A 56,621-nucleotide genomic window follows, 5' to 3' on the forward strand; every position below is an offset into this window, starting at 1 on the left:
AGAAAGCGATGAACCTGATCGCACAAATCGAGGCGGAGCAAATCGCCGCCCTCGGGAAAACCATTCCCGATTTCAAAGCAGGCGACACCGTTCGCGTCGGCTATAAAGTGACCGAAGGCACGCGCAGCCGTGTTCAGATGTACGAAGGCGTCTGCATCAGCCGTAAGAACGGCAAAGGCATTGCCGGCTCGTTCACGGTCCGCAAGATTTCGTTTGGTGAAGGTGTGGAACGTGTGTTCCCGCTGTTCTCGACCAACATCGACAGCATCGACGTTGTGCGTCGTGGCCGTGTGCGCCGCGCCAAACTGTACTACCTGCGCGAACGTCGCGGTAAATCCGCCCGTATCGCAGAAGTCAGCAACTACAAGCCCAAAGCGGCTGCAGAAGCGTAAGGACAGGCGAGATGAAAACCGATATCCACCCCGACTACCACTCCATCGACGTCAAAATGACCGATGGCACCATCATCAAGATGCGCTCGACCTGGGGCAAAGAAGGCGACACCCTGTCGCTCGACATCGACCCCTCCGTGCACCCGGCCTGGACCGGCGGCACCTCGCGCCTGATGGATGCCGGCGGCCGTGTGTCGAAGTTCAAGAACAAATACGCAGGTCTGGGCTTCTAAACCCACCCCTGACGGATTTACACGAAACGCCGCCCCTCGGGGCGGCGTTTTTCGTTGCCCACAGGTGTCTCGGCAGGCGTCTCGGCCGCAAGCCGCGCTGCGGCGACGCGGGCAAAGTTGCCCTCGATCCAATTCGCCAGCCCCTCGACCTGCACCGCAATTTCCTGCCCCAGCGGCGTCAGCGAATATTCCACATGTGGCGGCACCACCGGATGCGAGACCCGTTTTACAAACCCGTCCCCCTCCAGCGTTTTCAACGTCTGCGCCAGCATGCGCTCGCTGACGCCACTGATCTTGCGCCGCAGGTCGCTGAACCGATGCGTCCCGGTCTGCAACACGACAAAAACCAGCACGCCCCAGCGGCTGGTCACATGCCGCAGCACGTCGCGCGACGGGCAGTCCTTCGACAGCACCTCGCCCCGGCGCACCGCGTCAGACATCTTCGGCAGATCATTTTCCATCATCAGGGCAGTTTCCCAAAACTAACATTTTTGTACGTACTTACGAAAAGTTTGCTTGATACGATATACGGGGCACACGTCAAAAAACAAGGATGTTTCCAATGATTGCTGTCACCGGCGCCACCGGCCAACTTGGCCACCTGGTCATTCAGGCCCTGCTGAAAACCACTCCCCCCGCGTCCATCATCGCCGCCGTGCGCCGCCCCGAGGCCGCCGCCGATCTGGCCGCCCTTGGCGTTACTGTCCGTCACGCCGACTATTCCAAGCCCGAAACGCTCGACACCGCCTTCGCGGGCGTCGACAAATTGCTGCTGATCTCCTCCAGCGAAATTGGCCAGCGCGTGCCGCAGCATCAGGCCGTCATCGACGCCGCCGCAAAGGCCGGTGTCAAACTGCTGGCCTACACCAGCATCCTGCGCGCCGATAAATCCGAGTTGGGTCTGGGCGCTGAGCACAAGGCCACCGAAGCGGCGCTCAAAGCCTCTGGTCTGAATGTGGTCCTGCTGCGCCACGGTTGGTACAGCGAAAACTATGCGGGCAGCATCCCGATGGCGCTTGAACATGGCGCCCTTATCGGCAGCGCCAAAGAGGGCCGCGTGTCCGCCGCCACCCGCGCCGACTATGCCGAGGCCGCCGCCGCCGTGCTGACCAGTCCCGAAGATCAGGCGGGCAAGGTCTATGAACTGGCCGGCGACACCGGCTTTACCATGTCCGAGCTGGCCGCAGAAGTCGCGCACCAGTCCGGCAAGCCTGTGGTCTATGTCGACATGCCGAAAGCCGACTATGAGCAGGCCCTCATCGGCGCGGGCCTTCCCGCTCCCATCGCCGGAATGCTGGCCGATTCCGATGTCGGCGTGTCCGCCGGGTGGCTCTACGACGACAGCCGCACGCTTTCGTCCCTCATCGGTCGGCCGACGACCCCGATCGCGCAAACCGTCGCCGCGACCCTGTCAAGCTGACCCATGCCGACGCCGCCCCCCCCCCAAGCGGCGGCGTCGGCCCCTGCGATATGCATGCCCTGTGCATGTGTTGTGCATGTCGTCTGTATGGCCGTTTTTGCCTCCGATGCCGCGCGGCGGCATCTCTTTGCACCCAGCCTCTTCCATATTCCTGCAACACCTGCCAATGAATGCCAAACGGAACATAACGAAGCTTTGCAATTCGGGGCGCACACAATATCCTGTGGGTGTTCGAGGGAACAAGGCAATCTATAGCGGGACAGGGTCTGAAAATGGCACATATCATTGTCGTCGGGAACGAAAAGGGCGGAGCGGGGAAATCGACCGTCTCGATGCATGTCGCCACAGCGCTGGCACGGATGGGCCACAGGGTTGGCGTGCTCGACCTTGACCTGCGTCAGAAGACCTTCGCCAGATATGTCGATAACCGTCAGAAATTTCAGGCAAAATCCGAACTCGACCTGCCAAGCCCGACCTATCACGACCTGCCCCAGATCGAACAATCCGAGCTGAAACCGGGCGAAAACATCTATGATCACCGCCTGTCCGCCGCCATCGCCGCGCTGGAGCCCGAGACGGATTTCATCCTGATCGACTGCCCCGGATCGCACACCCGCCTGAGTCAGGTCGCGCATTCGCTGGCCGACACCCTGATCACCCCGCTGAACGACAGCTTTGTCGATTTCGACCTGCTGGCGCATGTGGACAGCGACGGCAAGAAAATCCTCGGGCCGTCGGTCTATTCGGAAATGGTCTGGAACGCGCGGCAACTGCGGGCGCAGGCCGGGCTGAAACCGATCGACTGGATCGTGCTGCGCAACCGTCTGGGCGCGCAAAACATGGTCAACAAAGAGAAAATGGGCAAAGCGCTGGACGGTCTGGCCAAGCGGATTGGCTTCCGCGTGGTCCCCGGCTTCAACGAGCGTGTGATCTTCCGCGAGCTGTTCCCGCGCGGGCTGACGCTGCTGGATCTGAAAGATATCGGCGTCAAGCAGATGAACATCTCGAACGTCGCCGCCCGGCAAGAGCTGCGCGACCTGATCAAGGCACTGAACCTGCCCGGCGTCACCCCGGATTTCTGAGCTGAAACAACAGGTTTTCGCCTTCGGCGAGAGTATTTGGATCAGAAAGAAACCCGCAGGTCAGCCCATGCGGGCAAGTTTTTGCAGCGCTTGCCGCAGAAGGCGGTTTTCGTCGGGGCTGAGGGTTTCGGAAAGCTGCGCGTCATAGCGTTCAGCCACCCCGCGCAGGTCACCATACGCCGCGCGCCCTGATGCCGTCAGTTCCAGATATTCCAAGCGCCGGTCACGATCGTCCTGTTCACGGGTCAGGAACCGGCGATCAGCCAACCGGGCGACCGCGCGACTGATCTTGGTCTTGTGCATCTTTGACCGCTCGCCGATCTCTTTCGCGGTCAGTCGGCCATAGATGCCAAGGTGAAACAGCACCCGCCATTCCGTGCGCAGCATCCCATAGCGATCCTTATAGACCTGCTGAAACGCAAGGCTGCTTTCCTCGGCGGCCTGGTTGAGCAGATAGGGCAGAAAATTCTGCAAATCGAAGGGGGTGTTTTCGGTCATTTCTGCCTCTGCCTCTGTTGTTAGTTACAAAATCAACCATTAACACCGCAAGCACAAGGAGGACTCGCCATGAATAATCAGACACTGCCGCGTGCCTTTGTGCAGGCGCCAAGCACCGGCACCACGCCCGGATATATGCCCGGGTTCGGCAATGACTTCGAAACCGAGGCCCTGCCCGGTGCGCTGCCGCAGGGCATGAACAGCCCGCAGAAGTGCAATTACGGTCTGTATGGCGAGCAGTTGAGTGGCACCGCTTTTACCGCGCCGAGCCATCAGAATGAGCGCACCTGGTGCTATCGTATCCGCCCCTCGGTCAAGCACAGCAACCGCTATGCCAAGATCGACATACCGTTTTGGAAGTCCGCCCCACATGTCGACCCGGATGTGATCAGCCTTGGCCAATACCGCTGGGACCCGGTCCCGCATTCCGATCAGGCGCTGACCTGGGTGACTGGCATGCGCACGATGACCACCGCGGGCGATGTGAATACGCAGGTCGGCATGGCCAGCCACGTCTATCTGGTGACAGAATCGATGGTCGATCAGTATTTCTTCTCTGCCGACAGCGAGCTTTTGATCGTGCCGCAGGAAGGCCGCCTGCGGTTCTGCACCGAGCTTGGGATCATTGATCTGGAGCCGAAGGAAATCGCGATCATCCCGCGTGGCCTGCTGTACCGTGTCGAGGTGCTGGACGGCCCCGCGCGCGGCTTTGTCTGCGAAAACTACGGTCAGAAGTTCGAGCTGCCCGGCCGTGGCCCGATCGGCGCCAACTGCATGGCCAACCGGCGCGATTTCAAATCCCCCGTGGCAGCGTACGAGGACCGCGACGCGCCCTCGACCGTGATCATCAAATGGTGCGGTCAGTTCCACGAGACCACGATCGGCCACAGCCCGCTGGACGTGGTCGCCTGGCACGGCAATTATGCGCCGGTGAAATACGACCTGCGCACCTATTGCCCGGTCGGCGCGGTGCTGTTCGACCACCCCGACCCCTCGATCTTTACCGTGCTGACAGCGCCATCGGGCGTGCCGGGCACCGCCAATATCGACTTTGTGCTGTTCCGCGAGCGTTGGATGGTGGCTGAAAACACCTTCCGCCCGCCGTGGTATCACAAGAACATCATGTCCGAGCTGATGGGCAATATCTATGGTCAGTATGACGCCAAACCGCAGGGCTTCATCCCCGGCGGGCTGAGCTTGCACAACATGATGCTGCCGCATGGGCCGGATAAGAACGCGTTCGAGGGCGCGTCGAACGCCGAGCTGAAAGCCGAAAAGCTGGACAACACCATGTCCTTCATGTTCGAGACCCGCTTTCCGCAGCACCTGACCGGCTTTGCCGCGAACGAGGCCCCCCTGCAGGACGATTACATCGACTGCTGGGACGAGATCGAGAAGAAGTTCGACGGCACGCCGGGGGTCAAATGAACCGTCTCGTTCTTCTGGGCACCAAAGGCGGGCCGGCGATCCGGGCGAAGGGGGCAATGCCCACCTCGACCCTGCTCGAGCTGGACGGTCGACGGGTCGTGGTCGATTGCGGGCTGGGCGTGACCAAAGCTCTGGTCGAGGCGGGGATGGACCTCAAAACCCTCGACCTGATTTTTATCACTCACCTGCACTCTGACCATATCCTCGAACTTGGCCCGCTGATCCACACCGCTTGGACCACCGGGCTGAACACGCCGGTCACCCTCTATGGTCCCGAAGGGATCGAGGCCTATTGGCAGGGCTTTCTGCAATCGCTGGCCTATGACATCGCGATCCGGGTCGAGGACGAGGGCCGCACCCCGCTGACCGAGCTGATCCGCGTGCAGACCTATGCCGAGGGGCCGGTGCTGACCGGCGATCTGGCGGTGTCGGCGCTTTGGGTGCCGCATCCGCCGCTTCAGCATTGCTATGCCCTGCGCTTTGACGGCAGCAAAAGCGTGACCCTGTCGGGCGATACCGCCTATCACCCGCCGCTGGCGGAGTTCGCCAAGGGGGCTGATGTGCTGCTGCACGAAGCGATGCTGCCCGAGGCGGTCGAGCTGATCGTGAAGAAAACCGGGCTGGGCGACAAGCTGCGGGCGCATCTGTTCGCCGCCCATACCAAAGCCGATGATTGCGCCCGCATTGCGCAGGCGGCGGGCGTCGGCCAACTGGTGCTCAATCACCTGATCCCGGCAGATGACCCTCGCTTCACTGCCGAAGACTGGTATCAACGTTGCGCGACGGTCTGGAACGGGCCGGTGACCCTTGGATATGATGGATTGGAACTACTGCTGTGACCGGACTCAAGACAAGCTGGGTGGCTTCGGCCAATACCGCCGACTGCCCCTTCCCGCTGAACAACCTGCCCTATGGCGTATTCTCGACCGACGAGCTGGAGCCGCGCTGCGGCGTGGCCATCGGCGATATGATCCTTGACTGTCAGGCCGCAGAAGAGGCCGGGCTGATCACCCTTGATGAGGCTGCCGTCTTCGACGTGCCATTCTGGAACGACGTGATGGAGATGGGCACCGAAACCTGGGTGGCCCTACGCGCCCGTCTGTTTGAGATCCTGTCCACCGGCAGCGCCGATCAGGTGCAGGCCGAACCGCTTCTGGTGCCGATGGCCGATGGCACCCTGCACCTGCCGTTCCTTGTGTCGGAATACACCGATTTCTATGCCGGTCGTCACCACGCCACCAACGTGGGCACCATGTTCCGCGGCGCCGAAAATGCGCTGCCGCCAAACTGGCTGCATATTCCCATCGGCTATAACGGTCGCGCCTCGTCGGTTGTGGTCTCGGGCACCGATATCCGCCGTCCTTGGGGGCAGCTGAAATCCCCCGATCACGATCTGCCTGCCTTCCTGCCCTGCCGCCGGTTCGACCTTGAACTGGAAATGGGCGCGATTGTCGGCACGCCCTCGGATAGCCCGATCACCGTGGACGAGGCTGACGCGCATATCTTCGGTTATGTCCTGCTGAACGACTGGTCGGCGCGCGACATTCAGGCGTGGGAATACCAACCGCTTGGGCCGTTTCAGGCCAAGGCGACCGCCACCTCGATCAGCCCGTGGATCGTGACCAAAGCCGCGCTGGAGCCGTTCCGCGCCGACGCCCCCGCGCGTGAATTCGAACTGCTGCCGCATCTGCGCGACACCGGCCCGATGCTGTATGACATCGACCTGCGCGTCACCCTTGCCCCCAAAGGCAAGGCCCCGACCGAGATCGCCCATACCAACTACCGCGAAATGTACTATTCCGCCGCGCAGCAACTGGCGCATCACACCAGCAGCGGCTGCCCGATGACACCCGGCGATCTGCTTGGCTCGGGCACGATTTCTGGCGCGGACAAACACGAACGCGGCAGCTTGCTGGAACTCAGCTGGGGCGGCAAAGAGCCCCTGACGCTCGACACCGGCGATACCCGCACTTTCCTCGAGGATGGCGACACGCTGACCCTGCGCGGCGCGGCCCATGGCGATGGCTATACCATCGGTTTTGGTGACTGCTCGGGCACGGTTCTGCCTGCCCTCGACGACCCATATAAACGCTAAAGGAACACCCAAATGGCCAAGGCATTCGCGTCCCAAGGGGACATGACCGAAAAAACCATCTCTTTCACCGAGGTCGGCGAGGGGCTTTATGCCTTCACCGCCGAAGGCGACCCCAACTCGGGTGTCATCATCGGTGACGACAGCGTGATGATCGTCGAAGCACAGGCCACCCCGCGTCTGGCGCAAAAGGTGATCGACTGCGTGCGCACCGTCACCGACAAGCCGATCTCGCATGTGGCGCTGACCCATTATCACGCCGTCCGCGTTCTGGGCGCCAGCGCCTTTGGCGCGCAACAGGTCATCATGGGCGCCGCCGCCCGCGCCATGGTCGTCGAGCGTGGACAGGAAGATTGGGACAGCGAATTCCAACGCTTCCCCCGCCTGTTCGAAGGTCATGAAAGCATCCCCGGCCTGACCTATCCCACCACCACCTTCACCGAGGATATGACCGTCTATCTTGGCAATCGTCAGGTCAACCTGATGCACCTTGGGCGTGCCCATACCGCGGGCGATATCGTCATCCATGTGCCCGACCAGAACGTCATGTTCACCGGCGACATCGTCGAATACCACTCGGCCTGCTATTGTGGTGACGGCCATTTCGCCGACTGGGGCAACACCCTCGACAATATCGCGTCTTTCGACGTTGATGCCATTGCACCGGGCCGGGGCGACGCCCTTGTGGGCAAGGAAATGGTGCACGCTGCCATTGAAAACACCCGCGATTTCGTCGAAAGCACCTATCGCCCTGCCGCCCGCGTCGCCGCCCGCAATGGCACGCTGAAGGAAGCATGGGACGCCGTGCGCGCCGAATGCGACCCGAAGTTTGGCGATTACGCGATCTATGAACACTGCCTGCCCTTCAACGTCGCCCGCGCTTATGACGAAGCGCGCGGCATCGACACCCCGCGCATCTGGACCGCCCAACGCGATCTGGAAATGTGGGACGCATTGCAGGGCTGACACGCTCAAAGCCTGCGCATCACGGCACAGCGGCAGACCACCACCGGGGCCGCCGCCCGCCGTGATGCGGCCCCATGGCGCCGAGGAGACACCATGAAGAAGATCTTCGAAATCCCGCTCTACCCCTATGCCCGCAGCACCGATCAGGACGCGCCCGAGGCCATACGCCACCGTGTGGTGATCGTCGGCGCCGGTCCCATCGGCCTTGCCGCCGCCATCGACCTTGCCCAGCAAGGGATCGAGGCGATCGTGCTTGACGACAACGACAAGGTCTCGTTCGGATCGCGCGCCATCTGCTTTGCCAAACGCACGCTGGAAATCGCCGATCGCCTTGGCTGCGGTCAGCCGATGGTCGACAAGGGCGTGGTCTGGAACCTCGGCAAGGTCTTCTTCGGCGACCGCAAAGTCTATGACTTCAACCTGCTGCCCGAAGACGGCCACAAACGCCCGGCCTTCATCAACCTGCAACAGTATTACTTCGAAGAATACCTGGTGAACCGCGCCCACGCGCTTCAGGCGCAGGGCGCGCCGATCGAAATCCGCGGCCGCAACAAGGTGACGGCCGTCGAACAGCACGACGATCACACCACCCTGCACATCGATACCCCCGACGGCCCCTATCAGATCGAGGCCGACTGGCTGATCGCCTGCGACGGCGCAGGCTCGCCCATCCGCTCGATGCTGGGCCTCGATTTTGTCGGGCGCGTGTTCGAAGATAACTTCCTGATCGCCGATGTGGTGATGGACGCCGATTTCCCGACCGAGCGTTGGTTCTGGTTCGATCCGCCCTTCAACCAAGGCCAATCCGCGCTGCTGCACAAACAGCCCGACGGGGTCTGGCGCATCGACCTGCAACTGGGCTGGGACATCGACAAAGAGCACGAAAAGAAACCCGAAAACGTCATTCCCCGGCTCAAGGCGATGCTGGGCGAGGACGTGAAATTCGATCTCGAATGGGTTTCGATCTATACCTTCCAATGCCGCCGGATGGAGAAATTCCGCCACAACCGCGTGCTTTTCGCGGGCGACAGTGCGCATCAGGTCAGCCCCTTTGGCGCGCGCGGCGCCAACTCCGGCCTTCAGGATACCGACAACCTGATCTGGAAACTCAAACTGGTGATCGACGGTCAAGCCGCCGAAACCCTGCTCGACAGCTATGATACCGAACGCGTGCACGGCGCGCAGGAAAACATCATGAACTCCTCGCGCTCGACCGATTTCATCACGCCGAAATCGGACACCAGTCGGCTGTTCCGTGATGCGGTGCTGGACCTCAGCGAACACCACGCCTTTGCCCGCCCGCTGGTCAATTCCGGGCGGTTGTCACTGCCCTGCACCTATGACGGGTCGCCGCTGAACACCGCCGACGCGCTGGATGGCCCGGCCCGCACCCGGCCCGGATCGGCCTGCCCCGATGTGATGCTGGGCGGTGACAGCCTGCTGTCCGCGCTTGGCAATGGGTTCACGTTGCTGACGCTCAACGCCGATGCCCCCGACACGCTCGACGAAGCCGGGATCACCGTCCCCCGCCTTGCGCTGTCGTCGGATGACGCCGCGCTGCGCGACCGCTACTTGGGCGCGGCAGACAGTGCCGTGTATCTGATCCGCCCGGATCAGCACGTTGCCGCCCGCTGGCCCCGCTTTGACGAGGCCGAAACCCGCGCCGCGATCCGCCGCGCCATTGGCAAGGAGTGATCGTGATGCCCCTGATCCTGACCCCCAACATCGACACGCCCGATGATTTCTATGCCGATCTGCTGGCCACCCACGACGGGCTTAGCAAGGCCGACAGCGACGCGTTGAATGCACGGCTGATCCTGATCCTCGCCAATCACATCGGCGACCGCGACGTACTGCATCAGGCGCTTGTCGCGGCAAAAGGCACCCCCCCGGCGGCCTGATACCGCGCCAAGGCCCGGCGCATCGGCGTATGCATCGGATGTGCATGCTCTGTGCATGTTGTGTGCCGCGCGTTTTTTGCCGTCTTGACCCCCAACTTCTGTGGTGTTGGATTGCGCTTGCCGGGGCGTTTCTCCGCGTATAACTTAACATGTTAACAGCATTGGGAGGGCTGACATGCGCTGGAGCGAATTTCCGAAATGGGGAAAATGGGCCGCCGACTGGGCCGCGCAATATCACGCGGGCCTGCGTGACAAACCCGTGCGCGCGCAGACCAAACCCGGCGAGGTTCTGGCCGCCCTGCCCGCCGCGCCCCCCGATCAGGCGCAGCCGATCAAGGACATCATCGCCGATTTCGAACGCATCGTCGTTCCGGGCATAACCCATTGGCAACACCCACGTTTCTTTGCCTACTTTCCTTCGAATGCCGCGCCCGCCGCCGTGCTGGCTGACAATCTTGTCACCGCCATGGCACCGCAGTGTATGCTGTGGCAGACCTCTCCGGCAGCCACGGAAATGGAAACCCGGATGATGGATTGGCTACGCCAGTCGCTGGGCCTTCCGGCCGAATTTCAGGGCGTCATTCAGGACAGCGCCAGTTCTGCCACCCTCGCCGCCGTGCTGGTGATGCGCGAACGCGCGCTGAACTGGGATGGCAACGCCAACGGCCTGCCCGGCCAGAAAACCCTGCGGATCTACTGCTCGAACGAGGTTCACACATCGGTGGATCGCGCCATCTGGATCGCCGGCATCGGCCAGTCCAATCTCATCCGCATCCCCACCCAAGGCCCTCTGCGCGCGATGGATCCGGCGGCGCTGGAGGCGCAAATTTCTGCTGATATTCAAGAAGGTTACCTGCCGGTCGGCGTCATCGCCTGCACCGGCGGCACTGGCACCGGGGCCTGTGATGACATCGCGGCCACCTGCGCGATTGCGCAGAAATACGGGCTGTATTCCCATGTCGATGCGGCCTGGGCCGGGTCGGCGATGATCTGCCCCGAGTACCGCACCCTTTGGGCCGGGATCGAGGCCGCGGACTCGGTTGTCTTCAACCCGCACAAATGGCTGGGCACCCAGTTTGACCTGTCCGCCCATTTCGTCAAATCCCCCGAGGCCCTGACCCGCACGCTGGCGATTCAGCCCGAATACCTGAAAACCCACGGCGCCGATGGCATCATCAACTATTCCGAATGGTCAGTGCCGCTGGGCCGCCGGTTCCGCGCGCTGAAGCTGTGGTTCCTGATCCGCGCCTACGGGCTGGACGGGCTGCGCCAGATGATCCGAAATCACGTCACCTGGTCGCAGGCGCTGGCCGAAAAACTTCGCCAAACCAAAGACTTCGAGATCGTGACCGAGCCTGTTCTGTCGCTGTTCACCTTCCGCGTCACGCCGCAAGGTGCCGACGCAGACGCGGCCACCCTTGAACTGCTGACCGCGATCAACGACGATGGCCGCATCTATCTGACCCAAACCCGGACCGGCGGCAAGCTGGTGATCCGGTTTCAGGCCGGACAGTTCGATTGCACCGAAGACGACATCACGCTGGCCTATGACGTGATCACTGAAACCGCCAAGACCCTGAAGGACGCCTGACATGCCCGCTCCGATCAACACATTCAAAGCCGCGCTGGCCCAAGGCACGGTGCAATATGGCTGCTGGGCCGGGTTCGCCGACCCCTATGCGACCGAGATCCTGGCGACCGCGGGCTTCGACTGGCTGGTGATCGACGGCGAACACGCGCCCAACGATCTGCGCAGTATCATGCATCAGCTTCAGGTGCTGGAGGGCAAGCATTCCCACCCGGTGGTGCGCCTACCCGTGGGCAATGAATGGCTGATCAAACAGGCGCTGGATGTGGGGGCGCAGACGCTGCTGATCCCGATGGTGGAAAGCGCGGATCAGGCCGCCGATCTGGTGCGCGCCACGCGCTATCCGCCGCATGGCATCCGCGGGTCCGGCGCGGCGCTGGCGCGGGCCTCGCGGTTTTCGGATATTCCCGATTACGTCAAAACCGCGAACGCGCAAATCTGCCTGTTGCCTCAGGTCGAGACCGTCAAGGGGATGGAAGCCCTGGACGATATTCTGGCGATCGAGGGCGTCGATGGCGTTTTTATCGGCCCGTCCGATCTGGCTGCGGATATGGGGTATCTTGGCGACAGCTCGCAACCTGCCGTACAAGAGGCGATCCGCGACGGGCTGACGCGCATTCGTGCGGCGGGCAAGGCTGCGGGCATACTGGCGATTGATGATGACGTGGCGGCGACCTACCGCGACTGGGGCGCGAACTTTCTGGCCGTTGGCATCGATGTGGTGATGCTGGCCAAGGCGGCGCGGGCAAAGCTGGCCCATTGGAAGGGCTGAGGCGACAATGGCCGGACAGACAGAGACGATCATTGCCGCCATTCTGGGCGCGATCGAAGCGGGAAGCCTGTCTCCCGGCGACATGATCGAAGAGCAAAGTCTGATCAACACCCACGGCGTGTCGCGCACCCCGGTGCGCGAGGCCATGATCCAACTGGAAACCGCCGGGTTGGTCCGCCGGTTGCCGCGCAAAGGCGCGGTTGTGTTCAAACCGACCCTGGAAGAGTTTCTGGCAATTCTGGAAGTGCATGCAAAGCTGGAGGGGCAAGCCGCAGGGTTGGCCGCACGGCGTTTGTCACCTGCCCATTCCGCCGCGCTGGAGGCCTCGGTTCTGGCCTGCGAAACCCATGCGCGGACCTATGGCGACGGCGAACCAGACCGGTATTATCAACTGAACATGGATTTCCACCGGGTTGTGGCCGAGGCCGCAGGCAATCCGTTCCTGCTGGATATGATCAAGATGAACGCCCGCAAGCTGATGGCGTATTACCGGGCGCGATATCATTACACCGGTGTCATTACCGCTTCGGCCCGCGATCACCGTGATATTGCGACGCTGATTACGGCCCGCAAGTCACCTGAGGCCGAAGAGGCAATGGCCCGGCATGTGCAATTCGATCAGGTCACTGCGTTGGATTTGCTGGCGGCTCTGGGCTAGTCGCGCGCCACTGCCTGCTCGAAAAAACGCGCGATGCTTTCAGCGAAAGCTACCGTGTCGGCCGGGGCCGTCAAAGAGGCGCGCGCCTGCGTGAGTACGGCAGGAGGCAGTTTGTCAGCAAGCTCGTCAGTCAGGGCCGCGATGAAATCCGGGGTCATTTCAGGATGATATTGGGTTGTGTACACCGCGTGGCCAATTGCGAAGCCACCAACCGGGCATGCCGCGCAGGTCGTCAGGATCCGCGCCCCCTTGGGAAGCTGCGTTACCTGCTCGACATGCGCCGCATATAGCCCAAGCGTGGCGGGTAGCCCCGCCATCCAATCAGCGCGCGCGGCGATCTGGCTTTCTGTCCGGCCAAACACCCAGCCGCCGGGGTTCTGCTCGACCTTGCCACCAAGCGCCAAGGCGATCGCCTGATGCCCGAAACAGGCCCCGAACAGCGGCAGACCGTCGGCGACCATCTGCCGGATCAGATCCATTAGCTGCGCAACCCATGGATCGCTGTCATGAACCGACGCCGGGCTGCCGGTGATAATCGCGCCGTCGAAACCGTTCAGGTCGTCTGGAAAGATACCATCCTTGACCGAAAACACCTGCGTTTTCCAATCGGGACGCGCAAGGTGCAGCAATGCGGTGAATTTCTCGCCATCCTTGGGATGTTGATCGGAAAACGGGCTGTCATCCGTGTTGGTCATCAAAATTGCGATCCGCATCAGGCACCTTTTGAGATTCTTCTTTACATATTTATAGTCACTTTTAATATGCATAACAAGTTAACAACAAGAGGTGCCGAAATGACGGTCTGGACGCCCACGGATGATGGTTTTGCCGATCTGACCAGCCACGACACCTTTGCCGCAGGTGCGCCGCACAACACCTTTGCCCGCCTGCGCCGCGAGGACCCGGTACATTGGACCGAGTGGGACGCAGGCCAAGGGTTCTGGTCGATCACCCGGCATCAGGACATCACCGAGATGAACCGCAACCCGGCGGTGTTTTCCTCGGCTCGTGGCATTCGGATGGAGGATCAGACCTACGAAGAATACCTCGCCCGGCGGACGTTTCAGGAAACCGATCCGCCTGAGCACATGATGACCCGGATCAAGGTGGCCAAGGCGTTTTCCAAACCCGTGGTGGCAGAGTTCGAAAGTGACATTCGCGAGTTGTGCGACGACATTCTTGATCAGGTGTTGGAAACCCGCGAATTTGACGCGACCAAAGCGATTGCGCGGCAATTACCGATGCGGATGCTGGGCCGTATTCTGGGCACCCCCGAAGAAGACCTACCGTGGCTGGTGGAAAAGGGCGATGCGCTGATCGCAAATACCGACCCCGACTTCACCACCCATGTGCTGGACAAAATGACCACGGATGAGTTTCGGATGATGCCCTTCAACTCGCCCGCCGGGGCGGATCTGTATCAATATGCCAAAGAGCTGATGGCAAAGAAGTCTGCGGCAGGTGACACCAACGGCGTGCTGCACCTGATCCTGCAACCGGGCAAGGATGGTAGCGTGATCACCGAAGAAGAGTTTCGCAACTTCTTCTGTCTTCTGGTGGCGGCGGGCAACGACACCACACGATATTCGATCGCGGCGGGTATTCAGGCAATGTGCCATCAGCCCGAATTGCTGCGCCAGATGCAGACCGAGGATATCTGGGAAACCGCGCCGGATGAGATCATTCGCTGGGCCACGCCCGCGCTGTATTTCCGCCGCACCGCCACGCAGGACGTGGAGATGCACGGCAAGACCATCCGCGCCGGTGACAAGGTGCTATACTGGTTCTCGTCCGCCAACCGCGACGAGACCGTGTTTGCCGATCCGTTCCATGTGGACCTGAGCCGCAGTCCGAACAAGCACCTCGCCTTTGGTCAGGGCGGGCCGCATATCTGCCTGGGCATGTGGCTGGCGCGGCTGGAGGTGCGGGTGCTGTTTCAGGAACTGGCGAAACGGATCAAATCAATCGAGGCCACAGGCCCGCATAAATTCCTGCGCTCGAATTTCGTGGGCGGGATCAAGGAGCTGCCCGTGCGGGTGGTCCCCAACTAGGAGCCGACAAGATGAACACCCGCCTGCGCGCGCTTTATTGTGACCACCTGTCGATCCTGCGGGGCAAATACCTGCCGGGGTCGAAGATCGGCGATGGATCGACACGGTTCTGCCGCTCGACCTTTGGGGTGCATTACGACAAGGACCTGCTGGATGCCCCCGGCGCGATGATGATGCAGGGCCTGCCGGATATGGAGCTGCACTGGAAGGGCGACGAGATCCGCGACAGCTGGGACCGGGCCACCAAGATCGTGATCGGCGATCTTTATGACACCGACGGCGTGCCGCTGCCGCTGTGTGGGCGCGGTGCGCTGAAACGCGCGGTGAGTGATTGGAAGGCGCTGGGGCTGACGCCGAAAGTCGGGCTGGAGCTGGAGGCCTATGCGCTGGTCGCGGACGAAAACGGCCGCCTGATGCCCTATGACACGCCCGGCGCGCATGTTTATGGCACGGGGCCGTTCAGCGATCCGCTGCGCTTCAACGATGCGATCTGGGAAAAGGCGGATGAGTTGGGGTTCCGGTTGGATATGATCACCAGCGAGTATGACAGCCCGCAGTTTGAATACACGCTGACCTTCGATGACGCTGTGAAAGCCGTGGATGACATCGTGCTGTTCCGCCTGATGGCACGCGAGATCGCGCTGGAGCACGGTGTGGTGCTGTCCTTCATGCCCAAACCAATTGCCGAGGCTGGTGGGTCGGGCATGCATGTGAATTTCTCGTTCGTGGGCGAGGCTGGTGGCAACGCATTGTCCAGCGGGCCGGTGGGTGGCCCGGATCACATGAACGATCTGGCGCGTGGATGCATCGCCGGATTGCTGCACCATCACAAGGGCTTGGCGGGGCTGATCGCACCCACGGCCAATTCCTATCAGCGGCTGCAACCGGGGTCTTTGTCAGGTTTCCTGTGCAACTGGGGCGGTGATCATCGCAACGTGACGACGCGCATCTCGTCCGAAGGTGGCGCCAAGGCGCGGCTGGAGCATCGGATGGCAGATGCATCATCGAACCCATACACGGCGGTTGCGGCAGTCTTGCAGGCAGCGCGGCTGGGCGTGGCCAACGGATATGACCTGCCTGCGATGGAAACCGGCGACGGGTTTGAGAAATGGGACGCGAAAGAGACCACGGCCACCTCGTTGAAAGGCGCCGTGGCTGATCTGATGGCAGATACGGTTTTGGCCAATGCAGTGGGGGCCGATCTGGTCGCAAACCATGCCTTCATGAAGGCAAAGGAAGTCAAGAAAACCCGCGATCTGGAAGGCGACGCGCTGCGCGACTTCTATGTCTGGTTCGTCTGAGGAGCAGAGCAATGCATGTGACGTGGAAACTTCCCGATGGCAGCGACATCAGCGCTGATGTGGCAGATGGCATCAACATGATGGAGGCCGCCGTGGCCCACAATGTGCCCGGCGTATTGGGCGACTGCGGCGGGAACCTGAGTTGTGCCACCTGCCATGTATATGTGGCCGCTGACTGGGTGGAGAAAACCGGAGATATCGGGGATTTTGAAGAGGCAATGCTGGATGTAACCGAGGCTGAGCGCCGCCGCCCGGCGTCGCGCCTGTCCTGTCAGATCGTGGCGCGGGCGGCGCTGGACGGGTTGGTGCTTGAGGTGCCCAAGCCCTGAGGGGGATCCGCGCGCGCAGCGTTCAGGGGGCTGTCTGCCCCCCACGTTCAAAACCAAAAGGTTTTGAACGCTCCCCCCGAGAGTATTGATATCAGAAAGAAGCGGTTTACCAACGGGTAAGAGCGGCTTCGTCTTCGTCCTTGGACGCGACCCATTCAGCACCGGAACGGGTGTATTCCTTTTTCCAGAATGGCGCGCGAGATTTCAAGTAGTCCATAAGAAAGTCGGCGGCTTCAAACGCATGTGCGCGGTGTTTCGACGCTGTGGCCACCATCATGATCTGGTCCCCCGCGCGCAACGTGCCATAGCGATGGATGATCAACACGCCGCCCAGCGACCAGCGCGTTTGTGCCTGATCGGCGATGGCAGCGAGCGCCTTTTCGGTCATGCCGGGATAGTGTTCGATCTCCATCCGCTCCAGCCCGTCACCGGGCAGGTCGCGAACGACGCCGGTGAAGGTGACAATCGCGCCCATGCCGGTCTGGGCCGCAGCGAAATCACTGGTTTCAGCGCCCACGTCGAAAGGAGATGACTGAACGCGGATTGTCATCTCAGCCCCCGGTCATGGGAGGAAAGAAGGCCACCTCGCGGGCCCCGGCAAGGGGGGCGTCGAAATCGGTTAGTTCCTGATCAACGGCAACACGTAGCGCAGAGAGGTCAGCAAAGGCCGCGGCATAGCGTTCTTCACGTGCGCGCAGTTCTTCAACCAGATCAGCGACGGTTGCCGCCGTCGTTTCAATCCGTTCGCGTGGCAGGCCGACCCGTTCGCGCACCCATGCGAAATAGAGGATATCCATCAGCCGTCATCCTTTAGAAAGGGCATCGCCTTGCGGAAATAATCCCAGCCCGTAATCAACGTCAGGACGGCCGCAATCCAGAGCAAAATCAGCCCGGCATTGCCCGACCAGATCATGCCTTTTAGCTTCCAGTCCAATCCCAAGAGATCCTCTTGCCGCCCTTCCAGAATTTCGCGCACCATGGCACCGTCCATGCCCAGCGTGTTCATTCCGAAGTAATGCTCAAACACGCCCTGCGCGAACAGCGTCGCGATCGCGACCATTTGCAGGGTGGTTTTCCACTTGGCCAATTTCGTGACTTTCAGCGTGCCTGCGGTATCGCCCAGAAACTCGCGAAGGCCGGATACGAACACCTCGCGAAAGAGGATCATGGTGGAGGGCAGAACCAGCCAAGGCGACATCGAGGAATAGCCGACAATCACCATAAGCGCGATCACGACCATCGCCTTGTCCGCGATCGGATCAAGCATCGCACCGAGCTTGCTTTCCTGCCCCCAAAGCCGGGCCAGATAGCCGTCAAACCAATCTGTGGCGGCCGCACCAACAAACAGCAGCAGCGCAAACCAGTCAGCGTAAGGGCGCGTAAAAAAGAGAAACATTACCGCGACGCCGGGGGCCGCGATCAGACGGATCACCGTCAGGATATTTGGGATATTCAATGTCATCGCTCTTTTCTATCCGGTTCCTATGGCACTTGGAAGACACTCTGCCAGACCGACAGTTGTTCCCGGATACTTTTCCCATGGGCGTTCGATTGACAATACAGATTCACAGTCGCCGCATAAAGAACGCATCAGGCGCTGCACACAGTGGGCGCCACGGCGGCCCTCATGCTGAAACCAAAAGATGCAAACCCCCTGAATGCGCACGGAATACACCGTTGCATTGAAGCAACACTACCAAACACGGTTGCATCCTTCTGGTTGTACTGAAACAGTCACACCGCACATCGTTGCTTTGTATTGCCCGTGTCTCCGGGAAAAGCTGGTGTGAGTGATGTATCACCAGTTCCGTGAGCCTGTTCTGCCGCACCCACCCTGTCTAATCCCGAGGAGGGATGTCCTTGAATTGTCTAGCGGCTGGAACACTGGACTTTCCAGTTATTGCCACAATGGTGGTCTGGACCGGATCAGCGTTATTTTCGCTCTGGGTTTGGCAACAACACCAGTTCCCCGGCAAAGCACCTTTCCTGATGGCGCAGATCGCCATGTTGTGGTGGCTTTTCACCGCAGGATTCGAGTTGTCGTCCTCCGGGCTAGACTGCAAGGTCTTCTGGGCTCAGGCGGCTTGGCCGGGAATTGTGCTCTTGCCGTCATCCTGGGCGCTGTTCATGTTTCATTATGCGCTGGGTCAGGAGCGCGGGCGACCCCGGCTGCGCCACCTGATAATGTGGATTGGGCCAACCGTTGTAAGCGTTCAGGCGTTCACCAACGGATACCATCATCTGTTTTACCGGGAAGGCACCCGGCTGATCGAAATCGGCGGACGGATGTCGGTGGAGTACGAGCACGGGCCGCTGTTCTATCTGGCGGCGGCCTATGTCTATCTATTCATGCTGGCCTCTATTGCCATTTGCATTGTGGCTTTACGCCGGAGCGCCCCAAATCTGCGCCCCTTCTTTCTCGTGTTGCTGATCATAACTCTGGCCCCGATTGCCGGAAATCTGGGTTACATCACAATGGATGTGACCATCTTCGGCTTTGATCCGACACCGTTCATGTTCTCTTTCATCATAGGGGCTTTTGGCTGGCTGGTGGTTAACAACCGCATGATGGATATCAGTTCGATTGCACGCGATCTGTTGTTTTACAGCACCAAAAACCCGATCATCATCTTTGACGACTCTGGCGCGCTGTCCGGGTTCAACCCGCAGGTGCCGCAAGTTATCAGCCCGTCTTTTCCAAAGATAGGCGAGTCGCTTTTGAACGAGCCTGAGGTCGGATCGCTCGTGACGGCGGTGATTGAAACTGGCGCGCTCCCGCCGTCGGGGCCGTTGCACTGGAAAGGCCACAGCTATAATCCGGTGCTGTTCCCGATCTCCAGCCCGATCAACCCCGATGGTCCGGTCGTTGGGTGGACGCTGGCTTTTACGGACATCACAGAGCAGCTGAAACACACCAACGAATTGAAATACGCCGCCCGGCAAGCCGAGGCGGCCAATCTGGCGAAAACTGAATTCATCTCGACCGTCAGTCATGAATTGCGCACGCCGTTGACCTCGATCCAGGGGTCGTTGGACATTTTGGCCAGCGGCAAGCTGGGCGATCAGACAGATCCCGCAATGCGTCTGTTGAAGATTGCCAAAACCAACACATACCGGCTGAGACAATTGATTGACGACCTTCTTGATCTGCAACGGATCGAGCAAGGTAAGATGGATATGGTCCTGAGGCCGCTGGATCTCGGGCCGTTGATCAAGGATGCGCTGGACGCGAACGAGGGGTATCTGGCGCGTTTCAGGGTACGCTCGACCCTGACGATGCCCGATGAGCTTTGTCAGATCCGGGGGGACGCCCAGCGGCTGGCGCAGGTTCTGGCGAACCTTCTGTCAAACGCGGCCAAATTCTCGTACGAGGATGACGTGATTTCGGTTTCTGTGACTTCGGACGAGGACCACGTCACCATTGCGGTGCAAGATCACGGCGTCGGCATCCCCAAAGGGGTCGAGGACAAGGTGTTTGGCCGGTTTTCGCAGGTGGACTCGTCACTGACACGCCAACGCGGCGGCTCTGGTCTGGGCATGAATATCACCCAGCTCATCGTCGAGGGTCACGCGGGGACAATCTGGTACGACAGCGCGCCTGGCAAAGGCACGACCTTTTTCGTGCGCCTGCCCTGCCTTTAGGCAACTAGGTGTCGTGAAAGTAGTTGTAGATCGTTTCGGCCAGCGTGTCCGAAACGCCAGCGACTGCTTTGAGGTCAGCAAGATTGGCGCGACTGACGGCCTTGGCGCTGCCGAAGTGTGCCAGAAGGGCGCGTTTTCGGGTGGCACCGACGCCGGGCACGTCATCAAGCGGCGTGGCGCTGACGGCCTTGGCGCGTTTGGCGCGGTGAGTGCCGATGGCAAAGCGGTGCGCCTCGTCGCGCAGGCGTTGGATGAAATATAGCACCGGGTCATTCATCCGCAGGGCGAAGGGGCGGCTGCCGGGGCGGTGGAATTCCTCTTTGCCGTGATCGCGGTCCACGCCCTTGGCCACACCGACCATCGGAATATCCTCGACGCCGTATTCCTCCATGATCTGACGCACAGCCGACACCTGACCAGCGCCGCCGTCGATCAGTAGCAGGTCGGGCCAGAGGCCCTTGTCGCGGTCGGGGTCTTCCTTGAGCAGGCGGGTGAAGCGGCGGGTCAGGACCTCTTTCATCATACCGAAATCATCGCCGGGGGTCAGGTCATCGCCACGGATGTTGAACTTGCGATACTGCGATTTCAAAAACCCGTCCTGCCCGGCGACGATCATCGCGCCGACAGCGTTGGTGCCTTGAATATGCGAGTTGTCGTAAACCTCGATCCGAGTCGGAGGGGCATCCAGCCCGAACGCCTCGGCCACACCACGCAGAAGTTTGGCCTGAGTGGCACTTTCGGACATTTTTCGAGCCAGGCTTTCGCGGGCGTTGCGGGCAGCACCGGCGACCAGCTCGGCCTTTTCGCCGCGCTGAGGCACAAGGATTTCCACCTTGCGGCCAAGCTTCTGTGACAGAGCCTGTTCCATCAGATCCGGGCTTTCGATCGGGTGCGACAAGATCAGTTGCCGGGGCGGCTCCTTGGTATCGTAGAATTGCCCGAGGAAGGCCTCGAGCACCTCGGGGGCGTCAATGTCGGCGCCGACGCGGGGATAGAAATCGCGGTTGCCCCAGTTCTGATTGCCGCGGATGAAAAACACCTGCACGCAGGCCTGACCGTTTTCCAGATGCAGCGCGATGATATCCGCCTCGGACACGCCACGCGGGTTGATCCCCTGCGCTGTCTGCACCTGCGTCAGCGCGCGGATCCGGTCGCGCAGGGCGGCGGCGGTTTCAAACTCCATCGCATCCGAAGCAGCGGCCATCTGCGTGGCCAGCTTTCCCTGAATGGCAGTGGACTTGCCCGACAGGAAGCGTTCGGCATCCTGCACCGATGTGGCATAATCCTCAGCAGAGATCCGCCCGACGCAGGGGGCGGAACAGCGCTTGATTTGATAAAGCAGGCAAGGCCGGGTGCGGCTTTCGAACATCGCATCGGTGCAGTTGCGCAGCTGAAACACGCGCTGAAGCTGATTGAGCGTGCGGTTGACTGCGCTGGCGCTGGCGAAGGGGCCATAGTAGCTGCCCTTTTCCTTTTTCGCGCCGCGGTGTTTCTTGATCTGGGGAAACGCGTGGGTTTTGGAGACGAGAATATTGGGAAAGCTTTTGTCGTCGCGCAGCAGCACATTGTAGCGCGGCTTCAGCTGCTTGATCAGGTTCTGCTCAAGCAGCAGGGCCTCGGTCTCGGTCTTGGTGGTTAGGAACATCATCGACGCGGTTTCGGAAATCATTCGGGCGATCCGCCCCGAGTGCCCTGTCATCCGCGCATAGTTCGACACCCGCGCACGCAGGTTGCGCGCCTTGCCGACGTACAACACGCGCGCCTGCGCATCCAGCATCCGGTACACTCCCGGGGATCCGTCGAGCGTCTTGAGATAGTCTTGTATCAGGGTGTGCCCGGTCAGTTGGGCGGGTGCAGCATCTGTCATGTCAGGACAGATATGATTCTAGGGGTGCGCCTGCAATCTTTGACTGCCCGGAGCAAGCACGAACCTGCCCACGGTTTCTGTGGATAAGTCTGGAGATATCTTCTGGGCATCGTGAAATTTCCCTTGTTTTCGGCCCATTTCCCAGCGCTGCCTGTTTTTTGGGCGCAAATGTAAGGCGTTGATACGAATGATTTTTATTTTTACCATCAGGCAAAACATTGAAAACATTAGAGTTTTTGTAACGCTTTCGTAACGCCAATGTGACCAGTGCACAACTTACGCTGGGGAAGTTTCGAAATCACTCTACACCCAGCACATCGGGGGTCTTCCAACCCAGATGCTGACCACCGTCCACGCAAATCAATTGCCCCGTCACAGAAGGCGAATCGAGGAAGAACCCAAGCGCCGCAGTCACATCAGCGGGATTGGCCCCACGGCCAAGAATGGTGGCTGCGCGCTGTTGCTGAAAGTAGTCTTTCGTCTGTCGTTCGCCCTGCAACGTCGGCCCCGGCCCGATGGCATTGACCCGCACGCGCGGGGCCAGCCCCTGTGCGGCGGTCTGTGTCAGCGCCCACAGCCCCATCTTGGCCAAGGTGTAGGTGCTGAAGTCCGGTGTCAGTTTGCGCACGCGCTGATCGACCATATTGATGATCAGCCCCTGCGCCAAAGGCTCGCCTGCGTCATCGCTGAGCGGGTCGGGGATTTGCGCGGCCAGCGCCTGTGCCAGCACATAGGGCGCGCGTAGATTGGATTCGAAATGCCGGTCCCAGCTGTCGCGGGTGGCGGTTTCGATCCGGTCGTGTTCGAAGATCGAGGCGTTGTTGATCAGGCAGGTCACGGGCGCACCAAAAGCGGCCGCCACGCGGGGCATCAAAGTTTGCGTCTGATCCTCGGACAGCAGATCGGCGGGTACGGCATGGGCCTGACGACCAAGGGCACGAATTTGATCAGCAACCGTCTGTGCCGCGTCTTTCGAGCTGTCATAGTGGACCGCCACATCAAACCCGCGTCCGGCCAGATACAGCGCCATCGCGCGCCCCAGCCGCTTTGCGGCCCCGGTTACCAATGCGACGGCCATGCGCGGCTCCTTTTCGGGCAGGCTCAGCTTAATACGGACATCACATAGGACACATACAGCAGGGTCAAGACCACGCCCCATATCCGGGTGATGTCACGTTTGAGAAACACGAAGGGGAACAACAACGCCGAAGCGCCCAGCATGACCCACAGGTCAAAGTGCAGGAATTCCGGGTCGACCGGGATCGGGCTGACCATCGAGGCGATGCCGATGATGGCCAGAAGGTTGAACATGTTCGACCCGATCACATTGCCCAACGCCACATCGGCCTGACGCCGCAACGCGGCCATCACGGTCGTGGCCAATTCTGGCACCGAGGTGCCGATGGCGACCATGGTCAGGCCGATCACCGACTCCGACAGGCCAAACGTGCGTGCGATGGTTACCGCGCTGTCCAGCAGCAGGTTGGCCCCCAGCGGCAGGCCAACAAGACCGAGCGCCAGAAACATGCAAATCTTCCACCACGGCATGTCGGGGTCAGCGCCTTCGGGTTCGTCGGCCTCGACCAATTGCCCCGCCGCACGGTGGGCACGAGCGTCGCGCACCGCATCGCCCAGCACCAGCGCCAGCGCCAGCAGCAAAACCACGCCGCTGACCCAGGTGAATTGCCCAAAGAAGGCCAGCGCGACAAACAGGACCGACCCCGCCATCATCAGCACATAGCTTTTGCGGGTGTTGCATTCGCTGGTATGCATCGTGGCCAGCAGCGCGGGCACCCCCAGCACCAGCAAAACATTGGCCGTATTGGACCCGACAACATTGCCGACAGCAATTCCGGGCACGCCTTCGAGCGCGGCCGTGATCGAGATCAGCAGTTCGGGTGCCGAGGTACCGAAAGCCACAATGGTCAGACTGACGATCAGCGCCGGGATACCAACACGCAGGCTGAGGTTAACCGCGCCCTTGACCAAAGCGTCGCCCGCAAGCAACAGGATAACCAGCCCCAAGGCTCCCATCAGCCATTCCATGTCTCAGCGCGCTCCTTTTTCGCAGGGGCATGGCCCCTTGCCGATCCTGAATCTCCCGCAGCGCGGGCATTTGGCTGATGTCAGGCGCTTTTGGCCCGGAAAACGCAGTTTCCCAAACATGGCCAGAACGCCCATGCCGACCAGAAACAGCGTGACGATCTTCACAACCATATCAGAGTCCGAACCGTGCAAAGGCCGCGCGCTCTTCGATCGCAGCAAAAGCTTCATCGGCGACGGACAACCCCAAGCGGGACAGCGTGGTGCGGCGACGGCCATAACGGATCAGCACCACTTTCTCGCCGTACAGCTCTTTCAGCTTGGGTTCGATATGGGCCAGCCCGTCGATCAGGCCCATCTTCACGGCCTTTTCGCCCAGCCAGACCCGACCGGTGAACAGATCGGGGTCGTTGACCAGCTTTTCCCCCCGGCGGGATTTGACATAGGCTTCGAAGCCCGCGTGCATGTCGCTGAGAATTTCCTTCATCCGGGCGACATCTTCAGGCTTCTCCGGCAGGAACGGGTCAAGCATGGATTTGGATTTGACCGACGTATAGACACGCCGCTCGACCCCTTGCCGGTTCAGCAGTTCATGCGCGCCGAAACTGGCCGAGATCACCCCGATCGAGCCGATCATCGAGCCATAGTCAGCCCAGATATCATCTGCCGCAGCCGCCAGCCAATAGCCACCCGAGGCGGCAACATCTTCGACAAAGGCGTGGACGGGAATTTTCTTTTCCTCAGACAGGCGACGGATGCGCGCGGCGATCAGTGCCGACTGCACCGGCGAGCCGCCCGGAGAATTGATCAAAAGCGCGACAGCATCCGGTTTGCCCTTGCGAAAGGCGCGGTCGATCAGTGGGGCCAGCGCCTCGTCACTCAGCGGCGCGCGCGCGCCAGAGCCGATGGTGCCCGTCAGGCGCAGCACGGCAACGCGGGGCGGGCCGAGTTTCAGGAAGGGAATGTAGCGCTTCATACTGGCTCATGTAGAGGGATGCAGAGGGACAAACAAGGCGGCGGGGCCTTTGTCCGTGCGTCGCGGGGAAAAAACCCGCATGTTTGCATTCGCATCAGGTTTTCAGGCGGCTGAGCCAGCCCTTTTTCTTGGCTTCCGGTTCGGCCTCCGCCTCAGTGGCGCTCTGTTCGCTCGCATCTTCGGGGGCTTCCAGAACCTCTTGCAAACGGGTGAAAAACTGGTCCGCCATTTTCTTGGCAAACCCATCAATCAGGCGGCTGCCCAGCTGCGCCAGCTTCCCGCCAACCTTGGCTTCGACCTCATAGAACAGGCGGGTGCCCTCGGGTGTTTCTTCCAGCCGAACTTTGGCCGCACCCTTGGCAAAGCCAGCGGCGCCGCCCTTGCCCTCGCCCGACAATGTCAGGCTTTCATGGTCGATCATGTCGGACAGCAGAACGGTGCCATTGAAGGTTGCTTTGACCGGGCCAACCTTTTGCACGACCGTGGCCTGAAACCCGTCTTCCGGGGTGCCGGTCAGTTCGCGTGTGCCCGGCACACATTCGGCCAGCACCTGCGGGCTTAGAAGGGCCGCCCAAACGGTGGCACGATCGGCGCGGATATCGCGTTGGTCTGTCATTTGCATGGGGCGTTCCTTTGTCCTGTCTGCCAGAACCTAGTGCAGCGGACGCGCCGCGCCAAGGTGGCTCAGGTAGTTAGCATCTTCAGCCCCTGCGTCACGTCCGAACGGACTGCAAGACGCAGGCCGGGTTCATCCCCCGCCTTGAGGGCCGCGATGATCAGGCGATGGAAATGCGGCGGCTCTTTTTGCCGCAAGCGCCCATAGAGCGCGCGCATTGTCGGACCAAGCTGCAACCAGACCGTTTCGGCCATCGCCAGCATGGCGGGCGCCTGTGCCCGCAGGTACAACGCGCGGTGAAATTCCAGATTGGTGCGGATGTAGCCCACGGCATCCTGCCGGGCGACCATGTCCGCCACGGTCCCGTTGATGGTCTGAAGCCGCTCGATCAGCGCCATATGCGCGCGCGGCAAGGCACGGCTGGCCAGTTCAACCTCAAGCAGCGAGCGCAGGGCAGCCAGTTCTTCGATCCGTTCGTTGCTGAGCTCGGGGGTGGCGACCCGCCCCGAGGCCGACAGGGTCAACGCGCCCTCTGCCACCAGACGGCGCACAGCCTCGCGGGCGGGGGTCATCGAGACACCGAACTCGCGCCCGATCCCGCGCAGGGTCAGCGCCTGACCCGGCGGGATATCGCCGTGCATGATTCGGGTGCGCAATCCGCGGTAAACGCGGTCATGCGCCGAGGTGGGGGTGGGTTCAGGGCGAGATGTAATCAGCATATGCATTTGTGATCACAAAGATCGGCGACGTCAATCGCCAAAGCGAAACCGGTGCAGCGCCCCGCCATGTTCACGCAACCAGCGCCGCGATGCGGTGTGATCGCCGTGGATGCGGTGCACCACGTCCCAGAACGCCTGCGAGTGGTTCATCTGCTCCAGATGCGCGACCTCATGTGCAGCCACATAATTCAGCACGGCAGGCGGGGCCAGGATCAGCCGCCAAGAATACATCAGCCCCCCCGACGACGAACACGACCCCCAGCGCGAACGGGTATCACGCAGCGTCAGCCGACCATAGCTGAGCCCCAGAAGCCCGGCATAATGATCCGAGGCCGCAGCAAGACTGTCGCGGGCGGAATGCTTGAAAAACCCTTCAAGACGGGCGCCTATGGCCTCAGGCGGACCGGGAACCAGCAGCGTATCGCCGCTCAACTGCACACGACGCCCGGTACCGGGCGCGACCGTGACCTCGGCGCCCTGAAACGGCACCACAGTGCCCAGCCCGACGTGCTGGACCGCTCCTTGCGCGCCGATGTGGCCACGCAGCCAATCGGCCTTTTCACGTGCGAAGGCCAGCGCCTCGCGCTCGGAGGTGCCGGACGGCAGGGTTAGCGTTACCCGACCATCCAACCCCGACACCCGCAGCGAGATCCGCCGCGCCCGCGCCGAGCGTCGCAGTGTGATTTCCACCGGGGGATTGCCCGGCAGGATATGTTGCCCCATATCGCCTCCTGTCCGCGATGGTGTCGCCTTACCCTTAAAGCCTTTGACACCCGCCACACGTTATGGCAGTTGGCGCGGATCGTCGACAAGACCACACAGTTGAAAGGGATCACCCATGCCCAAAGAAGAATGGGGTGTGAAACGCGTTTGCCCAACCACAGGCAAGCGGTTTTATGACCTGAACAAGAGCCCGATTGTCAGCCCCTATACGGGCGAGATCGTGGAACTGGACACCGGCAAAAGCCGGATGATCGCGGCAGACGCCGAGGATGCAGCCAGCAAGAAGCTGAAAGATGCTGACGCAGAAACGGCCGTCGTAGACGACGATGATGTCGAAGTGGATCTGGATGATGATCTGCTGGATGATGACGAAGATGATGACGTCTCGCTGGACGAAATCGCCGACGTTGCCGCTGATGATGACGACTGATTGATAATCCTTGCTGCGGGCGGAATTTTTCGCTTGATCCCGCCCGCAGCATTGCCTAGATAGCGGCGCACAGGAAACACCAGCCTGTGATTTTGGGGCCTTAGCTCAGCTGGGAGAGCGCCTGATTTGCATTCAGGAGGTCAGGAGTTCGATCCTCCTAGGCTCCACCAATCCACCTCCTGAAATGCGAAAGATCATTTTACCTTTAAGGTTGAGTTGTGTCCCTCTTTCTTTAGAGCTTTCGCGTGCCCGGGCGCGGCGCAAAGAATCGTCAGAGAGCGCTAGCCATGTGGCGCAACTGCGGAACATCCTTCCGCGTGCATCCGCATCCCTGCGAATCTGGAGGCCGAATCCTCGAACTCAATTCCCATATCTCGGCGGGATCTGGGTCGTGTGCTCAATCGACGGCTCGCCCTGGGCCGCACCCAGCACCAGCACCGGGCACCGCGCCGCGGCCAGCAGGTGCCGCAGCTGATTGTGGGTGCGCAAGGGGCCGGTTGATAGATCCAACACGACGGCAGAGGCGTTCATTCGACTGATCCGCCCCAGCATGGCGGTATCGGACGTGAACTGTTCGCGGTGCCCACCTTCGTCCTCCGGCATTGCGGCGTCCGCATCAAGAGATAAGACATAGAGGTCGGTCCGCAGCGCCTTTGCCAAATCCTCGGCAAGGTCCGGGGCGACCTGCGACGCCCCCGTGGGCGGAGCGATCAACACCACACGCCCGGCCCGTCGGTGGGTTTCGCGATACCCCAACAGCAACAGATCCCATCCCCTGGCCGCCTCGCAAAGCCCGCCGATAAGATCACCGTGGCGGCGCTCGAACGACCAGTTCCGTGTCCTGCTTTGCGCCAATCCTGACAAAGTGTCGCGAAACGCTTTGGCGTCGCCTTCCATCAGGGTGCGGACTTGTTGGCGTGTTGGAGCCACAACAAGCGTACCGCTGGCGGTCACGACTCGCTGCCCGGGCAGGCCCACAACCTCGGTCACGACGGCTTCTTCGACCAGCAGACCGCCCAAGTCCCCGGCGAGAGTTTCCGCCAGCCGCTCGGCCAGCCGCAACGCGCCAAGGGCGTCGGCGAAGCTTCCTGCGCCAATCAGTAAACGTTTTGGCGGTTTTGGCGGCGTGCTCATGCGTCGTTTCCGTTTTCATCTGACTTGGCAAAGCGCGCGAAGGCCTTGCGCGTCAGGGCGAACCCGCGCAGCCGTTCCTCGACCAGCGCATTGACCGATGCTTCGGGAAACGCGCCGCCCTTGTCACGCACGCCTGCCTCGACCCCGGTCAGTATCGCGATCCCCTCATCAATCGTTGCAACGGGAATCACCCGGAATTTTCCTGCCTCTGCGGCCTCAACCACGTCGGCGCGTAGCATCAGATGCGGGATATTCGATTGTGGGATCAAGACGCCTTGGTCGCCTGTCAGACCGCGCGCCGCGCAGGTTTCAAAGAACCCTTCGATCTTTTCATTGACGCCGCCGATGGCCTGAACCTCGCCGGTCTGATTGACCGACCCAGTCACCGCCAGCCCCTGCCTGATCGGCAGGCCCGACAATGCCGACAGTAGCGCATAAAGCTCTGCCGACGAGGCGCTGTCACCATCGACGCCACCATAGCTTTGCTCGAAAACCAGACTGGCGTGCAGCGAAAACGGCACGTCGAGCGCATAGGCCGAGGTCAGATACCCCGACAGGATCATCACGCCCTTGGAATGCAGCGGCCCGCCCAGTTCGACCTCGCGCTCGATATCGACCAGCTTTCCGGTTCCCATCCGCACCCGAGCGGTGATCCGGGACGGTCGACCAAATCGATACTCACCCATCCCGACAACGGACAATCCGTTGATCTGGCCTATCTTCTCTCCGTCGGTGTCGATCAGAATGGTCTTTCGGGTGATCGCCTCTTGCATCCGGTCCTTGATCCGCGAGGCGCGCCTGTCCTTTTCGCAAACCGCGCGCTCGATATCGGCGTCATCGATGTGGTCGCTGTCGCGGGAGGCCGCATAGTGATCGGCCTCGCGGATCAGATCGGTCAAGGCGCCCAGACGCAACGACAGTTTCGTGTTGTCATCGGCAAGCCGCGTCGCCTCGTCCAACGCACGCGCGACGCCTGCGGCACTGATCGGGCGCAGGCCTTCGCGTCGCACATAAGACCCCACCAGCCGCGCGAACAGAATAAGATTGTCCTGCGTCCGGTCAACGACATCCTCGAAATCCGCCTGAAGCTTGAAAAGCTCGTTAAAGTCCGGGTCCAGCAACACCAGCAGGCTATGCAACATCCGGTCACCGACCAAGACCACACGCACGTCCAGCGGAATTGGATCGGGTTCCAACGACGTCGTCGAGATCAAGCTCAACCGATCCGCCATTGATGTGATCGTGATCGACTGGTTCTTCAGGCAGCGCTTCAGCGTGTCCCATGCATAAGGCTCGCTCAGCACCTGACGCGCGTCCAGCACCAGATACCCGCCATTGGCCCGGTGCAAGGCGCCAGGTTTGATCATGGTGAAGTTAGTCATCAGCGACCCCATGTGCGAAACATGCTCGATGCGACCCGCCACCCTGTCGAGCGTCGGCAGGTCTTCGGTTTCGACCGGTGCGCCTATTCCTGTCTCACTGTCTTGCGAGACCATCACGTTCACGACATAGCGATCAAACTCCGGCTTATGGTGATACTTGCGGATCGCCTCGGGGAAAGGGCCATCGTGATTTTCGGCAGCCGCTTGCAGAAATAGTTCCGCGTTCGCGATGATGTCCTCTCGCACAGCCGCCAGATATTGCGCCACGACCTCAATCTTCTGCAATTCGGCCTCGATATCGGCCACCCGCGCGGACACCGCGCGCTCGGCCATCCCCGCATTCAGACCCTCGACCCGCTTGCGGTGCTCTTTTTCCAGCTTCGGCGTCTGGCGCAACACGGTAGCCAAGTCTTCCTGCAAGCGCGAGATCTTCTCGCTGATCTGTGCCTGCTCGGCCTCGTCGAGTTTTTGAAAATCCTCACTTTTTACCAGTTTGCCATCGCGAACCGCGGTCAGCATAAAGCCCATGGGCGTCTGCACTAGGGCGATTTCCTCGGCTTTGGCGCGATCAGAAAAATCCGCCATCGCCGCCTCCTGCGCCTCGCCGAGTTCCTGTTCGATGGCACGGCGTTGGGTCTGGTATTCTTCGGACTCAAAAAGCGCCGGAATGTCATTGGCCAGATCATCAATCAGGTTCTGCATCGTGCGCTTCAGAGTAAGCGCCGTTCCCGGCGGCAGGCGCATCGCCTCGGGTTTGTGCGCAGCCTCGAAGTTGTTCACATAGACCCAGTCGGACGGCAACTCCCGCGTCGCGGCCTGCTCGCTCAGAAGTTTCAGCACCGCAGTGCGTCGCCCGGTGCCCGTGGGGCCCAACACGAAAAGGTTGAAATCACGGTGAGAGATTTGAGACGACAGGCGAATGGCATCCATCGCGCGATCCTGACCGATCAGTTCGGTCTGTTCGACGAGATCCTTGGTCGATACGAATGGAAGCGCCGCCGGATCGCACCGCTGCCGCAGTTTTTCAGTGGGAAGCCCGTTCATACCATTGTCTCTCGATCCGTTAATTATTCAGCCAAGCGGCGTTAGACACATTGTGCTCCAATCGCTGCTCGGGTGACTTGATCTCAATCAAGAGCTTTTTGGAGTGAAGCTCCATGATTGTCTTTGAGACTTTGCTGAGGACGAAATACGGCTTAGTTCGTCTTCTGACTGGGCCGGGGCAACAGCTAAATAAGCGCCCCCCAAACAGTAGGCGTCGACCGTGGTGGACAGCCGACCCGATATCTTGATCTACTTCAGCAGCATCGCCACCGATCGACGGGACCGCAGATCAGCATAAATAAGCCGAAAACCTGTTCCAGGATCGGAGTATAGCTCGGTCGTTCATCTAGGGGCTTGGGAAACTTGGTAGCGGAGGAGGGACTTGAACCCCCGACACGCGGATTATGATTCCGCTGCTCTAACCAACTGAGCTACTCCGCCAAAGTGGATTGCGAATTACGAAAGCTAGGCGCAGGCGTCAAGGGTGAAAAGGTGGCAAACTGCTCTTTTCCAGCGCATACTTGTATCGGTTCAAACCGAAACGGCCTCGACCAGTTCCGCCTTTGTCAGTTCCGCCTTGGTTCCCTGCTTCAAAACCGCGCCACGCCGCATCACCACGAATTGATCTGCCAAGCCGTAGGCAAACTCGAAATACTGCTCCACCAGCACAATCGCCATGGTGCCCTGATCGCGCAGATATTCGATCACGCGGCCGATCTGCTGGATGATATTTGGCTGGATGCCCTCTGTCGGCTCGTCCAGCAACAGCAGTTTGGGCTTGGTGATCATCGCCCGCGCGATGGCCAGTTGCTGCTGCTGCCCCCCCGACAGGTCGCCTCCGCGACGATGCAGGAAATCTTTGAGGATGGGGAAGAGCTCGAACACTTCATCAGGGATGTAATGTTCGGATTTTGGCAGGCAGGCAAAGCCGGTTTCAAGGTTTTCGCGGACGCTGAGCAGCGGGAAAATATCGCGCCCCTGCGGCACATATCCGATTCCCTTGCGCGCCAGCGCGTGGGCAGGCAGGCGGCCGATTTCTTCGCCGTTCAGCTCCATCCGCCCACCGGACCGCGGGTGCGTGCCCGAGATTGCCTTGAGCAGGCTGGTCTTGCCCACGCCATTGGTGCCCATCACGCAGGTCACCTTGCCGGTTTCAGCCTCGAGCGAAACACCGTTGAGAATTTGCGAGCTACCGTAATGCAAGGTCAGGTCTTGGATTTTCAGCATTGTTCAGCGCCCCAGATAGACGTCTATGACGTCCTTGTTTTGTGTCACATGATCCAGCGATCCTTCGGCCAGAACACTGCCCTCGTGCAGAACTGTGACTTTGCAGTTCAGACGGCGGACAAATTCCATGTCGTGTTCGACCACCACCACCGCGCGGGTCTTGGCGGCCTCGACCAGAATGTCAGTTGTGTGTTCCCGCTCGGACAGGGTCATGCCTGCGGCGGGTTCATCCACCAGCAACAGGCGCGGTTCCTGCGCAAGCAGCATACCGATCTCGAGCCATTGCTTTTGCCCGTGGCTCAGCTCGCCTGATTTGCGGTGTAGTTGATCTGACAACCCGATTTCAGCAGCCAGTTCTTCCACCCGACCTAAATCCCTGAACTTCGGTTTGAAGAACAACACGCTGAAGGGAGAGCGATCATTTTTGATCGCCATCAACAGATTGTCGTGCACCGTCTGATCCTCGAACACCGTGGGGCGCTGAAACTTGCGCCCTACCCCGGCGCGGGCGATCGCGGCTTCGGACATCTTCAGCAGCGATTGCGATTTCTCGCCCCACAGCACCCGGCCTTCGTTGGGGCGGGTCTTGCCGGTGATGATATCCATGAAGGTGGTCTTGCCGGCACCGTTCGGACCAATGATAGCGCGTAATTCCGCCTGACCGATCTGAAAGGACAGGTTGTTGATCGCCTTGAACCCATCGAACGAGACCGAGACGCCGGACACTTCAAGCAGCGTGCTCATTCCTGCGCCTCCTTCTCTTGCAACGAGCCTTGATCAGGCCCAAGAGCTGCACCGTGGCGGCGCGGGCTGCGGATGCCCTCGAACAGGTCGAACAGGCCACCAATGCCCTTGGGCGCGAAAAGCGTGACCAGAACAAAGCTGAGGCCTAGCAGAACCTGCCACCAGTCCACCCATTTGACGACATAGAACCCCAACGGCACATCGGGCGCCTGCCCGCCGGTAAACCATGTTGAGACCAGCGAGACGAATGCGGCGCCGATCACCGCGCCATAGAGCCGCCCGCGCCCGCCGATCGCCACCCAGACCGCGAGATAGATCGAGGCGATGGGCGCGACCTCGGCCGGGTTGATGATGCCCGCCTGCGGGTAATACAGCGCCCCGGCGATGCCCGCGATCATCGCGGTCATCACAAAGATGAACAGCTTATAGCCTTCGACCGAGTAGCCCAGAAACCGCACGCGCTGCTCGTCGTCGCGGATGCCGCGGATCACCGATCCGAACTTGCCCGACACCACCCAAGAGGCCAGAAGAAAGCCCAGTCCAAGCGCCAGAGCCGAGGCCCAGAAGAACCAGATCGAGATCAGGCTTTGCGGTATCGCGTCGGTACCGGGGAGGTTTTGCAACCCTGACAGACCGTTGTTGCCGCGCAAACCGCTGTCATTCTGGAACAAATAGAGCGACAGGGCCAGCGTCATCGCCTGTGTCAGGATCGACAGATACACGCCCGTCACCCGACTGCGGAATGCCAGCCACCCAAAGATCAGCGCCAGCATGCCCGGCACAATAAGAACCAGCGCAAGCTGGATCGGCAGGCTGTCGGCGAAGCTCCAGATCGGGGGGAAATCCGAACTGCCCACGACGCCGAATATCTGGCTACCGATGGCATCCACCACTTCTTGGTCGGTCGGGGGGATCTCGGCGTTGGCCATCGACAGGGTAACGATCTGGCGGGTGCGCTCGTACATAAGCCACATGCCGATCATATAGCCCCCCAGCCCGAAGAAGGCGAAATGCCCCAGACTGAGAATACCGCAATAGCCCCAGACCAGATCCATCGCGATGGCGATCAGGCACAGGCACAGCGTCTTGCCCAGTGTCTTGACGAAGCTGGTCGAGATCAGCCCTGCGCCGGTCGCCTCGGACATGAATGTAACGCCAAGAGTAAAAAGCGCGAGCACACCTAGGAAAATCAGAACCGAAGGGTTGCGCAGGATGAAGCTGTTTTTCATGTCAATCTCCTGCCGCGCGGCCCTTGAGGGCGATGATCCCACGGGGGCGGAACTGAATAAAGATGATGATGAAGACGATCATATAGGTCTGCGCCGCCAATGTGTTGGACGGGTTCAACCATTCGATCCCCTTTTGCAGGAAGCCAATCATCGTGGCCCCCAGAAGCGTGCCCCAGATATTGCCGACACCGCCGACAACGACGGTCATGAAGCTTTGCACGATGTAGTCGCTGCCCAGCTCGGACGTGACCTTGGCGTACAGGCCGATGGCCACACCAGCGACGCCAGCGATCCCCGAGCCAAGGCCGAATGTCAGCATATTCACCTTGTCCTTGTTGATCCCCATCGACGAGGCCATGCGCGGATTTTGCGTGACTGCGCGGGTTTCAAGGCCCAACCGCGTGCGTTTCATGATGAACAGGAACACCGCGAGGAAAATCAGCGCCAGAACGAAAATGGCGATCCTGATATAGCTGATCGAGACCACATCGTTCAGCACCCAGGCACCATCCAGCCAACCCGGCGACGTCAACGGGCGGGCCTGCGTGCCAAAAATGTTCTTGGCGATCTGCTGCAGCGCGATCGAGATGCCGAAAGTCGCAAGCAGGGTTTCCAGCGGGCGGTTGTACAGCCAGCGGATCACCAGCCGTTCCATCGCGACACCGGCAGCAAAGGTCACGGCAAACGCCATCGGAATGGCGACGATGATCGAGAGTGTATAGTCTGGGATGATCTGCTGAATGACATAGCCGGTATAGGCGCCCATCATGATGAATTCGCCGTGCGCCATATTGATCACGCCCATCACACCAAACGTGATGGCAAGACCGATCGCCGCAAGGAAATAAATCGAGCCGAGAGACAGAGCGTCCAGCGTCAGGTCGAGCACCTGATTCAGCCCGACTTTCTGTTCAATCGCGCGCAATGCACCGCGAGCGGCGTCGGTCACGACCGAAGATGGTTCATCATAGGCATCGAAAAAACTGTGCGCCGCGAGAGCTGCAGTCACATCAGTGGCCAGAACGGTGGGGTCCACCTTGCCCCGTGCCGCCAACGCGGCATAGGCGCGGTCGCGGGCCTCGAGGGTGTTCAGCTCGGGCACCGGAATGCCACCGACCTGTCCGTTTTCGATATTGGCGGCCAGCGCGGAGCGCAGTTCAGCATCGCTGATCCGGGCGGCGCTGTAACCGCTCTTGACCAGCATGTCATAGGCCTCGGCGCGCGGCAGTTCCTTGGTGCCGGGCTTGAGCCGCGCGGCAAGATTCAACCCTTCCGGCAGCGTGTTTCCGGGCACAACTGCGCGGCGGGTGGTCAGCAGGGGGTTGAGCGTGGCGCGCACATCGACGCCAAGATCACCGCCGAAGCTTTCAATGGCACTGATCCGGGTACTGAGGTCTTTGTCAAAGGCCATGCTCAGCAGCCGTTCCAAGCGCTGCTTCTTGGCCTTCAGCACCGGATCTGTTTCAGTCTTGATGGCTGCGCGCAGCGGCAACAGATGCTCGGCCATGGGCGAGCGTTCGATCGAGGTCAACGCATCGCGGCGCCGAACCGGATCGGGATCAGACAGCTGAAACTGCACCAGTGCGGTGCCGATCAGAGCGCGCACGCCGCTGTTTGGCTTGAGCTGATCCAGATCGCTTTTGGGAAACTCACCGACAGCCTCGTTGCTGTCGAAATCAATCAGGCGATAATTCTTGCCCGATTTTTCGGCGTAGAAGAACAGGCCGTCTGCCTTGCGCTGCCACATATCCTTGGATTGCCATTTCTCAAGCACCAGCTGCGCTTGCGACAAGCCGCTTTCGGCCAATGCGGTGATCGCGGGTTCAATGGTCTTGCGCGAGCTTTTCTCGATCACGGCCCGATGGTTTTGCATAATGTCCTGCACCGGACCGGCCTGTGCCTGTGTCGTACAGACAAGCATTACCAGTGCGATCAGAGAGAAAAGAAAATGCCGCATTCAAATGCCCGCCAATAGAGAAAGCGGAAGGGGGTGTTGGCCCCCTTCCCTTTTGTCACAGATCAGTAGTTGGATTTGATCTGAACGCAGGTTTTGGTTTCGGTGTTGTACATGCCGCAACCAAGGCCCGGCCAATCCGAGTCAAGCACTGCAGATTCCGGCAGGAAGTCGGTCCATGCGTCGCCGGGAACCGGCTCGGTCTGGCTGATGATGTCAAACTGACCATCGGCCTGAATTTCACCGATCAGAACCGGCTTGGTCAGGTGGTGGTTTGGCAGCATTTCAGCAGTGGTTCCGGTCAGGTTCGGATAGGTCTGACCGATCATCGCCGCAGTCACAGTATCAACGTCGGTGGTACCGGACGCTTCGACCGCCTGAACCCACATGTTGAAACCGATATAGGTGGCCTCCATCGGGTCGTTGGTCACGCGCTTTTCACCAGCGAAGGCTTTCCAGGCTTTGATGAACTCGGCGTTAACCTCAGCATCTGCCGACTGGAAATAGTTCCAAGCGGCCAGATGGCCAACCAGGTTGGTGGTGTCCAGACCCGACAGCTCTTCTTCGCCAACCGAGAAGGCCACGACAGGAATGTCGTCAGCCGAAACGCCAGCCGCGGCCAGTTCTTTGTAGAAACCGATGTTGGCGTCGCCGTTGATGGTGCTGATCACGCCGACTTTTTTTCCGTCAGCGCCCAGCGCCACGACGTCAGCCACGATCTTGGACCAATCCGAGTGGCCGAAAGGCGTGTAGTTCACGAAGATATCTTCAGCTGGAATGCCTTTGGATTTCAGATAGCTTTCCAGAATATTGTTGGTTGTGCGCGGATACACGTAATCGGTGCCAAGCAGCGCGAATTTCTCGACGCCCAACTCTTCGAGGAAATAATCCGTGGCCGGGATCGCCTGCTGGTTCGGCGCGGCGCCGGTGTAGAATACGTTTTTCGAGCTTTCCTCGCCCTCATACTGCACCGGATAGAACAGCAGGCCGTTCAGTTCTTCGATCACTGGCAGCACCGATTTGCGCGACACGGACGTCCAGCAGCCGAACATCACGTCGACATTGGACACAGTCAGCAGCTCGCGCGCTTTTTCCGCGAACAGCGGCCAGTCAGACGCCGGATCAACGACAACCGCTTCCAGTTGCTTGCCAAGAACACCTCCCTTGGCGTTCTGCTGGTCGATCAGCATCAGCATCGTGTCTTTCAGCGTGGTCTCGGAAATTGCCATTGTGCCGGACAGCGAGTGCAAAACGCCGATCTTGATTGTCTCTTCTGCCAGCGCGGGCATCGCTAGGCAGCTAAGGCCCAATGCCCCCGCAATTGTGGATTTGAATAGGTTCATAGTCATCCTCCAAGGCGGGGAGAACTTCAGGTGCCCCTTGCCCGCAGCGGACAAAATACATACCTGAACCCCGCAACATTGTTTTTGTTGCAACAGTGTGGCGACCGGACAGATTGCACATCGGACGGTCGTCACACACCCAGTCTCAGCATTGCGCGTTTCGGTCGGGCAGGCCAAACAAATGCCGCAAGCCACGAGTGGCGCAATCCCGCCGACAAGGTTGACGCTGCGTGAGCAGTGAGTTGTGTAATAATTAGGCACGCAAACGCGCCTTCGTCGCAAATATAGGCGCAGTATGGCGTCGATCAGCATTTCAGCCCGGTTTTTAAGCATGTTCCTTTCGTATGCCACCTCTCTGTGCGACCCCATGACTGTAAGTTGTAGGAGAAGGCCATCAACACCGCACCGGACATATTGCACACAGCGCAGCACGCACGTCAGCCTCGGGCGATGGGCGAGGCGCTTGTTGCCACCAAGGCGCGCGGTCCGGTGACAGCCTTATCTGATCTGCGCAGCTCAGGGTGCCTGAAGGTATTGTTTCCACGCGGAAACCCCGAGCGCCTGACCGGGATCTTCATCAACACGGCTGGTGGCGTGACCGGCGGTGATCACCTGAGATTGCGTGCTGAGGCCGGCCCCGACAGTCACCTGACGCTAAGCACACAGGCGGCTGAACGCGCGTATCGTGCGCAACCAAAAGAGGTGGGGCGTATTGCCACACAACTGGTGCTGCGCGGCAATGCCGGTCTGGACTGGTTGCCGCAGGAAACGATTCTCTTTGATCACAGCGCCCTGACCCGAAGCTTGGACGTGAACATGGCAGGCTCGGCGCGTTTTTTGATGGTCGAACCGCTGGTTTTTGGCCGTGCGGCCATGGGCGAACGGCTGGCCGCGACGGCGTTGAAAGATTCAGTCCGCATCATTCGTGATGGGAGTTTGCTATTTGCCGACTGCCTTCAACTCGCAGGTGATGCGCAAAACCTGCTGGAGCGGCGCGCTATTGCCGGGGGAGCGGGGGCAATGGCCTCGGTCCTGCTGGCCGCGCCTGCACACGAAGCTGAAAGTCATCTTGACGCAGTGCGCGCGCTGATGCCTGATACTGGCGGCGTTTCGCTGATCCGGCCCGGACTGCTGTTCGCCCGTATTCTGGCCGAGGACAGCTTTGTCCTGCGCCAATCGCTTATCCCCGTTCTGACTCGTCTGAACGGTGCCCTCCTTCCCCGAACATGGATGATCTGACATGCAATTGACCCCCAGAGAGAAAGACAAGCTGCTTATTGCCATGGCCGCAGAGGTTGCCCGCAAACGTCTGGCGCGTGGCGTCAGACTGAATCACCCGGAAGCAATCGCATTGATTACCGACACCGTCGTGGAAGGTGCGCGTGATGGACGTAGCGTGGCGGACATGATGCAGGCCGGGGCTCGGGTCATCACGCGTGAGCAATGCATGGAGGGGATTCCAGAGATGATCCACGAGGTGCAGGTTGAAGCGACCTTTCCCGATGGAACCAAGCTGGTGACCGTGCACAACCCGATCCGTTGAGGGTCTGAGTATTTTGGCAAGCTGAAAGAGGAAATCACACCATGATCCCCGGAGAAATCTTTTGCGCCGATGGAATGCTGACCCTGAACGCGGGGCGCGAGGCAATTACGCTGATGGTCGCCAACACCGGTGATCGCCCGGTTCAGGTTGGCAGCCACTATCATTTTTTTGAAACCAATCCGGCGCTTGATTTTGATCGGGCAGCCGCGCGCGGAATGCGGTTGGATATTGCCGCAGGTACCGCAGTCCGGTTCGAGCCGGGGCAACGGCGCGAAGTGCAACTTGTGCCGCTGTCAGGCAAGCGCGTTGTATACGGGTTCAATCAGCAGGTCATGGGTGCGCTTTGAAGTTCGCTCATCTTCCGACAATCCGCAACGTGTCCCGGCGTTCACGCCCCCTTCAATCGCCAACGTTACGCACACGAGGGCGATCACGCCCCGGCGCTCGCATTGATAAATAACCGACCTCTATCTGGAGCTGAATAGATGCCCGCATTGATTTCCCGTTCTGACTATGCTGCCATGTATGGACCTACCACAGGCGACAAGCTGCGCTTGGCCGATACCGACCTGATCATCGAGGTTGAACGCGACCTTACGACATACGGTGAAGAGGTAAAATTCGGTGGCGGCAAGGTGATCCGTGACGGGATGGGGCAAAGTCAGGTCACCCGCGCAGGCGGGGCAGTGGACACGGTGATTACCAATGCGCTGATTGTGGATCATACCGGGATTTACAAGGCTGATGTTGGGTTGCGGAGCGGTCGCATTCACACCATCGGCAAGGCAGGAAACCCTGATACTCAGCCCGGCGTGGATATCGTCGTCGGTCCCGGCACCGAGGTGATTGCTGGCGAGGGCAAGATCCTGACGGCGGGCGGGTTTGACAGCCATATCCATTTCATCTGCCCCCAACAAATCGAAGATGCGCTGCATTCAGGCGTCACCACGATGCTGGGCGGTGGGACTGGTCCCGCGCATGGCACGCTGGCAACCACCTGCACCCCTGGCCCCTGGCACATCGGACGGATGTTGCAGGCTTTTGATGCCTTTCCGATGAATATCGGGATTTCCGGCAAGGGCAACGCCAGCCTGCCCGCCGCGTTGGAGGAGATGGTTCTTGGCGGGGCCTGTGCGCTGAAGCTGCACGAAGATTGGGGCACCACCCCGGCCACGATTGATTGCTGCCTGTCTGTGGCCGATGCGATGGATGTGCAGGTGATGATCCACACAGACACGTTGAACGAATCCGGCTTTGTGGAACACACGGTGAAGGCCATGAAAGGCCGCACCATTCATGCGTTCCACACCGAGGGCGCGGGCGGCGGTCATGCGCCGGATATCATCAAGATTTGCGGCGAAAGCTATGTTTTGCCCTCTTCCACCAACCCGACGCGCCCCTTTACGGTTAATACCGTGGATGAGCATCTGGACATGCTGATGGTTTGCCACCACCTGGACAAATCCATCCCCGAAGACGTGGCCTTCGCTGAAAGCCGGATCCGCCGCGAGACCATTGCGGCCGAGGATATCCTGCATGACATGGGCGCGTTTTCGATCATCGCCAGCGATAGTCAGGCAATGGGGCGCGTCGGCGAGGTGCTGATCCGTACATGGCAAACCGCCGACAAGATGAAAAAGCAGCGTGGGCGGCTGGCCGAAGAAACCGGCGAGAATGACAATTTCCGCGTCCGCCGCTATATTGCCAAATACACCATCAACCCAGCTATTGCGCAGGGTGTTGCGCATGAGATCGGGTCGATCGAAGTGGGGAAAAAGGCCGATCTTGTCCTGTGGTCGCCCGCATTCTTTGGCGTAAAACCCGAAATGGTACTGATGTCCGGCACGATCGTGATGGCGCAGATGGGTGACCCCAACGCCTCGATCCCGACACCGCAGCCGGTCTATTCGCGGCCGATGTTTGGGGCCTATGGTCGCTCGGTTGAACATTCCGCCATTACCTTTGTCTCCGAAGCCGCTCAGGCCAGCGGCTTGCGCGAAAAACTGGGGTTGGCCAAACAGACCGTGGCGGTCAAAAATACTCGCACCATCGGCAAGGCTGATCTGAAACTGAACGATGCCCTGCCCCATATCGAGGTCCACCCCGAAACCTATGAGGTGCGCGCGGATGGAGTGTTGCTGACCTGTGAACCGGCGCAGGTTCTGCCGATGGCGCAGCGGTATTTCATGTTCTAATGCATCGCCGCACCGCCCCCATCGACACGCCGGATCGGCCAGCCCGGACGCGCCCGCTGCACTTGCACCGGCAGGCATTGCACATAGCGTGTCAGCTTTTCACGCCAGTATCGCGGATCCTCGCGGATTTCGGTGGGCAAAAGCGCCTTGTCGAACACCCGCGCGCGCCGCTCAACCACCTCAACGCGGCTCCACCTGCCGTCGGGCACGTCGTGTCGCTGCGCAAGGATCGCCGCCCGCAGGGCGGCCTCGCGTTCCTTCAGCCGGGCAATTCCGGCGCGGGTTTCTGCAAGCTCGTCAGCGAGACCCATTTCGTTCATAGTATTCTCCATCCAGCGGAAATTTTCTTCAAACCTCGCGTAAACAGGTTAACACGCCCTGAATCCTGCCGCAAAAACCCCGGAGCCCGCCCATGACCGATCTTGGCATCGCGACGCAGATCATAACCGCAACCGACCCCGCCCCGCACAGCCTGTCGCTGACCTATGAGGACCGGTTTCTGCGCCGCAAGCGCCTGACCACGGTCGAAGGCGCAACCGTGCTGTTGGATCTGCCACGTGCGACGTCCTTGGAAGAAGGGCAGCAATTGGCGACCGAAACCGGCCAGCGAGTCGACATTTTCGCCGCGCCAGAGCAGCTTCTTGCGGTGTCCGGTCCAGATCTGCATCGGATGGCCTGGCACATCGGCAACCGACACACCCCCTGTCAGATCGAGGCCGATCGCCTGCTGATTCAACGTGATCACGTGATCATGGCAATGCTGAGCCATTTGGGCGCTGTTGTGACCGAGGTGACAGAGCCTTTCACCCCCGAGGGCGGGGCTTACGGCCACGGACGCACCCATTCGCACGAGCATGGAAATACCCTACACGCCCATGCGCACGACCACACTCATGATCACAGCCATGATCACTGACGCGCCGCATCTTACGTTGATGCAATGGCTTTCCCCCGCCTATCCCGTCGGGGCGTTCAGCTATAGCCACGGGCTGGAATGGGCGATTGCGGCGCAGGATGTGAGTGATGCCAGCAGTCTGCGGGACTGGTTGAAAGATATCCTGTGCCATGGCGCCGGGCGCAATGATGCGATCCTGCTGGCCCACGCGTGGCGCGCGCCACGCAGCGCGCTGACCGAACTGGATGGGCTGGCGCGCGCCTTCGCCTCGTCGGCGGAGCGCTTGCTGGAAACCCGGCAGCAAGGCGCGGCCTTTTGTCGAACCACGGCGGCGATCTGGGGGGATGAGCTCCCAGAGCTGACCTATCCGGTGGCGCTTGGCTTTGCTGCGCGCAGTCACAACCTGCCGCTGAGCCTGACCGCTGCGTTCTATCTGCATGCTTTTGCATCGAACTTGGTGTCGGCCGCGATCCGGTTGGTGCCGCTCGGACAGACAGAGGGCCAAGCCGTTCTGGCGGCCTTGGCGCCGCTGTGCGAAGAAGTCGCCGAACAGGCGCAGACGCTGACCACCGATGATCTGGGCGGCGCCTGCTTTCTGGCCGATGTCGCCGCGATGAAACACGAAACCCAATATACAAGGCTGTTCCGCACATGACCTCTCCTCATGGCCCCCTGCGAATCGGGATTGGCGGTCCGGTTGGCGCCGGGAAAACCACCCTGACCGCCGCCCTGTGCCGGGTGCTGGCACCGGATCATTCGATCGGAGCCATCACCAATGACATTTACACGCAGGAAGATGCCGAAGCCTTGATGCGCATGCAGGCCCTGCCGCAGGATCGCATCATCGGCGTCGAAACAGGCGGCTGCCCGCATACTGCGATCCGTGAGGACGCTTCGATCAATCTGGCGGCTGTGGATGAGATGTGCAAACGTCACCCGGACCTTGAGGTCGTGATGATCGAATCCGGCGGCGACAACCTGTCGGCCACGTTCAGCCCTGAGCTGGCCGATCTGACGCTTTATGTGATCGACGTGGCGGCGGGGGAAGAGATCCCGCGCAAGGGCGGGCCGGCCATCACGAAATCGGATATTCTGGTGATCAACAAGACCGATCTCGCTCCCTATGTCGGTGCGTCGCTTGAGGTGATGGAGCGGGACGCCACCCGGATGCGCGCCGGGCGGCCCTTCGTGTTTACCAACTTGCGTCAGGGTCAGGGGCTTGATCAGATCGTAGCCTTGATCCGCGAGATCGGGGGGCTGCGCACGCCGGTGGTCGCATGAGCCCCGCAACTGCCCGGTTATTAAACCTTTTTCCAGCGGCGCTAAAAAAGGCCGCGCGGAAGGGCACAAAGCAGATGTGCGTGCGATCCCGCTCGCGCATACTTGCGAAAACACCTTAGAAGCACAGGCACCCAATGGCCATTATTGCAAGCATCCACCACCTGACCCACTACAAATATGATCGCCCCGTCACGCTGGGCCCGCAGATCATCCGCCTGCGCCCCGCGCCGCATGGGCGCACACGGGTGATTTCGCATTCGCTCAAGGTCAGCCCAGAGCCGCATTTCGTCAATCATCAGCAGGACCCGTATGGCAACTGGCTGGCTCGGTTTGTATTCCCCGAGCCGGTGCGCGAATTCAAGATCGAGGTCGATCTGACCGCCGATATGTCGATCTACAACCCCTTCGATTTCTTCGTCGAGGAGACGGCGGAAAACTGGCCATTCGAGTATCCGCTGGATCTGGACGAAGATCTGTCGATCTATTGCACGCCCGAACCAACCGGCCCGCTTCTGGAGCAGTTCCTGCGCCAGATCCCCCGCGACAAATTGCGCACTGTCGACAAACTGGTGGCGCTGAACGCGTTCGTGGCCAATCACGTCGGCTATGTCATCCGGATGGAGCCAGGCGTGCAGACGCCTGAAGAAACGCTGGATCGTGGCACCGGATCGTGCCGCGATTCAAGCTGGTTGCTGGTGCAGGTACTGCGCCATATGGGCATCGCTGCGCGGTTTGTTTCGGGCTATCTTATTCAGCTGAAACCGGATCTGAAATCGTTGGACGGCCCGTCGGGCACCGACGTGGATTTCACAGACCTGCACGCCTGGGTCGAGGCCTATGTGCCAGGCGCGGGTTGGATCGGGCTGGACCCGACCAGCGGGCTTTTGGCGGGCGAAAGTCATGTTCCATTGGCCGCGACGCCGCATTATCGCAACGCTGCGCCGATTTCTGGCATGGCCAGCTTTGCCGAGGTGAATTTCGACTTTGACATGACGGTCACGCGCGTATCCGAGCATCCGCGCATCACCAAGCCGTTCTCGGATGAAGCATGGGACGATCTGCTAAAACTGGGACACAAGGTTGATGAAAGTCTGACTGAGGGCGATGTGCGCCTGACGATGGGCGGCGAGCCGACATTCGTGTCGATCGACGACTTTGAGGGGGACGAATGGAACACTGCCGCCGTTGGCCCGGTCAAGCGTGATCTGGCCGACAAGCTGATCCGGCGTCTGCGCAGCCGTTTTGCGCCGGGCGGGTTCCTGCACTATGGGCAGGGCAAATGGTATCCGGGCGAAAGTCTGCCGCGTTGGACCTTTTCGCTGTACTGGCGCAAGGACGGCAAGCCGATCTGGAACAATCCCGATCTGGTGGCCGAAGAAACGGTGCAAACCGGGGCAACTCATGAAGACGCGGGCAAACTGCTGCGCACGATGGCGCAGGAGCTGGGGGTGGAGCCGGAGATGGTGCATCCGGCATATGAAGACCCAGCCGAATGGATCGTCAAAGAAGGCAACCTGCCGGAAAATGTGACGCCCGAAAACTCCAAACTGAAAGACCCCGAAGAGCGTCACCGGATTGCGCGGGTTTTTGGCAGGGGGTTGACTGATCCTTCTGGCTATGTCCTGCCGATCCAGCGCTGGCAATCCAAGGCCAGTGGGCACACGTGGCGGTCGGAAAAGTGGAAAATGCGGCGTGGGTATCTGTTTCTCGTGCCCGGCGACAGCCCGGTCGGGTATCGCCTGCCGCTAGAGGCGCTGCCGCATGTTCCAGCCTCGCAATACCCCTATACTTATGTCACCGACCCGACAGCGCCGCGCACAGATCTGCCTGAGTTTCACCAGCACAAGCAAGAGCCTGAGGCCACACCCGAACATACGCAACCTGTGTCCAGCTTTACAGCCGGGAGCGATACCCAGACCGTGATCGAACAGGCATTGGGCGAGGTGGGCGGCGCCGTTCGCACCGCCATGTCGGTCGAGGAACGCGATGGAAGGTTGTGTATTTTCATGCCGCCGGTCGAAGACGCCGAGGATTATCTGGAACTGGTCGCCGCAGCAGAAAAAGCAGCGCACAAGCTGGGGCTGCCCGTGCATATCGAAGGTTATGCTCCGCCACATGATCCGCGCATTGACGTGATCCGGGTCGCCCCGGACCCCGGCGTGATCGAGGTGAACATCCACCCTGCCGGAAATTGGGAGGATTGCGTGGCCACCACACAGGCCATTTACGAGGAGGCGCGCCAGTGTCGTCTTGGCGCCGACAAATTCATGATCGACGGGCGCCACACCGGCACCGGCGGCGGCAACCATGTGGTGGTGGGCGGGGCGACGACGCTGGACAGCCCGTTCCTGCGCCGTCCCGACCTGCTTCGCTCTCTGGTGCTGTACTGGCAGCGGCATCCATCGCTGTCCTATCTGTTTTCAGGACTGTTTATAGGGCCGACCAGTCAGGCGCCACGCATCGACGAAGCGCGCCACGACAGTCTGTACGAGCTGGAAATCGCGCTGGCGCAAATTCCCAACCCCGGCGAAGGCCCTGCGCCACAGCCTTGGTTGGTGGACCGGCTGCTGCGCAATATCTTGATTGACGTCACCGGCAACACCCACCGGGCCGAGATATGTATCGACAAGCTGTACTCGCCCGACGGGCCAACTGGCCGACTGGGATTGGTCGAGTTCCGCGGTTTTGAGATGCCACCAGACCCCAGAATGAATCTGGCGCAGCAATTGCTGATCCGCGCGATCATTGCCCGGATGTGGAAAGACCCGATTCAGGGCAAGCCTGTGCGCTGGGGTACGGTGCTGCATGACCGGTACATGCTGCCGCATTTCCTGTGGAATGACTTGCTGGATGTGCTGCGCGACCTGGACGAGCACGGGTTCAAGATGAACCCCGAGTGGTACAAGGCGCAGGCCGAATTCCGGTTTCCGTTCTGTGGCGAGGTCACATACGAGGGCAATAGGCTTGAGCTGCGTCAGGCGCTGGAGCCGTGGCATGTGCTGGGCGAAACCGGGGCGATCGGCGGCACTGTTCGCTATACTGACAGCTCGGTCGAGCGGTTGCAGGCGTCGTTTACCACCCCCAATCCTGACCGCTACAAGCTGCTGTGCAATCAGCGCACTGTGCCGCTGACGGCCTCGGGGACATCGGGCGAATTCGTGGGCGGAGTGCGGTTCAAGGCGTGGCAGCCCCCGCTGGCGCTGCACCCGGTTTTGCCAGTGAATGCACCACTGACCTTTGACATTTACGACACATGGACCGGGCGATCTCTGGGCGGGTGCGTGTATCATGTGGCCCATCCGGGCGGGCGCAATTATGATACCTTCCCGATCAATGGCAACGAAGCCGAGGCAAGACGGCTTGCAAGGTTTCAGGCGCACGGGCATACATCTGGTATGTTTACCCCAGCGCCTGATACACCGCACCCGGATTTCCCGAGCACGTTGGATCTTAGGCGCGCGCCTGGAATCTAACGTGTTATGTCCAATGTGACGCCCCCCATGCCCACAGGGCTGGGTTCTGATCTTGTTAAAGGCTATGCCGTCCCTTCGGGGGCGGCGGATGAGCTGTTTGACAAAAGCGGTCAGATGCGGCCCGTCTGGACGAATTTCATCAACCACATATCCAGCCTGAGCGCCGATCAGCTTGGCGTCCGTATCGCCCATGGCGATCAGTATCTGCGCGATGCAGGCGTGTATTTTCGCCGTTACTCCGGCACCTCCCCGGATGAACGCGACTGGCCGCTCAGCCATATTCCGGTCTTGCTGCACGACGACGACTGGCAACAGATAACACGCGGGCTGATCCAGCGCGCAGACCTGCTGGAACATGTCCTTACTGATATTTATGGCGCGCAAACGCTGGCGAGTACCGGGCAAATTCCCGCCGAACTTTTGGCGCAGAACCCCGAGTGGCTGCGCCCGATGGTGGGCATTGTTCCGCGCTCGGGCTATTTTCTGCACCATCTGGCGTTTGAGATCGGGCGCAACCCCGACGGGAGCTGGTTCGTACTGGGCGATCGGACGCAAGCCCCCTCTGGCGCGGGATTCGCGCTGGAAAACCGGCGGGCGACTTCGCGGGTGTTCTCGGATTATTTCACACGTACGAATGTGCGCCGACTGGCCGGTTTTTTCCGGGATTTTCGTGATACCCTGCGTGCCCATGCCGGCAGCAGCAGCGATGCCGCCATCCTGACCCCGGGGCCGGGCACCGACACCTATTTTGAACATGTTTATATCGCGCGCTATCTGGGCTTGATGCTGCTGGAGGGCGAAGACCTGACCGTGCAGAATGGTCAGGCAATGGTGCGCACTGTTTCCGGGCTGCGTCCCATCAACATGCTGTGGCGACGGCTTGATGCGCCCTTTGCCGATCCGTTAGAGCTGGACGAACACTCGCATATCGGCACGCCGGGTCTGGTCGGCGCATTGCGTGCAGGCAATTTGTCGATGATCAATGCTCTGGGCAGCGGTGTTATGGAAACCCGTGCGCTCATGGCCTTTCTGCCACGCATTGCCAAAAGCGTGCTGAACACCCCGCTGATATTGCCCAATATCGCAACATGGTGGTGCGGTCATGCGGCCGAGCGTGCTTATGTCAAAGCTCAGGCCGGGCGGCTGGCTTTCGGATCTGCCTTGTCCACTGGCCTGCCCTATGATCGCGACTCGGGCACCAGTGCAGCCAACGCGGCGCCGCCACCGGGGCAGGATCTTGCCGCATGGATCGACGCACAAGCGGGGAACCTTGTTGCCCAGCAGTCTGTCAGACTATCGACGACACCGGTTTACGAAAACGGCAGGCTGGTGCCGCGCCCGATGACCATCCGCGTCTTTCTGGCGCGTACTGACAACGGATGGCAGGTCATGCCCGGCGGATATGCCCGCATCGGGAAAAACCGCGAAACCACGGCCTTGGGGATGCAGGGCGGCGGCTCTGTGGCGGATGTCTGGGTCGTTTCAGACACCCCCGTTCCCCGCGAAACCCTGTCCCCCGCCAAGGGCAGCTATCAGCGCGTCCCCGAGGGCGCATTGCCAAGCCGGGCTGCCGACAACCTTTTCTGGCTGGGGCGCTATGTCGAGCGTGCAGAGGGCACAATCCGCCTGCTGCGCGCCTACCACCTGCGACTGGCAGAAACCGACGACCCCGAAGACCCAAGCGTGGCCTATCTGGCGTCATATTTACTGGGGTGGGGTGTTGACCCGACGCAACCAATCCCCGAAGCCCTAACGACTGAGATCGGAGCCGCCACGAACTGCGCTTCGAAAGTGCGTGACCGCTTTTCCGTCGATGGCTGGACCGCCCTGAACGACCTGACGAAATCACTTGGCAAGCTGGCCGTGACGGTCGAGCCCGGCGATGATTGCGCCCGAGCCATGGGCGTTCTGCTTCGCAAGCTGTCCGGGTTTTCCGGCTTGGTGCAGGACAACATGTATCGCTCCTCCGGCTGGCACTTTCTAGAATTCGGGCGCGCATTGGAGCGGGTATCAGAGATGGCGTCAGCGCTGGCCAGCTTTACCGATCCCGACGCACCTGAGGGGTGTCTGGACGTCGCAATTGAACTGGGGGACAGTGTGATTACCCATCAACGGCGCTATCTTGTCGATCCGAACCGCCAAAGCGTGATCGACCTTCTCGCATTAGACCGGTGCAACCCCCGTGCAATTCTGTTTCAGATCGACACGCTGCATGATCTTATCCCGGCCTTACCGTTCGGCAGACCGGCGTCTCAACACGCCCCTCTTTCCGAACAGATTGAACAGCTTCAAACCAAACTTGGGTCAATTACGCCGGACGCGCTAAGCCAAGCGCAGCTGACCGACATCGGCAACGCGATGGCCGAGCTGTCAGCCAGCCTGACCACAGCCTATCTGAACTGAAGCGGAGGGGCAAAGATGCAGTACGACATCAAACTGGTGCTGGAAAATACCTATCCTGATGCGACCGGGGTCGCCCGCAACCTGATCCATGTGATGCCGTTGCACAAGCCGGGACAGCAGGCGCTTCTCTCCGGCTCCATCACAGTATCGCCACGCCCGGACGAACGCCGCGACAGTTGCGATTTCTTTGGAAACACCGTGACCGAGATCGCCTTTCGCAGCCCCTTGGCAGCACTGAGCGTTACTCTGTCCGCGCGCGTTGAGCGCTTTGCTGTTCCCGAGCCGCAAGATGCTCAATCCTGCCTACTCGAACATCTCGGGCCAGAGCTGAAGGCCACGCAAACCGTTGCGCCCCATTCGCCGCAGCATTTCCTGTCAGCCTCGCCGCGCGTGGCAACCAGCCCAGCCATGACCGCCTTTGCCTTTGAGACCACTCGCCCTGGGATGCGTACGTTGGAAGCGGTCCGTGCTGTCGGGCAGCGACTTCATAAGGAAATGCGCTTTGATGCAGGGGCAACCGATGTGGATACGCCGCCTGAAACCGCCTTTGCCAACCGGCATGGCGTGTGTCAGGATTTCAGCCATGTGATGATTGCCTGCCTGCGCGGGCGCGGTATTCCCGCAGGTTATGTCAGCGGCTTCCTGCGCACGAGTCCGCCCAAAGGGCGGCCCCGGCTGGAGGGCGCAGATGCGATGCATGCTTGGGTTCGCGCCTGGTGCGGCACAGGATTGGGATGGGTGGAATACGACCCGACCAACGATCTGTTCGTCGCCGAAGACCATATCGTTGTCGCGTATGGCCGGGACTATTCCGAAGTCGCCCCACTGCGCGGTGTGCTGCGCACATCAGGCGCGCAAAGCAGCAGCCACAGGGTGGATGTGAAGCCACTCGCATAGACGCGGTCGTTCCTCGCCCACCCTGTTCCACCCTTATGTCAATTGGCCATCGCGCGGGTGATGATCAGTTTCTGAATGTCCGATGTGCCTTCATAGATTTGGCAAACACGGGCATCGCGGTAAATCCGCTCGACCGCGAAATCCTGCATATAGCCGTAGCCACCAAAGGTTTGCAGAGCCGCAGAAATGATCCGCTCTGCCGCTTCCGAAGCAAAAAGTTTCGCCATCGCCGCCTCGGTCAAGCAGGGCATTCCGGCATCCTTCATCCGCGCCGCATTCAGCACCAACTGCTTCGCCGCCTCAAGCTGCGTGCGTGCATCAGCCAACCGAAAGCCCACCGCCTGATGCGCCATCAAGGGCTGCCCAAATGAGGTGCGCTCCTGAGCATAGGCCACAGCAAGATCCAGCGCCGCGCGGGCCATGCCAACCGATTGCGCAGCGATTCCAATACGCCCAGTTTCCAGACTGGACAGAGCGATACGATATCCCTCACCCTCTTTGCCGATGCGCATATGCGCGGGCACGCGCAGCCCCTCGAACCGCAGCGCGCAAGTATCCGAGCAACGCTGCCCCAGTTTTTCCTCGACCGAAGTGACGTGATAGCCAGGGGTGTCAGTGCTGACCAGAAAAGCGGTGATCCCGGATTTGCCCTCGGCCCCCTCCATCCGCGCAAAAACGACGACCCATTCAGCGATCTGACCGGAGGTTATAAAGGCTTTCTCGCCGTCGATCACATAGTCATCCCCGTCCCGCCGCGCGCGGGTGCGGATCGCTGAGGCATCTGATCCGGCGTGGCCTTCGGTCAGGGCAAAGCCGCCAATGAATGCACCTGCCGTGGCAGGACGCAGAACCTCTTGCTGCTGCTTGGTCGAACCGTAGCGCTGCAATATCGCGTTGAACGGTGCATTGTGCACGCTCATCACAGTAGAAATCGCGCCGTCCCCGGCAGCGACTTCGATCAGCGCCAGCGCATACGAGACATAGTCCGCGCCAACACCACCAAGATCCTCGGGCACGGTCATGCCAAGAAAACCCAGCTCTCCCATTTGCGCCAAAATCTCGGGAGCGATCGTCTTGGTCTTGTCCCGCTCCGCCGCACCCGGTGCCAGAATATCGCGCGCGAACCCGCGTGCCATATCCTGAATCAGCTGCTGCTCCTCTGTCAGAATCGTCATCTAGTATCCTCCCATTCCTCATTGCCCTATGGCGGGCATTGAGAGTGTTTTCGCAGAAACCAAACCGAGCACACAGCGCTGTTTTTGCAAAACTATGGTGGCCAAGGCGGATTTGTCCGCCCAAAAAGGCAAAACGCGCCCTCGGGAGGGCGCGTTTTGAGCAGAAAACCAGTGTCGCGGAAGTTACCAGTCCGTCGGCCCCTTGTCGGCGAATTCATGCACTAGGAAATCGATGAAGGCCCGCACCTTTGGCTGGGTGAACCGACCCGGCGGATATACAGCATAAATGCCCTGCGTTTCGACCGGAAGGTCGGGAATCGCATCCTCGATCAGCCCTTTTTCCATCGCGTCTGCGTAGAGAAAGCTCGGGAGATACGCGATACCAAGACCTGAAATTGCGGCATTCAGCAAGGATTGCCCATCGTTCACACTCAGCCAGCCCGCAGTACGCACCTGACGCTTTTCGCCCGATGGCGCGGTCAGTTTCCACACGTTCCCGTTCGACTGGTTCGAATAGTGAAGTAGCTTATGCTCGTTCAGGTCGTCGATCTTCTGCGGGCGACCATATTTCTTGAAATAAGCCGGGCTTGCGATCATCCGCTTAGTTGTTTCAGTCAGCTTGCGGGCGCGCAGGGTGCTGTCTTCCAGCTCTCCAATACGCACGGCCATATCAAAGCCTTCGCTGATCAGTTCAACATAGCGGTTATTCAGGACCATGTTGACCGTGATGTCGGGGAATTCCGACAGAAATTCACCCAGCACCGGGCTGAGATGATTGACGCCGAAATCAGTTGCGACGCTGATCCGCAGCAGGCCGGACGGGGCCGATTGCATCGAGGTCACCAGCGCGTCGGCCTCGCCTGCGTCATTCAGAACACGGCGGGCACGGTCGTAATAGGCCAGACCGATTTCAGTCGGGCTGACACGGCGGGTGGTGCGGTTCAGCAGACGCGCGCCAAGGCGGGCCTCTAGGCTGGAAACATGCTTGGAAACGGCGGACTTCGAGATCCCCATCTTCTTGGCCGCATCGGTAAAGCCACCCTGATCCACAACTGTGGCGAAGGCTTCCATTTCGGTCAGGCGATCCATTTTGTTTCCCTTTTCACGACACTTCTCAGCATCAAGGTATCGCGGGGAAATCAGGCATGACTGCGGCAAGGGTCGGACAATATCAGGGTTTTGTCGAAGATCGTCCGAGCTGCGGAAACAGGGAAACAACGCGTTTCCGACAGGGGGGGGGGTGCCCCACACCGCCAGACGGCGCGGGGCAAAACAGAAAAGCGCCTACAGTGCGGCTGCCAAACGTGTCCCCTGATCGATGGCGCGCTTGGCATCCAGTTCGGCAGCGACGTCCGCGCCGCCGATGACATGGCAAGTCACGCCTTCGGCCTCCAGCGCATCGGCAAGGCTGCGTTCGCTCAGTTGGCCCGCACAAAGCACGATTGTATCGGCTGCGATAAGCGTGGGGTTTTCGCGGGCTTCGCCAAAGCTGACGTGCAAACCGGCGGCGTCGATCTTTTCGTAGTTCACGCCGCCAACCATTTTGACGTCTTTCATCTTGAGTGCGGCGCGGTGGATCCAGCCGGTGGTTTTGCCCAGCCCCTTGCCCAATGCCTTGGACTTTCGTTGTAGCAGCGTGACCTGACGCACGGCCGCATCGGGCTGTGGTCCGTCGGGGACCAGACCGCCGCGTTGGACTTCGGGATCTGTCACGCCCCATTCGCGCATCCACTCTGGTAGATTCAGCGTGGGGCTGTGGTCCGTCACCAGAAATTCCGCCACATCAAAACCGATACCACCCGCACCGATGATCGCGACCCGTTCACCGACCGGCGCCTTATCCGCAAGCACGTCAATATAGCTGAGGACATTGGCGCCATCCTGTCCGGGAATTCCGGGGTCGCGCGGCACAACACCGGTGGCGATAATCACCTCGTCGAAATCTTTGAGCGTATCGACTGTGGCCTGCACGCCCAGCTTCACCGTGATACCCGCATCCGCGACCATGACCTCGAACCAATCCACAAGGCCGTGGAATTCTTCCTTGCCCGGCACTTGGCGCGCCATGTTGAGTTGACCACCGAGGCGGTTGGATTTGTCGATAAGCGTGACCTTGTGCCCCCGCTCTGCCGCAGTCAGCGCCGCTGAAAGACCCGCCGGACCTGCGCCAACAACGGCGATGGTTTTCGGCACCTCAGCGGGGTTGATGACCAGATCAGTCTCGTAGCAGGCGCGGGGATTGACGAGGCAAGATGAAATCTTGCCACCGAAAGTATGATCCAGACAGGCCTGATTGCAGGCAATACAGGGCGCAATCCGGTCGGCCTTGCCCGCCGCCGCCTTGGCCACAAAATCTGCATCCGCCAGCATCGGGCGCGCCATTGAAACCATATCGGCGCAACCCTCGGCCAGCACTTGCTCGGCCACTTCCGGTGTGTTGATCCGGTTCGAGGTAATCACCGGGATCCCCACCTTCCCCATCAGTTTCTTGGTCACCCAAGCGAATGCCCGACGCGGCACCGAAGTTGCGATCGTGGGCACACGCGCCTCGTGCCAGCCAATCCCGGTGTTGATGATGGAGGCGCCCGCCTTCTCGATCTCTTGCGCCAACTGCACCACCTCGTGAAAGGTGGATCCGTTGGGCACAAGGTCGATCATCGACAGCCGGTAGATGATGATAAAATCAGGCCCCACAGCGGCGCGGACGCGTTTGACCACCTCTATCGGCAGACGCATCCGGTTCTCATAGGCCCCACCCCAACGGTCGGTGCGCTTATTGGTGTGCGTGACAAGAAACTGGTTTAGGAAATACCCCTCAGAGCCCATAACCTCGACCCCATCATAGCCCGCCTTCTGCGCCAGCGCTGCACTGTTGGCGATGTCGGCGATCTGTTTCTCGATCCCTTCCTCATCCAATTCTTTCGGTGGGAAAGGCGAGATCGGCGATTTCACCGGCGAGGCGCTGACACATTCCGGGCTATAAGCATACCGCCCTGCGTGCAGAATTTGCATCGCAATCCTGCCTCCGGCCTGATGCACCCGCTCGGTGACAATCCTGTGGTTGGCCACGTCGGTATCGGTCATCATACCTGCCGCACCGGGCAAAGGTCCCCCCTCGCGGTTGGGTCCAATGCCACCCGTGACGATCAGGCCAACGCCCCCGCGTGCGCGTGCGGCATAGAATTCTGCCACACGGTTCCAGTCTTTGGTTTCCTCAAGCCCGGTGTGCATCGAGCCCATCAGAACGCGGTTCTTCAGCGTGATATGGCCCAGATCGAGCGGGGCCAGTAGGTGCGGATAATTGGTCATTGCGTGCCTCCCTGATTTGACCGGTATCTGGCCAAAGCGGACGCGGCTTGTCACCCCCTACGCAGCGTCAGTAAGGTTTGCCATCCGGCAAACTGGGTTTGGGCGCTCACGCCGTTGGGCAGGACGAAATCACCGACACTTCACGACAACATTTCAGGCACGACTGCCTAGGCCGCTCTACATCGTCTCCAGACAATGCCGCCGAAAGGCGCGTTTAAGCATGTCCAACTCTTCACGCAGCAGATTGACCTCGGAGCGAATGTCATCGGCCAGCGCCTCGCCAGAGAGAATGGCAAAACTTTCCAGCGTTTCACCAGTCCCCACATCACGGATCAGGAAGGTCTGCACGCCGTCTGACAGAAGATCGACCGGGATCGGAACGCGCACCACCCAATGCCCCTGTTCGCGATCCTCGATCACCTCCAGCCCTGGCACCGCATGCTCCAGATGGGTCACTTCAAGGCGCGGCAAAAGGTTGTCCATCGACGAAGAGGTCAAGAACCCCTCCCAGACCCCTTCGAACAACCGGGTCTTGGTCAGCACCAGATCAGTCATCGCGCTTGCTCCTTACAACTCGGCCCGCGGGCGGCGGCTAAAGGTCAGATCCCGCAGAACCACCTGATTCATTTCGGGTCCCTCAAAGATCAGATCCAGCCAAGCCTTTTCGACTCGTTTTTCGTTCAGCTTAGTATAGGCCAGATCGAATTCGACCATGATATCTTCTTCATGCAAAGGTAGCTCTCGAACAATCTGTTCAGTGTTCGGCCCGTGTCGGATATTCAGCCGGGCAAAGATCTCCAGCGGCTTTTCCATCTCGACAATCGTATCCATGCGGATCAGGTGCCGCCGTTTCAGCCCCTGCACCGCCTCGGGCGGCAGGTCGATCACCAGCGACAGGAACGATCCGTCAAAGCGGAACACATCCATCCGCAACCCGAACGGGGCCAGATCCGCTTCGCGCGTGTTGCGCAGCTGGCGCAGGGTCAGCTCGGAAAAGACGCAATCGTGAAAAAGCGTAACCTCGCTACCGAGCGTGCTTTTATTCTCGACCGCAGACATACCCGGCACCGGCAATGGCCCGCGCCACAATTCTGGACGCCAGGACCAATCCGAGCCCTGCGGTTTGCGAAACGTGGTCGAGCCGATCATTGGCAGGGCCAGACGACTGTCGGCAACATGGATCAGTTGATCCAGATGAAGCCTGAGCTGCCGGGCCTGATTGCTGCGCCTTCGCAGCTGCGTGAGGTTGCTGGTACTTGCCTCGCGCGCGATCTTGGCCCACCGGCGTAGAATACGCCGAAAGATTGCCGCTTTTAGAATGCCGCCCCTAAACCGTGCCATTATTTACCGGTCCTGTTCTCTGCTCTTGATCCTGTTGTAACCGAAAGGTGTTTACAGAAACAAACGCCCAAATAGCTTATTCAGCCCCGTTGGGCGATCTTTTTCGTCAATCCGCTCATCACTCGCCGGGATCTCACCTTCCTTCGAAGCGTCCGCTGCAGATTTTGCAGGAGGTTTTGCAACGACGACGGGCTTTTGCGTCGCATCACTTCCCGCTGGACTGTTTGCTCGGATCTGTTCGGCCAGTTGCATCAAGAGCACCAACCCCGGCTCCCCAGTGACCGCGCTATTCTTCGCTCCATACAGCGCCAGCCCCACCATCTTG

Annotated in this window: 55 protein-coding genes and 2 tRNA genes (1 of these 57 cut by a window edge); 29 read left to right on the plus strand and 28 right to left on the minus strand. The window is 60.3% G+C overall.

The annotated features are described in order from the left end of the window. Positions 1-8 precede the first annotated feature (8 nt). Both rplS and rpmE read left to right on the plus strand, forming a co-directional pair. Complete coding sequence (gene rplS / locus BSF79_RS07620) at positions 9-392, plus strand: 50S ribosomal protein L19 (protein ID WP_090269267.1); 384 nt, start codon at positions 9-11, stop codon at positions 390-392. 11 nt (positions 393-403) lie between these two features. Continuing rightward, entirely contained in the window at positions 404-625 is a 222-nt protein-coding gene (gene rpmE / locus BSF79_RS07625; RefSeq protein WP_090269268.1) for a 50S ribosomal protein L31, read from the plus strand. 17 nt (positions 626-642) lie between these two features. Here rpmE and BSF79_RS07630 read toward each other — a convergent pair whose 3' ends face one another. Beyond that, on the minus strand, positions 643-1,089 hold the full coding sequence (locus BSF79_RS07630) for a winged helix-turn-helix transcriptional regulator (RefSeq protein ID WP_342741854.1): 447 nt from the start codon (positions 1,087-1,089) through the stop codon (positions 643-645). Positions 1,090-1,187: 98 nt separating this feature from the next. Between BSF79_RS07630 and BSF79_RS07635 the strand changes: the two genes are divergently transcribed. Next, positions 1,188-2,045 (plus strand): SDR family oxidoreductase, encoded by an 858-nt coding sequence (locus BSF79_RS07635; protein WP_090269269.1) that lies wholly within the window; start codon positions 1,188-1,190, stop codon positions 2,043-2,045. 272 nt (positions 2,046-2,317) lie between these two features. Then, positions 2,318-3,127 carry a division plane positioning ATPase MipZ gene (locus BSF79_RS07640; protein ID WP_090269270.1) on the plus strand — a complete coding sequence of 270 codons (810 nt, stop codon included), beginning with the start codon at positions 2,318-2,320 and terminating at the stop codon, positions 3,125-3,127. Between the two features lie 60 nt (positions 3,128-3,187). On the opposite strand, the gene BSF79_RS07645 is transcribed toward BSF79_RS07640, so the two are convergent. Then, positions 3,188-3,625 carry a MarR family winged helix-turn-helix transcriptional regulator gene (locus tag BSF79_RS07645; protein WP_090269271.1) on the minus strand — a complete coding sequence of 146 codons (438 nt, stop codon included), beginning with the start codon at positions 3,623-3,625 and terminating at the stop codon, positions 3,188-3,190. Positions 3,626-3,694: 69 nt separating this feature from the next. Between BSF79_RS07645 and hmgA the strand changes: the two genes are divergently transcribed. The 9 genes from hmgA to BSF79_RS07690 all read left to right on the plus strand — a co-directional run bounded on the left by hmgA (position 3,695) and on the right by BSF79_RS07690 (position 13,030). Further along, positions 3,695-5,053, plus strand: coding sequence for a homogentisate 1,2-dioxygenase (hmgA, locus tag BSF79_RS07650; RefSeq protein WP_090269272.1), 1,359 nt, complete (start codon positions 3,695-3,697; stop codon positions 5,051-5,053). Further along, entirely contained in the window at positions 5,050-5,892 is an 843-nt protein-coding gene (locus BSF79_RS07655) for an MBL fold metallo-hydrolase (RefSeq protein ID WP_090269273.1), read from the plus strand. The genes hmgA and BSF79_RS07655 overlap by 4 nt, the downstream gene beginning before the upstream one ends. Beyond that, complete coding sequence (fahA, locus tag BSF79_RS07660; protein WP_090269274.1) at positions 5,889-7,148, plus strand: fumarylacetoacetase; 1,260 nt, start codon at positions 5,889-5,891, stop codon at positions 7,146-7,148. The genes BSF79_RS07655 and fahA overlap by 4 nt, the downstream gene beginning before the upstream one ends. Positions 7,149-7,160: 12 nt before the next feature. After that, on the plus strand, positions 7,161-8,111 hold the full coding sequence (locus BSF79_RS07665; protein WP_090269275.1) for an MBL fold metallo-hydrolase: 951 nt from the start codon (positions 7,161-7,163) through the stop codon (positions 8,109-8,111). Between the two features lie 93 nt (positions 8,112-8,204). Then, on the plus strand, positions 8,205-9,806 hold the full coding sequence (locus BSF79_RS07670; RefSeq protein WP_090269276.1) for an FAD-dependent oxidoreductase: 1,602 nt from the start codon (positions 8,205-8,207) through the stop codon (positions 9,804-9,806). Between the two features lie 5 nt (positions 9,807-9,811). Beyond that, on the plus strand, positions 9,812-10,012 hold the full coding sequence (locus BSF79_RS07675; protein ID WP_090269474.1) for a DUF2783 domain-containing protein: 201 nt from the start codon (positions 9,812-9,814) through the stop codon (positions 10,010-10,012). 175 nt (positions 10,013-10,187) lie between these two features. Beyond that, on the plus strand, positions 10,188-11,603 hold the full coding sequence (locus BSF79_RS07680; RefSeq protein WP_090269277.1) for a pyridoxal phosphate-dependent decarboxylase family protein: 1,416 nt from the start codon (positions 10,188-10,190) through the stop codon (positions 11,601-11,603). A 1-nt stretch (position 11,604) separates the two neighbouring features. Continuing rightward, on the plus strand, positions 11,605-12,372 hold the full coding sequence (locus tag BSF79_RS07685; RefSeq protein ID WP_090269278.1) for an HpcH/HpaI aldolase family protein: 768 nt from the start codon (positions 11,605-11,607) through the stop codon (positions 12,370-12,372). A 7-nt stretch (positions 12,373-12,379) separates the two neighbouring features. Beyond that, on the plus strand, positions 12,380-13,030 hold the full coding sequence (locus tag BSF79_RS07690) for a GntR family transcriptional regulator (RefSeq protein ID WP_090269279.1): 651 nt from the start codon (positions 12,380-12,382) through the stop codon (positions 13,028-13,030). Here the strand turns inward: BSF79_RS07690 and BSF79_RS07695 are convergent. Continuing rightward, positions 13,027-13,743: a type 1 glutamine amidotransferase gene (locus BSF79_RS07695; protein WP_090269475.1), complete on the minus strand. Its 717-nt coding sequence runs from the start codon at positions 13,741-13,743 to the stop codon at positions 13,027-13,029. The two genes, BSF79_RS07690 and BSF79_RS07695, sit on opposite strands and share 4 nt — an antisense overlap. 81 nt (positions 13,744-13,824) lie before the next feature. On the opposite strand from BSF79_RS07695, the gene BSF79_RS07700 reads away from it, so the two are divergent. From BSF79_RS07700 to BSF79_RS07710, 3 genes are read left to right on the plus strand one after another with little or no spacing between them, the layout of a single operon-like run. Then, positions 13,825-15,081, plus strand: a complete 1,257-nt coding sequence (locus BSF79_RS07700; protein WP_090269280.1) for a cytochrome P450 — start codon at positions 13,825-13,827, stop codon at positions 15,079-15,081. An 11-nt stretch (positions 15,082-15,092) separates the two neighbouring features. Next, a complete protein-coding gene (locus BSF79_RS07705; protein WP_090269281.1) occupies positions 15,093-16,382 on the plus strand; it encodes a type I glutamate--ammonia ligase in 1,290 nt (429 codons plus the stop codon). Between the two features lie 11 nt (positions 16,383-16,393). Next, positions 16,394-16,711 (plus strand): 2Fe-2S iron-sulfur cluster-binding protein, encoded by a 318-nt coding sequence (locus tag BSF79_RS07710; RefSeq protein ID WP_090269282.1) that lies wholly within the window; start codon positions 16,394-16,396, stop codon positions 16,709-16,711. Between the two features lie 106 nt (positions 16,712-16,817). Here BSF79_RS07710 and BSF79_RS07715 read toward each other — a convergent pair whose 3' ends face one another. Genes BSF79_RS07715 through pgsA form a run of 3 tightly spaced genes read right to left on the minus strand, consistent with a single transcriptional unit; the run spans position 16,818 to position 18,173 of the window. Continuing rightward, the gene (locus BSF79_RS07715; RefSeq protein ID WP_090269283.1) at positions 16,818-17,261 is read right to left on the minus strand and encodes a molybdenum cofactor biosynthesis protein MoaE; all 444 of its coding nucleotides are present in this window, start codon (positions 17,259-17,261) and stop codon (positions 16,818-16,820) included. A 1-nt stretch (position 17,262) separates the two neighbouring features. Next, complete coding sequence (moaD, locus tag BSF79_RS07720; protein ID WP_090269284.1) at positions 17,263-17,508, minus strand: molybdopterin converting factor subunit 1; 246 nt, start codon at positions 17,506-17,508, stop codon at positions 17,263-17,265. Beyond that, positions 17,508-18,173, minus strand: coding sequence for a CDP-diacylglycerol--glycerol-3-phosphate 3-phosphatidyltransferase (pgsA, locus tag BSF79_RS07725; RefSeq protein WP_090269285.1), 666 nt, complete (start codon positions 18,171-18,173; stop codon positions 17,508-17,510). The genes moaD and pgsA overlap by 1 nt, the downstream gene beginning before the upstream one ends. 398 nt (positions 18,174-18,571) lie before the next feature. On the opposite strand from pgsA, the gene BSF79_RS07730 reads away from it, so the two are divergent. Continuing rightward, the gene (locus BSF79_RS07730; protein ID WP_175545286.1) at positions 18,572-20,353 is read left to right on the plus strand and encodes a sensor histidine kinase; all 1,782 of its coding nucleotides are present in this window, start codon (positions 18,572-18,574) and stop codon (positions 20,351-20,353) included. A 4-nt stretch (positions 20,354-20,357) separates the two neighbouring features. Here BSF79_RS07730 and uvrC read toward each other — a convergent pair whose 3' ends face one another. The 7 genes from uvrC to BSF79_RS07770 all read right to left on the minus strand — a co-directional run bounded on the left by uvrC (position 20,358) and on the right by BSF79_RS07770 (position 27,297). After that, complete coding sequence (uvrC, locus tag BSF79_RS07735; RefSeq protein ID WP_090269287.1) at positions 20,358-22,220, minus strand: excinuclease ABC subunit UvrC; 1,863 nt, start codon at positions 22,218-22,220, stop codon at positions 20,358-20,360. A 298-nt stretch (positions 22,221-22,518) separates the two neighbouring features. After that, positions 22,519-23,298, minus strand: coding sequence for an SDR family oxidoreductase (locus BSF79_RS07740; RefSeq protein WP_090269288.1), 780 nt, complete (start codon positions 23,296-23,298; stop codon positions 22,519-22,521). A gap of 23 nt (positions 23,299-23,321) precedes the next feature. Then, a complete protein-coding gene (locus tag BSF79_RS07745) occupies positions 23,322-24,266 on the minus strand; it encodes a calcium/sodium antiporter (RefSeq protein WP_090269289.1) in 945 nt (314 codons plus the stop codon). A 172-nt stretch (positions 24,267-24,438) separates the two neighbouring features. Next, a complete protein-coding gene (locus tag BSF79_RS07755; protein ID WP_090269291.1) occupies positions 24,439-25,239 on the minus strand; it encodes a S49 family peptidase in 801 nt (266 codons plus the stop codon). Between the two features lie 94 nt (positions 25,240-25,333). After that, the gene (locus BSF79_RS07760) at positions 25,334-25,861 is read right to left on the minus strand and encodes an SRPBCC family protein (protein ID WP_090269292.1); all 528 of its coding nucleotides are present in this window, start codon (positions 25,859-25,861) and stop codon (positions 25,334-25,336) included. A 62-nt stretch (positions 25,862-25,923) separates the two neighbouring features. After that, positions 25,924-26,574, minus strand: coding sequence for a GntR family transcriptional regulator (locus BSF79_RS07765; protein ID WP_090269476.1), 651 nt, complete (start codon positions 26,572-26,574; stop codon positions 25,924-25,926). A gap of 30 nt (positions 26,575-26,604) precedes the next feature. Continuing rightward, complete coding sequence (locus tag BSF79_RS07770; RefSeq protein WP_090269293.1) at positions 26,605-27,297, minus strand: M48 family metallopeptidase; 693 nt, start codon at positions 27,295-27,297, stop codon at positions 26,605-26,607. 115 nt (positions 27,298-27,412) lie between these two features. On the opposite strand from BSF79_RS07770, the gene BSF79_RS07775 reads away from it, so the two are divergent. Continuing rightward, positions 27,413-27,727, plus strand: a complete 315-nt coding sequence (locus BSF79_RS07775) for a TIGR02300 family protein (protein WP_090269294.1) — start codon at positions 27,413-27,415, stop codon at positions 27,725-27,727. Between the two features lie 94 nt (positions 27,728-27,821). Continuing rightward, positions 27,822-27,897, plus strand: a tRNA-Ala gene (locus BSF79_RS07780). Positions 27,898-28,087: 190 nt separating this feature from the next. Here BSF79_RS07780 and BSF79_RS07785 read toward each other — a convergent pair. From BSF79_RS07785 to urtA, 8 genes are all read right to left on the minus strand, one after another. Then, positions 28,088-28,861: a hypothetical protein gene (locus BSF79_RS07785; protein WP_090269295.1), complete on the minus strand. Its 774-nt coding sequence runs from the start codon at positions 28,859-28,861 to the stop codon at positions 28,088-28,090. Then, positions 28,858-31,287: a Lon protease family protein gene (locus tag BSF79_RS07790; protein WP_090269296.1), complete on the minus strand. Its 2,430-nt coding sequence runs from the start codon at positions 31,285-31,287 to the stop codon at positions 28,858-28,860. Before BSF79_RS07790 ends, BSF79_RS07785 begins: the two co-directional genes overlap by 4 nt. A gap of 364 nt (positions 31,288-31,651) precedes the next feature. After that, positions 31,652-31,728 (minus strand) — tRNA-Met (locus tag BSF79_RS07795). A gap of 90 nt (positions 31,729-31,818) precedes the next feature. Further along, complete coding sequence (gene urtE, locus BSF79_RS07800) at positions 31,819-32,514, minus strand: urea ABC transporter ATP-binding subunit UrtE (RefSeq protein WP_090269297.1); 696 nt, start codon at positions 32,512-32,514, stop codon at positions 31,819-31,821. Between the two features lie 3 nt (positions 32,515-32,517). Beyond that, positions 32,518-33,258, minus strand: a complete 741-nt coding sequence (gene urtD, locus BSF79_RS07805) for an urea ABC transporter ATP-binding protein UrtD (RefSeq protein WP_090269298.1) — start codon at positions 33,256-33,258, stop codon at positions 32,518-32,520. After that, positions 33,255-34,487 carry an urea ABC transporter permease subunit UrtC gene (gene urtC / locus BSF79_RS07810; protein ID WP_090269299.1) on the minus strand — a complete coding sequence of 411 codons (1,233 nt, stop codon included), beginning with the start codon at positions 34,485-34,487 and terminating at the stop codon, positions 33,255-33,257. The genes urtD and urtC overlap by 4 nt, the downstream gene beginning before the upstream one ends. A 1-nt stretch (position 34,488) precedes the next feature. Beyond that, entirely contained in the window at positions 34,489-36,444 is a 1,956-nt protein-coding gene (gene urtB / locus BSF79_RS07815) for an urea ABC transporter permease subunit UrtB (RefSeq protein WP_090269300.1), read from the minus strand. Between the two features lie 62 nt (positions 36,445-36,506). Further along, on the minus strand, positions 36,507-37,784 hold the full coding sequence (gene urtA / locus BSF79_RS07820; RefSeq protein WP_090269301.1) for an urea ABC transporter substrate-binding protein: 1,278 nt from the start codon (positions 37,782-37,784) through the stop codon (positions 36,507-36,509). Between the two features lie 450 nt (positions 37,785-38,234). Between urtA and BSF79_RS07825 the strand changes: the two genes are divergently transcribed. From BSF79_RS07825 to ureC, 4 genes are all read left to right on the plus strand, one after another. Then, complete coding sequence (locus BSF79_RS07825; protein WP_090269302.1) at positions 38,235-39,023, plus strand: urease accessory protein UreD; 789 nt, start codon at positions 38,235-38,237, stop codon at positions 39,021-39,023. Between the two features lies 1 nt (position 39,024). Further along, entirely contained in the window at positions 39,025-39,327 is a 303-nt protein-coding gene (locus tag BSF79_RS07830; RefSeq protein ID WP_090269303.1) for an urease subunit gamma, read from the plus strand. A 41-nt stretch (positions 39,328-39,368) separates the two neighbouring features. Continuing rightward, positions 39,369-39,674: an urease subunit beta gene (locus BSF79_RS07835; RefSeq protein ID WP_090269304.1), complete on the plus strand. Its 306-nt coding sequence runs from the start codon at positions 39,369-39,371 to the stop codon at positions 39,672-39,674. A 138-nt stretch (positions 39,675-39,812) separates the two neighbouring features. Then, positions 39,813-41,522, plus strand: coding sequence for an urease subunit alpha (ureC, locus tag BSF79_RS07840; RefSeq protein WP_090269305.1), 1,710 nt, complete (start codon positions 39,813-39,815; stop codon positions 41,520-41,522). Here ureC and BSF79_RS07845 read toward each other — a convergent pair. Continuing rightward, complete coding sequence (locus BSF79_RS07845) at positions 41,519-41,854, minus strand: hypothetical protein (RefSeq protein ID WP_245776345.1); 336 nt, start codon at positions 41,852-41,854, stop codon at positions 41,519-41,521. The genes ureC and BSF79_RS07845 overlap by 4 nt on opposite strands. Before the next feature lie 80 nt (positions 41,855-41,934). Here BSF79_RS07845 and BSF79_RS07850 point away from each other — a divergent pair, with 80 nt between their 5' ends. From BSF79_RS07850 to BSF79_RS07875, 6 genes are all read left to right on the plus strand, one after another. Next, positions 41,935-42,438, plus strand: a complete 504-nt coding sequence (locus tag BSF79_RS07850; protein WP_090269307.1) for an urease accessory protein UreE — start codon at positions 41,935-41,937, stop codon at positions 42,436-42,438. After that, entirely contained in the window at positions 42,398-43,072 is a 675-nt protein-coding gene (locus tag BSF79_RS07855) for an urease accessory protein UreF (RefSeq protein ID WP_425443233.1), read from the plus strand. Before BSF79_RS07850 ends, BSF79_RS07855 begins: the two co-directional genes overlap by 41 nt. After that, positions 43,069-43,698: an urease accessory protein UreG gene (gene ureG, locus BSF79_RS07860; protein WP_090269308.1), complete on the plus strand. Its 630-nt coding sequence runs from the start codon at positions 43,069-43,071 to the stop codon at positions 43,696-43,698. The genes BSF79_RS07855 and ureG overlap by 4 nt, the downstream gene beginning before the upstream one ends. Before the next feature lie 134 nt (positions 43,699-43,832). Next, positions 43,833-47,171, plus strand: a complete 3,339-nt coding sequence (locus BSF79_RS07865; RefSeq protein WP_090269309.1) for a transglutaminase family protein — start codon at positions 43,833-43,835, stop codon at positions 47,169-47,171. 27 nt (positions 47,172-47,198) lie between these two features. Further along, a complete protein-coding gene (locus tag BSF79_RS07870; RefSeq protein ID WP_090269310.1) occupies positions 47,199-49,574 on the plus strand; it encodes a circularly permuted type 2 ATP-grasp protein in 2,376 nt (791 codons plus the stop codon). A gap of 15 nt (positions 49,575-49,589) precedes the next feature. Continuing rightward, entirely contained in the window at positions 49,590-50,471 is an 882-nt protein-coding gene (locus tag BSF79_RS07875) for a transglutaminase family protein (protein ID WP_090269311.1), read from the plus strand. 38 nt (positions 50,472-50,509) lie between these two features. Here BSF79_RS07875 and BSF79_RS07880 read toward each other — a convergent pair whose 3' ends face one another. The 6 genes from BSF79_RS07880 to BSF79_RS07905 form a co-directional block, all read right to left on the minus strand. Then, complete coding sequence (locus BSF79_RS07880) at positions 50,510-51,646, minus strand: acyl-CoA dehydrogenase family protein (protein WP_090269312.1); 1,137 nt, start codon at positions 51,644-51,646, stop codon at positions 50,510-50,512. Positions 51,647-51,829: 183 nt separating this feature from the next. Next, positions 51,830-52,735, minus strand: coding sequence for a LysR family transcriptional regulator (locus BSF79_RS07885; RefSeq protein WP_090269313.1), 906 nt, complete (start codon positions 52,733-52,735; stop codon positions 51,830-51,832). Positions 52,736-52,930: 195 nt separating this feature from the next. Next, positions 52,931-54,955: an NADPH-dependent 2,4-dienoyl-CoA reductase gene (locus BSF79_RS07890; protein WP_090269314.1), complete on the minus strand. Its 2,025-nt coding sequence runs from the start codon at positions 54,953-54,955 to the stop codon at positions 52,931-52,933. 177 nt (positions 54,956-55,132) lie between these two features. Beyond that, entirely contained in the window at positions 55,133-55,510 is a 378-nt protein-coding gene (locus BSF79_RS07895; RefSeq protein ID WP_090269315.1) for a hypothetical protein, read from the minus strand. A 12-nt stretch (positions 55,511-55,522) separates the two neighbouring features. After that, positions 55,523-56,296 (minus strand): DUF6478 family protein, encoded by a 774-nt coding sequence (locus tag BSF79_RS07900; protein WP_090269316.1) that lies wholly within the window; start codon positions 56,294-56,296, stop codon positions 55,523-55,525. A 51-nt stretch (positions 56,297-56,347) separates the two neighbouring features. Beyond that, positions 56,348-56,621, minus strand: partial view of a hypothetical protein gene (locus tag BSF79_RS07905; RefSeq protein ID WP_139246401.1) — the final stretch only. Its footprint extends 506 nt past the window's final position; only the last 274 of its 780 coding nucleotides appear in the window; the start codon falls outside the window, past its right edge; it ends in the stop codon at positions 56,348-56,350.

The organism is Thalassovita taeanensis, assembly GCF_900110775.1.
GTDB lineage: Bacteria > Pseudomonadota > Alphaproteobacteria > Rhodobacterales > Rhodobacteraceae > Litorimicrobium > Litorimicrobium taeanense.

What these genes read in the sequence shown, in the direction of transcription:
- rplS (WP_090269267.1), top strand. Translation starts at nt 9, where the DNA reads ATGAACCTGATCGCACAAATCGAGGCGGAGCAAATCGCCGCCCTCGGG.
- rpmE (WP_090269268.1), top strand. Translation starts at nt 404, where the DNA reads ATGAAAACCGATATCCACCCCGACTACCACTCCATCGACGTCAAAATG.
- BSF79_RS07630 (WP_342741854.1), bottom strand. Translation starts at nt 1,089, where the DNA reads ATGATGGAAAATGATCTGCCGAAGATGTCTGACGCGGTGCGCCGGGGC.
- BSF79_RS07635 (WP_090269269.1), top strand. Translation starts at nt 1,188, where the DNA reads ATGATTGCTGTCACCGGCGCCACCGGCCAACTTGGCCACCTGGTCATT.
- BSF79_RS07640 (WP_090269270.1), top strand. Translation starts at nt 2,318, where the DNA reads ATGGCACATATCATTGTCGTCGGGAACGAAAAGGGCGGAGCGGGGAAA.
- BSF79_RS07645 (WP_090269271.1), bottom strand. Translation starts at nt 3,625, where the DNA reads ATGACCGAAAACACCCCCTTCGATTTGCAGAATTTTCTGCCCTATCTG.
- hmgA (WP_090269272.1), top strand. Translation starts at nt 3,695, where the DNA reads ATGAATAATCAGACACTGCCGCGTGCCTTTGTGCAGGCGCCAAGCACC.
- BSF79_RS07655 (WP_090269273.1), top strand. Translation starts at nt 5,050, where the DNA reads ATGAACCGTCTCGTTCTTCTGGGCACCAAAGGCGGGCCGGCGATCCGG.
- BSF79_RS07665 (WP_090269275.1), top strand. Translation starts at nt 7,161, where the DNA reads ATGGCCAAGGCATTCGCGTCCCAAGGGGACATGACCGAAAAAACCATC.
- BSF79_RS07670 (WP_090269276.1), top strand. Translation starts at nt 8,205, where the DNA reads ATGAAGAAGATCTTCGAAATCCCGCTCTACCCCTATGCCCGCAGCACC.
- BSF79_RS07675 (WP_090269474.1), top strand. Translation starts at nt 9,812, where the DNA reads ATGCCCCTGATCCTGACCCCCAACATCGACACGCCCGATGATTTCTAT.
- BSF79_RS07680 (WP_090269277.1), top strand. Translation starts at nt 10,188, where the DNA reads ATGCGCTGGAGCGAATTTCCGAAATGGGGAAAATGGGCCGCCGACTGG.
- BSF79_RS07685 (WP_090269278.1), top strand. Translation starts at nt 11,605, where the DNA reads ATGCCCGCTCCGATCAACACATTCAAAGCCGCGCTGGCCCAAGGCACG.
- BSF79_RS07690 (WP_090269279.1), top strand. Translation starts at nt 12,380, where the DNA reads ATGGCCGGACAGACAGAGACGATCATTGCCGCCATTCTGGGCGCGATC.
- BSF79_RS07695 (WP_090269475.1), bottom strand. Translation starts at nt 13,743, where the DNA reads ATGCGGATCGCAATTTTGATGACCAACACGGATGACAGCCCGTTTTCC.
- BSF79_RS07700 (WP_090269280.1), top strand. Translation starts at nt 13,825, where the DNA reads ATGACGGTCTGGACGCCCACGGATGATGGTTTTGCCGATCTGACCAGC.
- BSF79_RS07705 (WP_090269281.1), top strand. Translation starts at nt 15,093, where the DNA reads ATGAACACCCGCCTGCGCGCGCTTTATTGTGACCACCTGTCGATCCTG.
- BSF79_RS07710 (WP_090269282.1), top strand. Translation starts at nt 16,394, where the DNA reads ATGCATGTGACGTGGAAACTTCCCGATGGCAGCGACATCAGCGCTGAT.
- BSF79_RS07715 (WP_090269283.1), bottom strand. Translation starts at nt 17,261, where the DNA reads ATGACAATCCGCGTTCAGTCATCTCCTTTCGACGTGGGCGCTGAAACC.
- moaD (WP_090269284.1), bottom strand. Translation starts at nt 17,508, where the DNA reads ATGGATATCCTCTATTTCGCATGGGTGCGCGAACGGGTCGGCCTGCCA.
- pgsA (WP_090269285.1), bottom strand. Translation starts at nt 18,173, where the DNA reads ATGACATTGAATATCCCAAATATCCTGACGGTGATCCGTCTGATCGCG.
- uvrC (WP_090269287.1), bottom strand. Translation starts at nt 22,220, where the DNA reads ATGACAGATGCTGCACCCGCCCAACTGACCGGGCACACCCTGATACAA.
- BSF79_RS07740 (WP_090269288.1), bottom strand. Translation starts at nt 23,298, where the DNA reads ATGGCCGTCGCATTGGTAACCGGGGCCGCAAAGCGGCTGGGGCGCGCG.
- BSF79_RS07745 (WP_090269289.1), bottom strand. Translation starts at nt 24,266, where the DNA reads ATGGAATGGCTGATGGGAGCCTTGGGGCTGGTTATCCTGTTGCTTGCG.
- BSF79_RS07755 (WP_090269291.1), bottom strand. Translation starts at nt 25,239, where the DNA reads ATGAAGCGCTACATTCCCTTCCTGAAACTCGGCCCGCCCCGCGTTGCC.
- BSF79_RS07760 (WP_090269292.1), bottom strand. Translation starts at nt 25,861, where the DNA reads ATGCAAATGACAGACCAACGCGATATCCGCGCCGATCGTGCCACCGTT.
- BSF79_RS07765 (WP_090269476.1), bottom strand. Translation starts at nt 26,574, where the DNA reads ATGCTGATTACATCTCGCCCTGAACCCACCCCCACCTCGGCGCATGAC.
- BSF79_RS07770 (WP_090269293.1), bottom strand. Translation starts at nt 27,297, where the DNA reads ATGGGGCAACATATCCTGCCGGGCAATCCCCCGGTGGAAATCACACTG.
- BSF79_RS07775 (WP_090269294.1), top strand. Translation starts at nt 27,413, where the DNA reads ATGCCCAAAGAAGAATGGGGTGTGAAACGCGTTTGCCCAACCACAGGC.
- BSF79_RS07785 (WP_090269295.1), bottom strand. Translation starts at nt 28,861, where the DNA reads ATGAGCACGCCGCCAAAACCGCCAAAACGTTTACTGATTGGCGCAGGA.
- BSF79_RS07790 (WP_090269296.1), bottom strand. Translation starts at nt 31,287, where the DNA reads ATGAACGGGCTTCCCACTGAAAAACTGCGGCAGCGGTGCGATCCGGCG.
- urtE (WP_090269297.1), bottom strand. Translation starts at nt 32,514, where the DNA reads ATGCTGAAAATCCAAGACCTGACCTTGCATTACGGTAGCTCGCAAATT.
- urtD (WP_090269298.1), bottom strand. Translation starts at nt 33,258, where the DNA reads ATGAGCACGCTGCTTGAAGTGTCCGGCGTCTCGGTCTCGTTCGATGGG.
- urtC (WP_090269299.1), bottom strand. Translation starts at nt 34,487, where the DNA reads ATGAAAAACAGCTTCATCCTGCGCAACCCTTCGGTTCTGATTTTCCTA.
- urtB (WP_090269300.1), bottom strand. Translation starts at nt 36,444, where the DNA reads ATGCGGCATTTTCTTTTCTCTCTGATCGCACTGGTAATGCTTGTCTGT.
- urtA (WP_090269301.1), bottom strand. Translation starts at nt 37,784, where the DNA reads ATGAACCTATTCAAATCCACAATTGCGGGGGCATTGGGCCTTAGCTGC.
- BSF79_RS07825 (WP_090269302.1), top strand. Translation starts at nt 38,235, where the DNA reads ATGGGCGAGGCGCTTGTTGCCACCAAGGCGCGCGGTCCGGTGACAGCC.
- BSF79_RS07830 (WP_090269303.1), top strand. Translation starts at nt 39,025, where the DNA reads ATGCAATTGACCCCCAGAGAGAAAGACAAGCTGCTTATTGCCATGGCC.
- BSF79_RS07835 (WP_090269304.1), top strand. Translation starts at nt 39,369, where the DNA reads ATGATCCCCGGAGAAATCTTTTGCGCCGATGGAATGCTGACCCTGAAC.
- ureC (WP_090269305.1), top strand. Translation starts at nt 39,813, where the DNA reads ATGCCCGCATTGATTTCCCGTTCTGACTATGCTGCCATGTATGGACCT.
- BSF79_RS07845 (WP_245776345.1), bottom strand. Translation starts at nt 41,854, where the DNA reads ATGGAGAATACTATGAACGAAATGGGTCTCGCTGACGAGCTTGCAGAA.
- BSF79_RS07850 (WP_090269307.1), top strand. Translation starts at nt 41,935, where the DNA reads ATGACCGATCTTGGCATCGCGACGCAGATCATAACCGCAACCGACCCC.
- BSF79_RS07855 (WP_425443233.1), top strand. Translation starts at nt 42,398, where the DNA reads ATGCGCACGACCACACTCATGATCACAGCCATGATCACTGACGCGCCG.
- ureG (WP_090269308.1), top strand. Translation starts at nt 43,069, where the DNA reads ATGACCTCTCCTCATGGCCCCCTGCGAATCGGGATTGGCGGTCCGGTT.
- BSF79_RS07865 (WP_090269309.1), top strand. Translation starts at nt 43,833, where the DNA reads ATGGCCATTATTGCAAGCATCCACCACCTGACCCACTACAAATATGAT.
- BSF79_RS07870 (WP_090269310.1), top strand. Translation starts at nt 47,199, where the DNA reads ATGCCCACAGGGCTGGGTTCTGATCTTGTTAAAGGCTATGCCGTCCCT.
- BSF79_RS07875 (WP_090269311.1), top strand. Translation starts at nt 49,590, where the DNA reads ATGCAGTACGACATCAAACTGGTGCTGGAAAATACCTATCCTGATGCG.
- BSF79_RS07880 (WP_090269312.1), bottom strand. Translation starts at nt 51,646, where the DNA reads ATGACGATTCTGACAGAGGAGCAGCAGCTGATTCAGGATATGGCACGC.
- BSF79_RS07885 (WP_090269313.1), bottom strand. Translation starts at nt 52,735, where the DNA reads ATGGATCGCCTGACCGAAATGGAAGCCTTCGCCACAGTTGTGGATCAG.
- BSF79_RS07890 (WP_090269314.1), bottom strand. Translation starts at nt 54,955, where the DNA reads ATGACCAATTATCCGCACCTACTGGCCCCGCTCGATCTGGGCCATATC.
- BSF79_RS07895 (WP_090269315.1), bottom strand. Translation starts at nt 55,510, where the DNA reads ATGACTGATCTGGTGCTGACCAAGACCCGGTTGTTCGAAGGGGTCTGG.
- BSF79_RS07900 (WP_090269316.1), bottom strand. Translation starts at nt 56,296, where the DNA reads ATGGCACGGTTTAGGGGCGGCATTCTAAAAGCGGCAATCTTTCGGCGT.